The following is a 44,152-nucleotide window of genomic DNA, read 5'->3' on the forward strand; positions in this document are numbered from 1 at the left end:
CCGCCCGAGATCGAAGACCGCCAGTTCCCGGGGCACTGGGAGGGTGACCTGATCAAGGGTGAAGGCAATGCCAGTGCAGTGGGAACCTTGGTGGAACGCACCAGCCGACTGGTCATGCTGGTCAAACTTCCTGAGTTCAAGCCAGCCAGTGCCGCCAATGTCTTGCAGGGCTTCACGGACAACCAGCCACTGTCGTTTGGAATCGCCACTCCATGCATGGACGCCTTTGGCGGGCTGGACTACGGACGATGCTTGGAGAAAGCGGTCCACACAGCGAGCTGGGCGTCTTGGCCAGGTGTCTTGCCGACGAGGTCGCCCACCGCGCTGAAGGTTCTGGGCTTGCGGTAGAGGGTAGACGCCACCAACGAAGCCGCACCAGCGTCACCGGTTGTGAAAAGCCGATGGTAGCGGTCGGCTCTACTGCGGCGCGCCGTCGAGAAGCGGGCAAACCCATCGAACTCACGCAGCATCAGGGTCGGCTGGGAGACCACTAGGCAGCCTGGCGGCAGGCGCTCGACGAACAAGCGCTCGACCCAAACATAGTGGGTGCACGCAAGCAGCACGACGTCAGGTGCTCTGCCGCGCAGCTGGCGCTCCATCGCGGCAATGTACCCATCGACCTCCCGCCGGAGCTGCGCGCAGGCGGCTCCAGACTCGATGAGCGAGGCCAACCGCGTACACGGCACTTCCGCAACCAAGCAGCCGCCTGCAAGCGCATTCAACTTGGTGCTGAAGTACCCGCTTTGGACGGTGAACTGCGTGGCGAATACGGCCACCACGCGCTGCTTGTCTGCGTCTCCTTGCAGCCTTCTAACGTAGTCCACCGTGGGTTGAGCCACCCCAATCAGAGTGCGGCCCGGCCAAGCGGTGCTCAGCCATTCCCTGCGCAACACCTCTAATGCCCCCACGCTGACGGTGTTGCAGGCAAGAATGACGAGGTCACAGCCCTTGCGAAAGAGGAGATCCACGTTCTGCCGGGTCAGCTCATAGAGCTCCGGGTCGCTCTTGAGCCCATACGGGCCGCTCGCGTGGTCGGCCAGATAGACGAAATCGAGGTCTGGGTAGCACTGGCGAAGACGCTCGTAGACCGTCAGCCCGCCAACTCCTGAGTCGAATATTCCGATCATGGTCGACTCCTCAGCGCACCCTCGAACCCGAGACCTCAGCGCCTGCGCCCTGAGGCAGATGCAGCGCGATCGCAGAGGACACCACTGCAGCAGCTGCTATGAAGCAGAGGGCAAGCCGGAATGCTTCGAGCGGATAGGTCGCTGCCGGCTGCAGGAGGTGCGCCGCCACGTTCAGCGCCATCGCGCCCAGGGCAATGCCGATACCAGTGTTAAGGTGCTGCATGACGCCAGAGACACTGGCGGCATCGTTCGTCTGCGAGGCGGGGAGATCGCACATCGCCAAGGTGTTCAGTGCCATGAACTGAAGCGCTCGCGAGGCTCCGGATATGACCAGGAGGGCTACGAGTATCCAGACACTTGCATGCTGTGGGAAGAACGCAAGGGCGACCACCTGCGCGCAGGTGAAGGCCCCGTTCCACGCGATCACCGAGCGGAACCCGAATCGGCTGATGATCCGGGTGATGAACGGCTGCACCGCAAGGTTGCCCAGAAAGAACGTCAGGATCAGGTACCCACTCTGGAGTGGAGTCATACCCAGCCCGAGCTGGAACATCAGGGGTAGCAAGACCGTCAACCCGCCGATAGTGATGCGGTAGCAGAGGCCGCTGAGGGCAGCCACCGCGAACGTGTTGATGCGGAAGGCCGCAAGCGACAGAAGCGGCGCCTTTGCTTTACGCAGGTGCCAGACGGTGAGACCGCCAGTGAGCAGGCCGGCGGCGCCCCAGTAGGCCAAGGCAGGTCCTCCCGCCGATTGGTGCCCGGCGAGCTCGAACGTCGTCAACGCGAGCGTCAGCGTGGAGCCGGCCAGGACAAACCCAAGCGCGTCGAAGCGGCGCGCCTGGCCAGGGCCGTGCTCCGGCAGACGGGTCCAGCCCACCCACGCTGCAGCGGCGGCGAGCGGCAGGTTGAGATAGAAAATCCAGCTCCAGCCGAAGTAGGTCGCGATGAACCCGCCCAACGGTGGGCCGATGACTGGTGCGACAAAGGCCGGCCAGGTGATCAGGGCCACCATGCGAAGCAGCCGGTTCTTTGACGTGTTGTGGAACAGGATGAAGCGGCTGACAGAGACCATCATGGCCCCTCCCAGGCCTTGCAGCAGTCTCGCCCCAATGAACATCTCCAGGGAGGTGCTCAGGCCGCACCACAGCGAGCTGGCAGCAAATACCAGAACGCCACCGACGAATAGGCGGCGAGTGCCGAAGCGATTCACCATCCAGACACTTGCCGCCAACCCCAGCGCGACGGCCAGCATGTAGGCGCTCATGCCGATCGCCACCTGTGTTGACGCCACCCCGAAGGAGCTGGCGATCACAGGCAGCGCAACGGCGATGACGGTAGCGTCTAGGTTCTCCAGGAAGAAGGCGCTTGCGATCAACCCGGTGACGATGGGGGGCAGTTGCCGATCGTCCACACGCTCCCGGGTGCAGTTCTGCTCGCAAGGTTGCGTGTGGGTCAGAACCGGCTCCGATTGTCCTTGCCGGAGTCACGCTTCCAGAATGCTGTCTGCACCAGTTGTGTCAGCTGCTCCACACGGGAGACTCCGCTGAGCTCGAAAACCTTGGGGAAATTGCTGGCCGGGTTATGACCGGGCACGCAATTGATCTCCCCCACGAGGAGAGCCCCTTCATTGTGGAAAAGGTCGATCCGCACCCCGCTGGAGACGCCAAGCTTTGTGCAGATCATCTGGGCAACCTGCACGCACCTGCTGGCCAGCGCACTGTCGCGCAAAACCTCAACACTCATGGTGGACGTTTGCTTTGCGGCGGAGCTGTGCCAGTCCGCCCCTTCTGGTATGGACACCAGGCCGGGTTCACTGAACACCGATTTCTCCCCACAGATCGCTGCGATCTCAATCTCCACAGTGCCGGCGAACCCCTCTATCAAGACCTCCGTATCATGACCGCGCGCCAGCGAGATCGCCGCATCGAGATCGGCGGGCCGCTCGACCTTGGAAATGCCATTGGAGCCGCCCAGGCGCGCCGGCTTGACGAACACAGGATAGCGGACGTCCTGCAGCGACCGAAGGTCGAGTGTCTGCCGTTCGTGCAAACGCACATAGGGGACCTTGCCCAGACCCCAAGACCTCACCAAATCGTTGAACAGCCCCTTGTTCGCAGCGATGCCCGCGGCCGTCGGGTCGGAGCCGATGTAGGGAATGTCCATCGCCGTCAGGAATCCCTCGACTCCCGAAATCAGCGGGAGCACCACATCGCCTTCCCTGTACTTCGAGACGAGCTCGGTGAGCGTCGCCTGGCGCTGGTGGCCCACAGGGACGATCACAGGGGAGTACCCGATCTCGGCGGCCGTCTTGCTGACCCGGTCGGCTGACATCCGGATGGTGGTCTGCTCCTGTGTCAGGCCGCCGCTGAGGATATACATCTTCATCGCAAATTCTCCAAAATTGGTAGCGAGAGCGCCCGACCCGCAAAGAAGCGCTCAAAGGTCGTGCGGGGAAGAACAACGTTCTCTTGATTGTGTCGAAACCCGGAAGGGTTGTGGAATCGGATCGTGTCGGCACCGCAGCCGTGCACCAGGACGAGATGCCCTCCCCGGCGGACATTCGATTCGTCCGGGCGGCGGATCTCCGGGCTCACTGAGCACATCACAAGCGAGCCGCCGTCTAGTTCTTGGGCCACTGCGTCGAGCGTGCAGTGCTCCAGCACCCGACCGCTGAGCCCGAAGGCACTCTTCACCCAAGTGAGGAACGGTCGATAAATCAGTCCCTGCACCGCACCCCCCTGGTCGAGTCGATAGGCGCCATGAGCCATGGACTGCTTCAAGAGTTCTGCGCGCGATGGCCTCGCGATTCCTAGGGCATCGAGGACAGACTCCAAACAGGCCAGGCCACACGTCCTGCGAGCCCAGAACTCGTATTCGTCGGGACCTCCGAAGCAGAACGTGCCTTGCTTGGCATCTGCCCGGGCATCCACTCGCCCGGAGACTATGCCGTCCACAAGATCGCGGTCTGCCCATTGGCAGTGATAGGGAACTGGGCGAAAGACGTGCATCTGATCCTCTTGGCGTCGTAGCCCTATTGGCGGTAACCCTTGGGCTCCTTGCGGCGGGCAGACTTGATCGTATTTGCGATCAGGTCCTCGTAGGTAATGCCATGAGCCTTGGCCATCGTGGCCAGGTTCCCTTCCCGAGACAGACCTGGAATCGTGTTGACCTCCAGGAACCAGGCCTGCCCTTCTTCGTCGACGAGAAAGTCAGCGCGGAACGGAGCCTCTGCCTTGAGTGCACTGAACAGCCGCGCTGCGCCGGAACGCAGTGCCGCAGTTGCTGGCGTGCCGATCTCGGCCGGACACACATGCTTGCGCTTGGTCGCGTCATGCTTCGTATCGAAGTCGTAGAACGAGGAGGCGTACTCCGTCGAAAGGGGGGGCAGCACCGTTGTTCCAGAGGGCCCATCCACGATGCCGATCGTGACGTCCAGCCCCTTCACGTAGCGCTGGGCCATGAACTGGAGTTCGTTCTGGTCCATCGTCTTGAGCCACCGGATGATCTCGCCGACACCATCCAAGATGATGGTGTCGATACTTCCGCCACCTGAGACCGGCTTGGCGATCACCTTGTGGCCGACGACCTCAACGATCCGCCGCGCCTCGACCAGCGGCGTTTGGCTGAAATCGATATTCGTCCAGAGCGGTACTTTCAGGCCGAGGGACTGGGCGAGCTGGTTGCAAAGCGGCTTGTACATGCCCACAGCGCTGGCCAAGACGCCGGAACCGGTGTAGGCTAGGCCTTGGTGCTCCAGGAAGCCCTGCAGCTTTCCATCCTCCCCGAACCATCCGTGGGTGGTGAGAAAGGCGAACTCGTACCGCTTTGGATCGAAGCCGGCAAGGTCCGAGATGTCATAGACGTCATGCGGGACGCCCAGGGAGGTCAGGGCTTTGATGACACTCTCGCCGGAGCGTAGAGAGCCAAATCGCTCCGGCCCATTGCCGCCCGTCATCAGTGCGATGGGAGTTGTTTGAGATTTGAGCATTTTCATTCTTCCTTTCTGTCGGTGATGGTGTTCGGGTCGGTTTGGTAGTAGCTACATCTGGTCGTATGTTCCGGTGTAGAGCGCCACGTGCTGCTTGAGCGCTTCAGCAGGCGTGGGGCCGAAGGCGGAGATCGCGCGATGAACCGCAGGAACTCCGGTGGCCACGTGGCCGGTCGGCACTGACCGCAAGACCACAGCCCCTGCGCCTATGTGGCATGAATCGCCAACCTTGATGTTCCCCAGGACCATGGCATTGGCCCCGAGGAGCACCTCGGAGCCAATCTTCGGATGGCGGTCCCCGCGCTCCTTGCCGCTGCCCCCCAGAGTGACGCCGTGGAGAATCGTGCAGCCGGTTCCTACCGTGGCTGTCTCGCCGATCACCACGCCATCGCCGTGATCGATGAAGATCCCGCGGGCCAGCCGGGCGGCCGGGTGGATGTCTACGCTCATCCGTGAAGCGCACAGGTTCGCCCAGAGCATGGCCTCGACCTTTTGGCCGTTGGTCCACAGGCCGTGCGCCAGGCGGTGCACTTGGAGTGCGTGAAACCCTTTACTGAACAGGTAAGGAATGAATTGCGCCACCACCGCGGGATCACGGGCAGCGGTGATAGCCAGGTCGGCTGCAGCTGCGTTGAGCAGATCCTGATTGTTGGCGTACTCATGGCGCATGCAGCGCGCGAGGCTGTCTGCGTCGTGGACCCCGCTGGCCAGCTTGTCGCTGAGCAGCAGGCTGAGCGAATCTCCGAGCGTCATCCCAGGCTCGAAGTACCGCCCCACCGCCGCTGCCGTGAGGAGTCCGGAGCTCGATCCGGCAGCTTCCCGGCACAGATCCCGCATTAGCAAGCGGCCGCAGCCCTCCTCGGTATAGGCTCCGGCATGGCGGGTGACTTGGTCAACCACAAGCTCCTGACGGGGATCAAGAACTGCGAAAGTGCTTCTCATGGATTCTCCTGCAGCGTGTGCGATGGGCGAATTGAATGGCAGCGCGCGCGTCTGCGTAACTACGGAAATTGGGAGTTCAAGCCGACGGCTAGTTGGAATAGGTGGCGCGCGCGTTCGGCTGTTTACAACGAGCCGCGCCGATCGTGGAAAAGCATGTTCGAGCTGCAGAGAACCCCGTTGCTGAATTCAATGGCTTCGGCGGAATAGTGATCCAAGAGGCGACGAGCCACTCCGAGTTGATGCGCACTGGGGTAGCCACGCGAGTGACCCTGTAGCCGTACCGCTTCAGCAGTCGCTCGACGCTCAAAGTAGTGACCGTGAGCAGCGTCTCCGCGTCCTCGTTCCTAGCAAGCTTGAATGCGCCGTCCAGCACCGCGCGGACCAGGTCAGATGTGGGTTGCCCGCAGCGTTGGTCCGACAGATCGGTGGCAGAGAAGCGCGACAACTCCCAGACCGTGTGATCCTTCGGGATCTCTGTGGCTCCCATCAGCTGCGGGAAAACCGCCTCCAGGAGGTAGGGCTTCATAGTCTGGAGAAGGCGCGCGCATCCGATGACTTGGCCATCCACACCGCGAGCTACCACGTACAGGGTATCTGCTCGATCGAACTGGTCGACCTCCCAGCCCCTCACGCATGCAAGGTCCCAGCCCAGGCGCTCGACGAACACTCGGTATCGATAGCGGGCTAGATCGGCCATCACATGCGGACCGAGACCGTCAAAGTTTCCAGTGAAAAGTTCCATCTTCCATCCCCCGGCAGTTAAAGTCCGGCGGATTCTCGGACGAGGTTGCGCTCGGCGTAACTACCGTTTTTTTGGGGGGGTGCAACACACTAGACTTTTCTGATCGTTTCGGCGAAAAGGAGCGCTGGCGCGCAGGTTACCCAAGGGATCACCTACCTGTATTGGGAGGCAAAGAATGATTGGATGGCAAGAGGATATGCTTGGCTTGCTCAATAACGAGTCATTGAGCAAAGAGGAAGTCTTTACTGCGATTCAGCAAGCTGGGAAGCAGCTCGGCTTCCAGTTCGTGTCCTATGGCATCCGAGTTCCGCTTCCTGCGGGGCGCCCCCAAGTGCTGATCCTCGAGAACTATCCCAAGGCGTGGATGGACCGGTACGTTAGCCGCAAGTATGTGGAAATCGACCCATCTGTCATTCACGGGTCACGCAGCCAGGCTCCCGTGCTGTGGAAGCAGACGTGGGAACAAGCACCTGAATTTTGGGAGGACGCGGCCGGCCACGACCTCAAGCATGGGTGGGCGCAGTCCACGCTTGACGGCACTGGTGCCGCAGGGTTGCTGACTTTGGCCCGCGGCGGCGCTCAGGAAATCACCCGCAAGGAGCTTGAACAAAACTTGGTGCGGATGCGTTGGCTGGGCTGCTTGGCTCACTTGGCATTACAAAAACGGCTGCGCAGCGCGCTGCCAAAAGCACATGGGATCAACCTGACCGCAAGAGAGGTGGAGATCTTGAAATGGTCAGCCGCAGGTAAGACCTACGACGTGACCGCGTCCATCCTGAATATCACCAGCGAAACGGTAAGATTTCATCTTCGAAACTCTTGTCGGAAGCTCAAGTGCTTCAACAAGACCCAAGCGGTGGCCCATGCGTCGATGCTTGGGCTGCTCTCCTAGCGGTCGGCCAGCTCTGGTATGGCTGCCTCGCACCGACATCGTGCCAGCGGAGATCCGGGCATACCGAGGCTCGACGAACAAGCCCACTTCTGTAAGCACGGCCTCAATACCTTCTTGGCGGCGACAGCCGTGGACGATCTGGGGCATCGGGCGCGGGCGGCGTGTTGACGGCGCTTGACTTGGCGCGGCTTGGTCCAGTGACGGCACGGCGGCGCTGGTCAGTTATGGTAGAGCGGACGAGCCTGGAATTGAACTGTGCGCCGTGGGGCCGGGGAAGGGATCTTTGGTGGATTGTGGAGCTGGGCTGCTGGCGTAGCCTTCAACGGGCAGGCCAGCGGCACGGGTGCGCGCAACAGCTTGGGCTACGCCCTTTCGAGCGTCGTCCACAAGTCCAGAGCCATAAAAATAGCTGTCGAACTGTGTTGTCGTTGCCATGGCGCGACCCCTTTCCAAGCCTTGATTTTACGCCTTGTTGGCGATTGCGAAGGGTTCGCGGTCTTTGCCTGCAATCCACGCTGGAGGCTTGCCGCGCCCGGACCAGGTGGTGCCGGTTGCGGGATCGCGATACTTCGGCTCGACCTTCGCTCGCTCGCGGCGCACGGCCCCCCGCGCTCCTGTTGGCAGGATTTCTTGAGTGGTTATGCCGTACTGATCCATGAGATCGCGGATCTGCTTTAGAGCCGCATCCAGTTCTTGCATGCGCGCTTCCTCGATCTTCTGTTCCAGTTCGCTGCGCTGCTTCAACAGTTGGCTATAAGTCGAAAATTGATGATTTGCATCACGGCACCGATTCAAGCATCAGGCAAGGGGGCGCCACCCTCCACGCCGGTGGAACGCGCGCTCGGCCAGACGGGGGTACCGGAGGGCAACACGCCTATTGGCGATGCAAGCTGGCCCGGGATTTGTCCCCACGAGCGCATTGCGCTACCATGCGCCACCTTTTTTACCCCCCATGGTGTGCTGGATGACGGCTGGCATCAGAATCCATCTGCCCGACCAGGCAGCAACCACGGCGCGACGCGTTCTCGACCAACTGCACGGCTGGCTCAACAGCCTGGGGTTGAGCGAATGGGTCACGTGCTCCATCGGTTTCGGCCTGGGCTGGGTACTGCTCAACCTGGCAGGCGAGCTGCAGGCCGCGCCCTGGGCCTTGTCCTGCGATACCTTGGGCCTGTGCACCGCCTTTGGAGACGGCAGCGGCAACGGGCTTGATCTGGCGCAGGAAACCGTGCTGGCCATGCTGTTTGCGCCCCTGCCTCTGACGTTTCCCAACCTTGCCGAGCTCCAGTCCCATGTGCGGATTCGGGTCAACATTGCCGACGCTGCCCGCAAGGCCGAACTCAGATTTGATACCGACGCCGTGGATCGGCCTGATGGTTACTGGCACTACGACGAAGACCACGGCTTCCTTCTGAAAGAGGGACAACCGCTTGTGGAAGCCTTGACGTCGGCGCTCATTCCCGACGCATCGGGGCGCACGTATTCGTTCTCGTGCTACCGGGCCTCCGAATACGTGGTGTTGCTGGGAATCGCGCGCGAGCTGGAAGCCACGCATCCGGCTCTGCTGGAGGCCCTGGAGGCGCGTTGGCGAACGCGCCCCATTGCCTCGCGGCGCTTTCACGATGCCTTCGTGCATGAGGTCGGCTCGGCGCAGGCACCGGTGCCCATGCACTACTACATTCCCGGCGACAGGGTATGGTTTCGCAACCCAGACGAAGCATCCTCGGACGTTTCAGGCTACGAGGGCTCGTGGGTGATCTACCTGGGCGGTGGAAAATTCGCAAACTTCTGGCAGCGCGGCGCACCCTTTGATCTGCGCGGCAAATGTCTGGAGGTCTACTTCTGGCGCGATGCCCTGCGGGTGGATGCCCAAGGCAATCAGTTCATCGATGAAGCCCGGGTCACCCAGCTGCGTGCCCAGGTGGCCGAGGGCAGCGCCTTGGAGGCGAGCATCCTGCAGCGCATGCGGCGCTACCGGGATGCTTCGGGGACCTACCGCGATGGCGGCTGCATTGACAGCACCCGGGAGTTCGTCAATTTCATTCACAGCGGGGCGCCGAGGATTCAATTCGACGCCTGAGATGAGGACGGGCCTTTGACGCGCGTACATCAGCTCTGGATCTGCGCCCAGAGCTTGTCCAGCCTTTTCACACTCACCGGCTGCGGCGTGCGCAGCTCCTGCGCAAAAAAGCTCACGCGCAGTTCTTCCAATAGCCAGCGCAGCTCCTGCATGCGGGCATCCACCGCGCCCTTGCGTTCGGCCACCAGGCGCCAGTAGCGCTGCTCCTGCGGGCGCAGCTCGGCCAGCTTGGCGGCGTCGCGCGCCGGGTCGGCGCGCAGTTTGTCCAGGCGCGCGGTGATCGCCTTGAGGTAGCGAGCAAAGTGCGCCAGTTGCGGCCAGGGCGCAGCGGTGAGGAAGTTTTTTGGCACCAGGCGCTGGAGTTGCTGGAGCGCGTCCTGCGTGGCTTCGGGGGCGTTTTTGGTGTCCTTGATCTTGCGCGTGGCTACCGAATATTCGGCCAGGATGGTGGCGGCCAGGCGCGCCACCTCGTTGGCGATCAAGGTCAGGCGCCCTCGCCCCTCCTGCACGCGGCGCTCGAACTCCTGCGCGTTGGTCGGCAGAGGCTCCAGCAGAAACGCGCGGTCCATCGCCACGTCGAGGATCTGGCTGCGCAGCTCTTCCTGCGTGCCGAGCGGCATGTAGGCGACGGCCATCTTTTGCAACTCGGGCAAGTTCTTTTCCAGATATTTGAGCGCGTCCTTGATTTGCAGCGCAAACAAGCGCCGCAGGCCCGCACGGTGCTTGGCAGCGGCCACGTCGGGCTCGTCGAAGACTTCGATGGTGACGGCGTCGCCCGCGTCGATGAGCGCGGGAAAACCAATGAGCTGCTGGCCACCCCGGCCGATTTCCATCAGCTCGGGCAACTCGCCAAAGGTCCAGGTGGTGTAGCGCGCCTCGGCGTGGGCCGTGGACACTGCAGGTTTTGCTTTTGTTTTAGTAGCTACTCGCGCTTGCTCAGTAAGCGCTAGAGGCATATTTGGCTCTGATTTTTGCGCCGCCTGGGCATTGCTGCTCAGCTTGAGCCCGGCCAGCGCCTGAAAGGCCCCGCGGGCCTTGGCGCCCCACTCGGCCTTGAGCGCGCCCAAGTTGCGGCCCTGGCCGAGCTGGCGGCCATGCTCGTCCACTACCGACAAGTTCATGAACAGGTGCGGGCTCAACATGTCGAGCTTGAAGTCGGCGCGTTTCACGTCGAGCGAGGTCTCGTCGCGCACTTGTTTGAGCAGCGCATCCACCAGCCCCAGGCGCCCGATGCGGTCGGGCGTGCCCAGCAGTTCGGCCAGGCGCGCGGCCGATTCGGGCAGCGGCACAAAGCGGCTGCGCGGGCGCTGCGGCAGGCTTTTGAGCAGCGCCTGGATCTTGTCTTTGAGCATGCCCGGCACCAGCCATTCGCAGCGTTCTTCACTCACCTGGTTGAGCACGAACAGCGGCACGGCCACGGTGACGCCGTCGCGCGCGTCGCCCGGCTCGTGCAAATAGCTCGCCTGGCAGTCCACGCCGCCCAGGCGAATTACGCGCGGAAAGGCTGCCGTGGTGATGCCCGCCGCCTCATGGCGCATCAGCTCGTCGCGTGTCAGGCGCAGCAGCTCGGGGCGCTTGACCGTCTCTTGCCGGTACCAGTGCTCGAAACTGCGGCCGCTGGTGATGTCTTGCGGCAGTTGCTGGTCGTAGAAGGCGTAAATCAGTTCTTCGTCCACCAGCACGTCCTGGCGGCGGGACTTGTGCTCCAGCTCTTCCACCTTGGCGATGAGCTTTTCGTTGGCCGCCAGGAACGGCAGGCGCTTGTGCCATTCGGGCAGCACATCGGCCGCCACCAGCGCCTGGCGAATGAACATCTCGCGCGCGGCCTGCGGGTCTACCTTGTCGAAGGGTTTTCGCCGCCCGCTGTAGACCACCAGGCCGTAAAGGGTGGCGCGCTCGAAGGCCACGACCTCGGCGGCCTTTTTCTCCCAGTGCGGGTCGAGCAGTTGCTTCTTGAGCAAATGGCCGCCGACTTCTTCCAGCCAGGTCGGATCGATGTTGGCGATGCCGCGGCCGAACAAGCGCGTGGTTTCCACCAGTTCAGCGCAAACGATCCAGCGGCCGGGCTTCTTGCGCAGGTGCGCACCGGGGTGGCGGTGAAACTTGATGCCGCGCGCGCCCAGGTAGATGTCTTCATCCTCGGGCTTGAAGCCGATGTTGCCCAGCAAGCCGGCCAGCATGGATTTGTGCAGTTCCTCATAGCTCGCCGGCTTTGGGTTCAGCTCCCACTTGTGCTCGGCCACCACCGTGAGGAGCTGGCTGTGCACGTCGCGCCACTCGCGCACGCGGCGCACGTTGATGAAATTTTGCCGCAGCAATTGTTCGTACTGGCGGTTGCTGAGCTTGTGCGCCGGGGCCATGCTGGCGAGCGGAGGGGCGGCGGGCGCTGCAGGCTGCGGCGCACTCAGCCGCTGCGCCACCGGCAAGAACGCCTGGTTGGACGCCTTCTTGCGAGTCTGGTCCTTTTGCACACGCGCCGAGGCCAACGTGGGCATGCTGCCGCCACGCGCCTGCTGCAGCCAGTTCCACAGCGTGAGATAACCGCTGAACTCGCTTTTTTCGTCGTCGAACTTGGCGTGCTGCTGGTCCGCCTGCTGCTGCGCTTCCATCGGGCGGTCGCGCACGTCCTGCAGGCTGAGTGCGCTGGCAATCACCAGCACCTCGGCCAGGGCGCCGCGCGCTCGCGCCTCCAAAATCATGCGACCGACGCGCGGGTCCACCGGCAGGCGCGCCAGTTCACGGCCCATGGCAGTGAGTTCGTTGTACTCATCCACGGCGCCCAGCTCGTGCAACAACTGGTAGCCGTCGGCAATCGCGCGGCCGGACGGCGCGTCGATGAACGGAAACTGCGCCACGTCGCCCAGGTGCAGCGACTTCATGCGCAGAATGACGCCAGCCAGCGATGAACGCAAAATTTCCGGGTCGGTAAAGCGCGCTCGCCCGGCAAAGTCTTTCTCGTCGTACAGGCGAATGCAGATGCCACTGGCCACGCGCCCGCAGCGCCCAGCGCGCTGGTTGGCCGCCGCCTGGCTGATGGGCTCGACCAGCAACTGCTCCACCTTGCTGCGCAGGCTGTAGCGCTTGACACGCGCCGTGCCCGAGTCGATCACGTAGCGGATGCCCGGCACGGTGAGCGAAGTCTCGGCGACATTGGTCGCCAGGATGATGCGCCGGCCTGTGTGCCCGTCAAAAATGCGGTCCTGTTCGGCCTGCGACAGGCGCGCGAACAGCGGCAGCACCTCGGCATTGCGCGTCACCACGTTGTGCGCCAGGTGCTTGCGCAAATGGTCGGCAGCCTCGCGGATTTCGCGCTCGCCGGGCAGGAACACCAGAATATCGCCGCCCGCGTTGCCTTGCCACAGCTCGTCCACGCCATCGGCAATGGCTTCGTTCAGGCCGTAGTCGCGCGACTCCTCGAACGGGCGCCAGCGCTGCTCCACCGGGAACATGCGACCCGAAACCATCAGCACCGGGGCCGGGCCGTTCTTGCTTTCGAAATGCTTGGCGAACCGATCGGCATCGATGGTGGCCGACGTCACGACCACCTTCAGGTCGGGCCGCCTGGGCAGGATCTCGCGGATATAGCCCAGCAGAAAATCGATGTTCAGACTGCGCTCGTGCGCCTCGTCGATGATGAGGGTGTCGTAGGCCTTGAGGAGCGGGTCGGTCTGCGTCTCGGCCAGCAAAATGCCGTCCGTCATCAGCTTGACCGAGGCACCCTGGCTCAGGCGGTCCTGAAAGCGCACCTTGTAGCCCACCACCTCGCCCAGCGGCGTCTTCAATTCTTCGGCGATGCGCTTGGCCACGCTGCTCGCCGCAATGCGGCGCGGCTGGGTGTGGCCGATGAGCTGGCCGCGCGTGCCGGGGCGGGCATTCAACCGCCCACGCCCCATGGCCAGCGCAATTTTGGGCAACTGCGTGGTCTTGCCCGAGCCGGTTTCTCCGCACACGATGACGACCTGGTGCTGGGCCAGGGCGGCTTCGATTTCGCTGCGCCGGCCAGAGACCGGGAGCGATTCGGGAAAGGTAATAGGCAGGGCGCGGACGGCGGCAGGGTCTGACAAGGGGAAGCAACTTCGTAGAGAATCGCGGATTATCTACGGCCCACGCCCCTTGCTGCCTCGCCAGACTCTGCCCTCCCCTGCATGTCCACTGTCTTCAACTTCACCTTCGTCCCCTGGTTCCGGTCGGTGGCGCCGTACATCCACAAGTTCCGGCACCAGACCTTCGTGATCGGGCTCACCGGCGAGGCCATTGCCGCCGGCAAGCTACAGAGCATTGCGCAAGACTTGGCCATGATCCAGGCCATGGGTGTGAAGATCGTGCTGGTGCACGGCTTTCGCCCACAGGTCAACGAGCAGTTGGCGGCGAAGGGCCACGAGGGGCGCTATTCGCACGGCATCCGCATCACGGATTCGATTGCACTTGACTGCGCACAAGAGGCCGCTGGCCAGCTGCGCTACGAGATTGAGGCCGCATTCAGCCAGGGCCTTCCCAACACGCCGATGGCGGGCTCCACCGTGCGGGTGATTTCGGGCAACTTCATCACGGCGCGGCCAGTGGGCATCGTCGATGGCGTGGATTTCCAGCACTCAGGCCTGGTGCGCAAGGTCGATGTGGCAGGCATCCAGCGCTCGCTTGACATGGACGCACTGGTGCTCATCTCGCCTTTTGGCTTCTCGCCCACGGGCGAGGCCTTCAACCTGAACATGGAAGAAGTCGCGACCTCGGTCGCCATCGCTCTCAAGGCAGACAAGCTGGTGTTCGTGACCGAAGTGCCAGGCATATTGCAGAACCCCGACGAGCCGGCCAGTGAGGACAACCCCATCGACACCGAACTGCCACTCGCCCAGGCGCGCCAGTTGCTTGCGCACGTGCCGCCGAGCCAGCAGCCCACCGATACCGCGTTCTACCTGCAGCACTGCGTGAAAGCCTGCCAGGGCGGCGTCGAGCGCAGCCACATCATTCCGTTTGCGGTCGATGGCTCGCTGCTGCTGGAGATTTACGTGCACGACGGCATCGGCACCATGATCGTGGACGAAAAGCTCGAAGAAGTGCGCGAAGCCACGGCCGACGACGTCGGCGGCATCCTGCAACTCATCGAGCCCTTCGAAAAAGACGGTACGCTCGTCAAGCGTGACCGCACCGAGATCGAGCGCGACATCTCCAACTACACCATCGTCGAGCACGACGGCGTGATTTTTGGCTGCGCCGCGCTGTACGCCTACCCCGAAGCGCGCACCGCCGAAATGGCCGCGCTCACGGTGTCGCCGCAAAGCCAGGGCACGGGCGACGGCGAAAAGCTGCTGCGCCGCATCGAGCAGCGCGCCCGTCTGCTCGGGCTCGACAGCATTTTTGTGCTCACCACGCGCACCATGCACTGGTTCTTGAAGCGCGGCTTCAAGCCGGTGGACCCCGAGTGGCTCCCCGAGGCGCGCAAACGCAAATACAACTGGGACCGGCGCAGCCAGGTGCTGGTGCGCAAGCTGTAGCAACCCGCCGCATGGGCTCCAAGCGGTTGGAGCGTCGGCCCCGACCGAGGCGGCGCTGCGCAAAGCATTTCCCTTACATTTTTTGAAAATTCCTGGATGGACAAACAGAAAGCAGACTCTCACACGCACGCGGCCCTGCCGATATCGCCGAACCTCGATTCGGCCCTGCTGGACGCGAACATGGCCCGCAGCGCACAGTTGCTGGACCAGCGGATGGTCTGGTTGAGTGGCCTGGCCATGGGACTGGGCGTGCTGGCGGCCTTTGTCGCTTATGTGCTGACGCACTTGATCGGGTTTGTCACCAACATCGCCTTCTATGGGCGCTTGAGCACCGAATTCACCAGCCCCGCCCACAACCAGCTCGGCGCGTGGGTGATTGTGGTGCCTGCCATCGGGGGCCTGATCGTGGGCTTCATGGCGAAATGGGGGTCCAAGGCGATCCGTGGGCACGGCATTCCCGAAGCGATGGAGCAGATTCTTCGCAATGAGAGCCGGATTCCAGCCCGCATCACCTGGCTCAAACCGGTGTCGTCTGCGGTGGTGATCGGAACCGGCGGCCCATTCGGGGCCGAGGGCCCCATCATTGCCACCGGCGGCGCACTGGGTTCGCTGCTGGGGCAGCTTATTCACGTCACCGCTGACGAGCGAAAAATTCTGCTTGCCGCCGGTGCTGCGGCCGGCATGGCGGCTATTTTCTCAGCGCCCGTGTCGGCAGTGCTACTGGCCGTCGAGCTGCTTCTCTTCGAGCGCCGCGCACGCTCGTTGATCCCGGTGGCCCTGGCCGCTGCCGCCGCCACCGCCATCCACTACCGGCTGGAAGGCACCGAGGCCGTGTTTGCCATGGCGGCCGTGGCGACACCGGGCACAGCCGCACTGGTGCTGTACACCTTGTTGGGCGCGTTGCTGGGCGCTATCGGCGTAGGCATTACCAAGCTGACCTACGGCATCGAAGATGCTTTCGAAAAACTCCCCGTGCACTGGGTCTATTGGCCCGCGCTCGGTGGCCTGGTGGTTGGCGCCATCGGCTACATCGACCCCCAAACCTTGGGTGTCGGCTACGACAACATCGCCGCCATCCTGAACGGGCATCTGGCCGTTGGCGCGCGGTGCTGAAATTCGTTTCCTGGTCGATCGCACTGGGCAGCGGCACGTCCGGCGGGACGCTGGCACCACTTTTCACCGTCGGCGGCGCTCTGGGAGGCATCCTCGGCGCCCTGCTGGCCACCTGGCTCCCGGCACTGGGCATGGACCCCCGCATTGCTGCGCTGGTGGGCATGGCGGCCATCTTCGCCGGCGCATCGCGTGCGTTTCTGGCCTCGGTGGTGTTCGCGTTTGAAACCACCCAACAGCCTCACGGGCTGCTTCCTCTGCTCTCAGGATGCGCTGCGGCCTACCTTGTGTCTGGTCTGTTGATGCGCCACACCATCATGACCGAGAAGATCACGCGCCGCGGCGTTCGGGTGCCGTCAGACTACAGCGCCGACTACCTTGACCAGGTCACGGTAGGCGACATCTGCAGCCGCGACGTCGCCTGGCTCGAGAGCACGCAGCGCATCGGCGAAGTCAGGAAATGGATCGACGAAGGCCATACGCGCGCGCAGCACCAGGGGTTCCCCGTTTTCAAATCAGGCACGCTGATCGGCGTGGTCACGCGCAAGGATTTGCTTAAACCCTCTATCCCGGGCGATGCCTGCGTCGAGCAATTGGTTCACCGCCCGGCGCTGGTCGTCCAGGAAAGTCACTCTGCGCGCGAAGCGGCCGACCACATGGTGGAAGCCCATGTCGGGCGCCTGGTGGTGTTGGCCGACGGCAGCCGCACGGACATGGTGGGTATCGTCACCCGTGGCGACCTGCTGGCTGCGCACAGCCAGCGCATCAAGGAAGCCCGCCAGACGCACCGGCACCTGACGACGCCATTTCACCCGAAGAACTAGCTGGTAAAAGTAGTGGCGGTATCGATCTGCTCAGGGTCGAGAAAGCGCTCGGCATAGCGCTGGTAGACACGCTCGCGCACAAACACCTCAAACAGATCAGGGTCGATGTGCCCGCCATGCTTCATGCGCTCCATGATGGCCAGCGCCTGCGAGAGCTTCATGCCGCTCTTGTACGGCCGGTCGGCGGCTGTCAGGGCCTCGAAGATGTCGGCAATGCCCATCATGCGGGCCTGCACCGGCATCTGCTCGCGCGTAAGCCCACGTGGGTAGCCCTTGCCGTCCATGCGCTCGTGGTGGCCTCCGGCGTATTCGGGCACATTCTTCAGGTGGTGCGGCCAGGGCAAGGCCTCCAGCATCTTGATGGTGGCGACGATGTGGTAGTTGATGGTGTCGCGTTCGGCCTGGGTCAGCGTCCCGGCGCGGATCGTGAGGTTCTCGACCTCTTCAGCGCTCAGGAACGTCGTCTGCACGCCATCGGCATTGCGCCACTGGCGCTGCGTGCCCATGTCGCGCACGCGCTGCTGGTCGGTTGGCTGCATCGCCTCGACGCCCAGGTTGCAGCGGCGCAGAAACGCCCGGTCCTCGTCAATCGCCTTCATTTCGCGCTGCAGGCCGGCGGTGGCCACCGCTTCGGCGCCGGCATCCACCACCGGGCGCAAGGCAAGCTGGGCACGCAGGGCGGCAAGCTCGGCGTCACGCCGCAACACTTCGAAGCGCGTATCGATGAGGCCAATGCGGTCGTACAAGGTTTGCAGTTTGGTGGCCTTGTCCACCACATGCACGGGCGTCGTGATCTTGCCGCAGTCGTGCAGCAGCCCGGCCATCTGCAGCTCGTAGCGGTCGCGCTCGCTCATATGAAAGTCCGCCAGCGGGCCCGTGGTGGTGGCGTCCGCCGCCTCGGCCAGCATCATGGTCAGCTCGGGCACGCGCTCGCAGTGGCCGCCCGTATAAGGCGATTTTTCGTCGATGGCGATGTTGATGAGCTTGACGAAGGATTCAAACAGGCGCTCAAGCTGGGTAATGAGCAAGCGGTTGGACAGGGCAATGGCGGCCTGCGAGGCGAGCGATTCGCTCAGGCTCTGGTCGGCGCTGGAGAACGGCACGACTTGCCCGGTTTCCGGATCCAGGGCGTTGAGGAGCTGCAAGACACCGATCAGATCGCCCTGGTGGTCCGTCATGGGCACGGTGAGGAAGGAGCACGAGCGGTAGCCGGTGCGCTGGTCGAAGGCCCGCGTGCCCGAAAAATCGAAACCTTGTTGCGAATACGCGTCTGCGATATTGACGGCGCGACCATGCAGCGCCGCATGCGCCGCGACCAACGCGTCGTTCGGCGAGCCATCGGGCCGGCGCAGCGGCAAGTCAGGCAAGTCAATCGGCTTGCCCGTGGTGCCGCCAAGCCGTATGTCCAGCGAATCGGTGCGCATGATTTCAAAGTGCAGTGCGCTGCCGTCTTCGGTCACGCTGTAGAGCGTGCCGCCATCGGCGCCCGTGAGGGTCTTGGCCGCTTCCAGGATGTTTTCCAGCAAGCGCGCGATATTGCGTTCGCGCGAAAGCTCTGCGCCGATGCGGTTGAGCTGATCCAACCGGGCGAAAAGGTCCATCGCGGATTGTTTTTCCATCGCCGCTCCCCTTGCGTGCCCGCGGTGCTGGGCTTAACGAATGGTAGCGAATCTCACAGCCCTGCACAGGGCTGTCCCACGATTAAGCAACCGCATAGCGCCGACTGCGCGCCAAAAGAACCAGCAGCACCACCGCAAAGCCCACGAAGCAGACAAAGGACCAGTTGGCAATCGAGCCCCCAAGGAAGGTCCAGTCCACCGCCGCACAGTCGCCCGAGCCACGGAAGATCATGGGAATGGCCCGGCTGAAAGAGTAGTTCTCGATCATCCCGTAGAAATCGCGCCCGCACATGGCGAACTCGGGCGGGTACCACTGAAGCCAGGTCTGGCGCGCGGCGGTGAAGGCACCAAAGCCACTGGACAACAAGGCCAATAGCGACCAAGACACTATCCAGCCTTTTTTGCCGTTAGCGCTTGCCAGACCTGTGAATATAGCTACCAAAACAAGAGCGTAGCGCTGCACGATGCACATCGGACAAGGCTCCAGGCCGACCACGTGCTGCAGGTACAGGCCAAAAGCCAGCAGGCCGATGCAGGCGAGGCACATCAGTGCCAGGATGCGGCGCGGCGCGGTGTGGAACCAGTCGAGAATCATCAAAACCCCAAAATGTCAAATAGGCAGCACTCCGGCAAAGGAGCACCTTAGGGCAATGTTGAACAAGTCCCTCACGCGCCACGCATCCGTACCTCGGGCGGTCTGCGGCGTTGCAAATCCTCGCCATAGCTGCGGCTATGGCGAGGATTTGCGCCTTGCATCCCATCCCGATGCACGGCGCGCGTCATCGCGGTGACTTGTTCAGCATCGCCTTAGATCGTAAACACCTTCCTAAATGCCTGCCGCCTGATCAAGGAAAACCTTGGCGCGGCGCGGCGTGACCAGCAGCGTCTCGCCTTCGCGAAACGCCATGTCCCGAAACTGCTGCGCCGGAATTTGCGCCTCAATCACCATTTCGGGGTTTGCATTGTCGGCTGCTTTGGCGCTCGCCTGCGGGATAAGTTCCAGCCGCGCGATGGGGCCCACGACGATAGCGCGGGTCAGGACGGCCAGCAACGCGTTGGCCGGCACCGGCGCGCCGACGCCAGGCCTCTCCACGTCCAGGTCATGCGGGCGCACATAGGCCAGCACTTTTTCGTTCTGCGCCGCGCCGTGTTCAGGCGCGGGCAATTGCATGCCGCCCACCTGGGCCTGTCCCTCGTGCGCGCGGCCATGAAACAGGTTTACGTCGCCCAGAAAGCCGTACACGAACGGGCTCGCCGGGTGGTCCCACACCTCCTGCGGCGAGCCGCTTTGCTCGATGCGGCCCTTGTTGATGACGACCACGCGGTCGGCCACCTCCAGCGCTTCCTCCTGGTCGTGGGTGACGAAGATGCTGGTCACGTGCAGCTCGTCGTGCAGGCGGCGCAGCCAGCGGCGCAACTCCTTGCGCACCTTGGCGTCGAGCGCGCCAAAGGGTTCATCAAGCAGTAGTACCTTGGGCTCCACCGCGAGCGCGCGCGCCAGGGCAATGCGCTGGCGCTGCCCACCCGAGAGCTGCGAAGGGTGGCGCTCGGCCAGCCAGTCGAGCTGCACCAGCGCCAGCAGGTCCATCACCTTCTTTTTGATCTGCGCTTCGCTAGGGCGCAGTTTGCGCGGCTTCATGCGCAGGCCGAAGGCAACGTTTTCAAACACCGTCATATGGCGAAACAGCGCGTAGTGCTGAAACACAAAACCCACGCCGCGCTCGCGCACGTGCACGTCGGTGGTGTCTTCGCCTGAAAAGTGGATGCTGCCGCTATCCGGCGTTTCCAGTCCGGCGATGATGCGCAGCAGCGTCGTCTTGCCGCAGCCCGACGGCCCGAGCAAGGCGATGAGTTCGCCCGAGGCAATGTCCAGGTTGACGTCGTCCAGCGCGCGGAAGCCGCCGAACTGCTTGCTGATGTTGCGGATTTCGATGCTCATGATGGGGTGCTGTCCTTCAATATTCCGTATCGCTGCGCTTCGGCTATAGGCCACGAAACCGACGCAGCCCAAGTCAGCGGTCGCCGCGCAAGGGCCGCCCCGCCGCTCTGGCGTCGTCCCCCTTCCCGGCAAAGCCGAGAGAAGGGGGAAGCCGCGCAGCGGCTCAGGGGGTTGTCGGTTTCTCCTGCGGGCGCTCTGGCGGGAGATCGGCGGCCAGGCGCAACTGTTGTTCTTGCCGCCACTCGGCTACGCTCTTGATGACCAGCGTGACCAGGGCCAGCAGGGCCAGCAGCGAGGCGACGGCAAAGGCCGCAACCGATTGGTACTCGTTGTACAGAATTTCGACGTGCAGCGGCATGGTGTTGGTCTGGCCGCGGATATGGCCCGAGACCACCGACACCGCGCCAAACTCGCCCATGGCGCGGGCGTTGCACAAAATCACACCATAGACCAGGCCCCACTTGATGTTGGGCAGCGTGACGTGCCAGAAGGTCTGCCAGCCGCTCGCGCCGAGCACGATGGCCGCCTGCTCCTCGTCATTGCCCTGGGCCTGCATCAGCGGAATCAGTTCGCGGGCAATGAAGGGCACGGTGACGAAGACGGTCGCCAGCACGATGCCCGGCACGGCGAAGATGATCTTGATGTCGTGCGCCGCCAGCCACGGCCCCAACCAACCATTGGCACCGAAGATCAGCACGTAGGTCAGGCCCGCCACCACGGGCGAGACGGAAAACGGCAGATCCACCAGCGTCGTCAAAAACGCCTTGCCACGGAATTCGTACTTGGCGATGCACCAGGCGGCGGCGATGCCGAACACCAGGTTCAGCGGCACGGCAATCAATGCCGTCAGCAAGGTCAGGCGAATCGCAGCCCAGGCATCGGGCTCGCGCAGTCCGTCGAGGTAGGCGCCAAAACCCTTGCGCAGCGCCTCGGCGAACACAGCGGCCAGCGGCAACACCAGGAACAGCAGCATGAAGCCAAGCGCCAGCGCAATCAGCAGCAGGCGCACCCAGGGCGCTTCGGTGGTGCCGGCGCGCGCAGCGCCTACGGTACGGGGATTCATATCAGCTTTCCCATGCCCGATGCGCTCGAAGCCGGCGCGGCCCAGACCAGTGCACCCGTGGAACTGGCTCTGCCAGGCCACCGGGTGCGTCCCCCTCCCGCAGGAGAGGGGGAAGGCGCGAAGCGACTCAGGGGGTGTTTCATGCTTTTCGCCGCTGCCAGGCCTGCAAGGCGTTGATGAGCAGCAACAGCGCGAACGACATCACCAGCATGACCACGGCCACGGCGGTGGCGCCCGCCGTGTCGTACTGCTCCAGCTTGCCGATGATGATGAGCGGCGTGATCTCGGACACCATGGGCACGTTGCCCGCAATGAAGATCACCGAGCCGTATTCGCCCACTGCCCGCGCGAAGGCCATGGCAAAGCCCGTGAGCAGTGCCGGCGCGATGGACGGCAGCAATACCTTGGTGAACACCTGCCAGCGGTTGGCGCCCAGACTGGTGGCGGCCTCTTCCAGCTCGCGCTCGGTGTCTTCCAGCACCGGCTGCACGGTCCGCACCACGAACGGCAGGCTGATGAAAATCAGCGCCACCATGATGCCCGCCGGCTTGAAGGCCAACTGGATACCCAATGGCGCCAGCAGGCTGCCGACCCAGCCGTTGTCCGCCAGCAGCGAGGTCAGCGCAATGCCGGCCACGGCCGTGGGCAGGGCAAAGGGCAGATCGACCAGCGCATCGACGATGCGCTTGCCCGGAAACCGGTAGCGCACCAGCACCCAGGCAATCAAAAGGCCAAATACCAGGTTGACCAGCGCGGCGAGGAGCGAGGCCCCAAAGGTGAGCCGGTACGAAGCCAGCACGCGCGGCGACGCCACGGCGGACCAGAACTGCTCCCAGCTCAAACTGACGCTGGTGAAGACCAGCGCGGAGAGCGGGATCAGCACGATCACGCTCAGATAGAACAGCGTGTAGCCGAGCGTCAGCCCGAACCCGGGCAGCACGTGCCGGCTGGCACGCTTCGCCGGGCGCCCCGCGGGCGCCGGCACGGCAATCGCTGCGGCCATGTTTTATTGGCCGGGCGTGTACAGCTTGTCGAACTGGCCGCCGTCGTTGAAGTGCACCTTTTGCGCCTCAGTCAGGCTGCCAAAGTACTTGGCCACGGTGAACTGCTTGATCGGTTTGAACAGGTCGGCGTGGCGTGCCAGCACTTTTTCCGAGCGTGGGCGCACGGCGTGCCTGGCGGCGATTTCCTGCGCTTCGTCGGAATACAGGTAGTCGAGGTAGGCCTTGGCCAGTTCGGCCGTGCCCTTCTTGGCCACCGTGCGCTCAACCACCGCCACCGGGTTCTCGGCGGTGATGCTGACCGACGGGTACACCGCGTCAATCTTGCCGGCGCCGAATTCGCGCTCGATCGACACCACTTCCGATTCAAAAGTGATCAGCACATCACCGATGCCGCGCTGCACGAAGGTGGCCGTGGCATCGCGCCCGCCCTTGGCGAGGATAGGCACGTTTTTGTAGAGCTTGGCGACGAACTCTGCCGCTTGTGCATCGGTGCCGCCCTTCTCGCGCACCGAGCCCCACGCCGCCAGATAGGCGTAGCGGCCGTTCCCGCCGGTCTTGGGGTTGACCACAATCACCTTCACGCCGGGTTTGATGAGATCGTCCCAATCCTTGATGCCCTTGGGGTTGCCCTTGCGCACCATGAACAGCATGGTCGACGTGGTAGGCGACGCGTCGTAAGGAAACTTCTTTTGCCAGTCTTTGGCCACCACACCGTGGTCAGCGAGAAACTGCACGTCGGTGGTGGTGTTCATGGTGACGACGTCGGCCGCCAGGCCGTCGTTCACGGCGCGCGCCTGGGCGCTGGAGCCGGCGTGCGACTGGTCCACCTTCACATCCTTGCCGGTCGTTTTCTTGTAGTGCGCAATAAAGGCAGGGTTGTATTCCTTGTAGAACTCCCGCGCCACGTCGTAGGAGACATTGAGCAAGGTGGTCTGGGCCGAAGCCAACGAACTGGCGCCAAGGGCCAGGGCGGCGAGCAGGAAGCGAATTTTCATGGAACAAACAGGCGCGAGAAGCCAGGAAATTGCGGGAATGCTTTGATTCTGCGCAGCAGATATTTAAAACTCAAAAGAATATTTATTCTTAAAGTCATATGAAAAAAGAATAAGTCACGCTCTCTCGCGGCCTTCCCGCAGTCCTATCATCCAACGCGTATCCCGGCATTCACCCCTCATCCAATTGGATTCTTGCTGTGACCACTCTGCCCCTTCAGCCCACAGAGCCGGCTTGGCGTGCCGCCCTGGCCGACATGTCGCCGGCCAACTTCGGCATGGTCATGGCCACTGGCATCGTGTCGATGGGCTGCAACATGCTGGGTCTGCATGCGCTGGCGCTGGTGCTGTTTGCGCTCAACCTGCTGCTCTATGCCGTGATGTGGGCGCTCTATCTGGCGCGCCTGATGCTCTTTCGCCGGCGGTTTCTGAACGACCTGCTGGACCACCTGCGCGGGCCGGGATTCTTCACGGCCGTGGCAGCCACCAATGTGGTGGGCAGCCAGTGCCTGCTGCTGGTGCACTGGACCCGCGTCGGGGTCGCGTTCTGGATCATTGGTCTGGCGCTGTGGTTGCTGTTGACCTACACCATCTTCACGGTGCTCACCATCAAGGAAAACAAGCCCACGCTGGACCGCGGCATCAGCGGCGGCTGGCTGCTGGCGGTGGTGGCAACGCAGTCGGTGGCCGTGCTCAGCGCGCTGCTGGCCACGCACATTGACCAACCTTTGCGGCTGGAGCTGAACTTCTTCGCGCTCTCGATGTGGCTGTGGGGCGGCATGCTCTACATCTGGATGATGTCGCTCATCTTCTACCGCTACACCTTCTTTCCGTTCAGCCCGGGCGATCTCTCGCCGCCCTACTGGATCAACATGGGCGCCATGGCGATCTCGACGCTGGCGGGTTCGCTGCTCATCATCAACACGCCAGACGCGCCTTTCATCGCCTCGCTGCTGCCCTTTCTGAAGGGTTTCACGGTGTTTTACTGGGCCACCGGCACCTGGTGGATTCCCATGCTGCTGGTGCTGGCCGTCTGGCGCTACGGCACCAAGCAGTTTGGCCTGCACTACGACCCCTTGTACTGGGGCGCTGTGTTCCCCCTGGGCATGTACGCTGCGTCCACGCAGGAAATGCGCCTGGCGATGGGCTTTGATTTCCTCCGTGTGCTGCCGGAGGTGTTCCTGGGCGTAGCGCTGCTCACCTGGAGCATTGCCGGCACCGGTGCGGCCAAACAGGCATGGCGCATCACGGTGCGCGGGCGCTGAAGATCAGCCGGACAAGCCGCTGTGCCCCGGCACGGTTTCCGCCAGAAAATCAAGGAACTTGCGCACGGCTGGGGCGAGACCGCGGCGCGAGGGAAACACTGCATGGAAAATGCCTTGGGGCTGCGCCCAGTCGGGCAGCACGCGCACCAGGGTTCCCTGGCGGATTTCGTCCTGGCACATGTAGTCAGGGAGCCAGCACAGCCCGGTCCCCGCGACTGCCGCGAACTTAAGCGTGAGCAGGTCGTCGGCCACGTAGCGCGGCTGGTGCTGCACGGTCTCGCGCACGCCGCCAGGGCCAATCAAGCTCCATGACGCCTTGCCGTCCTGGGCCGACATGGCAATGCTGTCGAGTTTGGCCAGATCGGCCAGCGTGCGCGGCGCCCCCTGGCGCTCCAGCAGCCTGGGGCTGGCGACCAACACCTGGCTGGTGCGGTCGAGCCGCTTGACGACCATGCTGGCGCTGCCCTCCACCGATTCGCGCACGCGCAGCCCCACGTCCACGCCTTCTTCCACCAGATTCACCGCACGGTTGCTCACCAGCATCTCTACCCGTACCAGCGGGTAGCGGGCGAGAAACGCCGGCATCAGCTCGCCCAGCACGGAATGGGCAATCGTTACCGGACAGCTCACGCGCAGCGTACCGCGCGGCTCGGTCTGCACTTGGGCCACGGTGTCGGCCGCCGCCTGGGCCGACTCGCGCACCGCCTGGCAGTGGCGCAGGAAGGCCTCGCCCACATCGGTCAGCGAGAGCTTGCGCGTGGTGCGGTGCAGCAGGCGCACGCCGAGCTGGCTCTCCAGCTCCGACACCCGGCGCGAGAGCCGCGACTTCGGAATCCCCAGCACCCGCCCGGCCGCCGCAAAGCCGCCGCGTTCGACCACCTCGGCGAAATACAGCATGTCGTTGAGGTCTTGCATGGTGGATGGTCTCTTGAATAGAACAATGAAACGCGATATTGCCATCTTCTCGTCAATTGCGCTTGCCACGAAACTCTATCCATTCGCTTCACACCGCGTTCAGGAGAACTTCATGCAACTGCTTCACATTGATTCCGCCATCACCGGCGCCCAGTCTGTCTCTCGCCAACTCAGCCGCCAGACGGTCGAGGGCTGGGTCGCTGCGCACCCAGGCACCCAGGTGACGCACCTGGACCTGGTGGCGGATGCCCCCGCCCACCTGAGCCAGGACGCCCTGTCGCTGCGCTTTGGGCAAACCGATGGGCTCACAGAGGCGCAACTGCGCGAGAACGCTGTCACCGAGCGCCTGTTGGCGCAGTTCCTGGCAGCCGACGTGATCGTCATTGGCACACCGTTCTACAACTTCAGCATTCCAACGCAGCTCAAGGCCTGGATCGACCGGCTGGCGCAGCCCGGCCGCACCTTCCGCTACACGGCCAGCGGGCCGCAAGGCCTGGCGGGCGGAAAGACCATCATCGTGGCCAGCAGCCGGGGCGGCGTGTATTCGACCAGCGAAGGCGGCCGTGCCATGGAGCACCAGGAGAGCTACCTGCAAACGGTGTTCGGTTTCCTGGGCGTGACCGACGTGCGCTTCGTGCGCGCCGAGGGTCTGGGCATGGGCCCGGACGCCCGCGAAGCCGCCCTGGCGAGCGCAGCGAACGACATTCATCGCCACACGCAGACGGCGGCCAACGAGGCCCGCGTGGCCCAGGCGGCCTGAACGGCTCAGGCCAGAAATTTTGAATGAAATTGGCCTCTAGCGCTTATCCTACAAGCGCTAGCAGCTATTGATTCAGGAGTATCCGCGGCCCAGGTCATTCGGTTTCTCAATCAATCGAATACGCGAAGGCGAAGCGCCGACAGTACAGGCGTACGACAAGTGAAGCCGACAAAGCAATCGTTTGATTTAGAAATCGAATCAGGCGTGCCGCTTCACCCAGGCGACGTAGGCGTCCATCCAGCCCTGGACGAATGCGCGGCTGGCCTGGCCAATCTGCCCATCCTGGTCGAACAGGCCTTCCTTGGCCTGCAGAAACATCTCGGGCTGGCCCAGCGTGGGCATGTTCAGATAGGCCAGCACATTGCGCAAATGCTGCTGGGCCATGGCCGTGCCAATGGCACCGACCGACACGCCGAGCACCCCGGCGGGTTTGCCAGCCCAGGCATTCTTGCCGTAAGGGCGCGAGGCATGGTCAATCGCATTTTTCAGTACGCCGGGGATTGACCGGTTGTACTCAGGCGTCACGAAAATCACGCCGCTCGCGGCGGAAATCTCCGCTTTCAGACGCTGCACCGGTTCGGACTGCTGGGCATCGTCGTCCTGGTCGTAGAGCGGCAGGTCGTCGATGCGCACCCGCTTGAGCTGCCAGCCCGGCGGCGCCATCTTGGTCAGGGCCTCGGCCAGTTGCCGGTTAAAAGAATTTTTGCGCAAGCTGCCGACCACCACGGCAATGGAAACGTTGCTCATCAAAAATCTCCTTGGGATGCTGTACCGGAGGCCATGATAGGCAGAACGCTCACACAGCGTACACACTGCTGCAACCTTTATTGCTATTTTAACTATAGCTGCTTACGTTTACAGGATAAGCGCTATAGCCAAATTTTCCTCAAAATTTTCAGCCAACGGCTCGCCGGACTCCGCGCGCACACGCGGTGCTGTCCTACGGCTGCGGCGCCAGGTTGTTGCGCGTGTCCAAGCCCTCGTGCCAACCGCCCTGCCAGTCGAATGGCACGGGATGTGCAGTCAACCAATGGCGGCAGGCCTGCGCGCCCGTCTGCGTGCGGCGTGCGGCGTGCGGCGTGCGCCAGGCACGGCAACTTTTCTCCATGGCCTTCGGGTGCACACCAATGCACGCACACCCCAGGCCCGCTACAGTTGCCCGTTCGTGGTGGCGCCCAGGCGCCGCCTTCGCGCCGTACGCTTTTCCTTCGGAGACACGCAATGACCCAATCCTCACTCGCCCTGCACCGCCGCACCTTGGTGCTGGGCGCCTTGACTGGCGCCACACTGCCGTTTTCGCGCCTGGCGCTGGCGCAGCAGAAATTCATCAATGTGCTGACCGGCGGCCAAAGCGGCGTGTATTACCCGATGGGCGTGGCACTTTCGCAGATCTACAGCAAGGCCATGCCCGACGCGAAAGTGACGGTGCAATCCACCAAGGCCTCGGCCGAGAACCTCAACCTGCTGCAGGCCGGCCGTGGCGAGATCGCCTTCACGCTGGCCGATGCGCTCTCAGCTGCCTGGAAGGGCGACAAGGAAGCAGGTTTTGCTGCGCCGCTCAAGAAGCTGCGTGCAGTGGCCGGCATTTACGCCAACTACATCCAGATCGTCGCCAGCGGCGATTCGGGTATCAAGACCATGGCCGACTTGAAGGGCAAGCGCATCTCCGTCGGCGCGCCCAAGTCGGGCACCGAGCTCAACGCCCGCGCCATCCTGAAGGCCGCGGGCCTGACCTACGCCGACTTTGCCAAGGTCGAGTACCTGCCCTTTGGTGAATCGGTCGAACTCATGAAGAACCGCCAGTTGGACGTGACGCTGCAGTCGGCGGGCCTGGGCGTCTCGTCCATCCGCGACCTGGCCACGGCGGTGAAGATTGTGGTGGTGGCGGTACCTGCCGACATCGTCGCCAAGGTGGGCGACGCGGCCTACCAGCCGGCCATCATTCCTGCCAACACCTACGAAGGCCAGAGTGCCGACGTGGCCACGGTGGCGATCCGCAACTTCCTGGTCAGCCACAGCGGTGTTCCCGACGACGAGGTCTACCTGATGACCAAGTCCATGTTCGAGAACCTGCCCAGCCTGGTCGCCGCGCACAACGCCGCCAAGGGCATACAACTGGCATCGGCCATGCAGGGCACCAGCGTCACCTTCCACCCCGGCGCCGAGAAGTACTACCGCGAGGCCGGCGTCCTCAAATGAGCGCAGCCGCTGCTCCGGCCTCAGCCGACGCGCAGTTGCAGACCCCCGATGCAGAACCGCCGGCCTTTGCCGGCGCTCTGTTCTGGGTGGCAGTTGCGTTTTCCGTGTTCCAGATTGTCACCGCAGCCTTCAGCCCGCTCTCAAGCAGCGTGGTGCGCGGCGTGCACGTGGGTTTTCTGCTGCTGGTCACTTTCGTGCTCTACCCACCGGCGCGCCAGCGCTGGCTGGGCTGGTGTGTGGGCGCCATCGCCTTTGGCACCGGCCTCTACCAATGGGTGTTTGAAGCGGACCTGGTGCAGCGCGCGGGCGAACTGACGCGCAGCGACCTCATCGTTGGCATTGCACTCATCGTGCTGGTCTTTGAAGCTGCGCGGCGCATCATGGGGCTGGCGCTGCCACTGGTATGTGCCGTGTTTCTTGCTTATGCGCTGCTGGGACAGTACCTGCCGGGCGTGCTCGCGCACCGGGGCTACGGCCTGGACCAGATCGTCGGGCAACTGGGCTTTGGCACCGAGGGCATTTACGGCACACCGACCTACGTGTCGTCGTCCTACATCTTCCTGTTCATCCTGTTTGGGGCGTTCCTGGAGCGCGCCGGAATGATCCAGCTCTTCACCGATTTTGCGCTGGGCCTGTTTGGCCACACCAAGGGCGGTCCGGCCAAGGTGGCGGTGGTCTCGTCGGGCCTGATGGGCACCATCAACGGTTCGGGCGTGGCCAATGTGGTCACCACCGGGCAGTTCACCATCCCGCTGATGAAGCGCTTTGGTTACGACGCCGCCTTTGCCGGCGGCGTCGAAGCCACGGCCAGCATGGGCGGGCAGATCATGCCGCCGGTGATGGGCGCCGTGGCCTTCATCATGGCCGAGACCATTGATGTGCCCTACCTGGAGATCTGCAAGGCCGCTTCGATCCCGGCGCTGCTGTACTTCTTCACCGCCTTCATCATGGTGCACCTGGAGGCAGGCCGGCGCGGCCTGGTGGGCATGCCCAAGGAGGATTGCCCTGACCCCTGGGCCGCCGTCAAGCTGCGCTGGTACCTGATCCTGCCACTGGCGGTGCTGGTGTGGCTGCTGTTCTCGGGCTACACGCCGCTCTTTTCCGGCATGGTGGGGCTGGCGCTCACGGTGGTGCTGATCTTTGGCGCCGCCATGACAGCGCGTTTCGGCGCACGGCCGCTGCAAATCATTTTCTGGGTACTGATAGGCCTGGCGGCGTCGAGCTTCTTCAAGTACGGCATTGGCGCCATCATTGCCTTGGCAGCCACCATGGCCGTGGTGCTGTGGTTCCTGCGCGGCGGTCGCGACACCCTGCGCATGGCGCTGCACGCCCTGGCCGAGGGGGCACGCCACGCGCTGCCGGTGGGCGTGGCGTGCGCGCTGGTGGGCGTGATCATCGGCGTACTCACCCTCACCGGCGCGGCCACGCTGTTTGCTGGCACCATCATCCAGATGGGCAAAAGCAGCCTGCTCCTCAGCCTGGTGCTGACCATGCTGGTGTGCCTGGTGCTGGGCATGGGCATTCCCACCATCCCCAACTACATCATCACCAGTTCGCTGGCGGCGCCGGCTCTGCTTGAACTCGGCGTGCCGCTGATCGTCTCGCACATGTTTGTCTTCTACTTCGGCATCATGGCCGACCTGACGCCGCCGGTGGCGCTGGCGGCTTTTGCCGCTGCGCCGATTGCGCGCGAGTCCCCCATGAAGATCGGCTTTCAGGCCATGCGCATTGCCGTTGCCGGCTTTGTCATCCCCTACATGGCGGTGTATGCGCCGGCATTGATGCTGCAAGGCAACGCAGGCTGGATCGCCACGCTGTACATCGTGTTCAAGGCCATCGTCGCCATCTTGCTGTGGGGCGGCGCGGCCATTGGCTACTGGATCAGGCCGCTCGCCTGGTGGGAGCGCGTCTGGGCCCTCGCGGCGGCGGGCTTCCTGGTGGCCGCCGTGCCCTTCACCGATGAAGTCGGTCTGGGCATGACGGCGCTCCTGGTGCTCTGGCACGGCATGCGCGTGCGCCAGACCAACCGCAGCCAGGCCCCGGCCTGATGCTCGCAGCCCTGTGCATGGCGGCCGGCGCGCTCACGCTGAGCCTGCCAGTCACCCACTTCACCCTGCGCTGGCAGCATTCCATCGAAAAAATTGCCTGGGAAGAGGACTACACCGTCGCCGGCCCCTGGCTGGCCATCACCGGGGCGCACATTCGCGGCTCCGGCGCTGGCATGGACCCACCAGACAACGCCTGGCTGGACCACGGTGTCTGGCACTACCGCCTGGCCGACCCCTGGCGCAAGGAAATCACCCTGGCACGCTCGCCTTACGTGCGCGATTACGATTTGTGCATGCGCGGAAAATGCACCCCCCTCTACCACTGGATTCCCGTCTCTGCCGGCACGACCACGCTGCGTGCCTGCGCCGCGCAGAATGCCCGCCCCTGAGCTGATGCCCTCATGACCATGCCCACCACCCACACGGTCGAACAAGAACAGGCCTGGAACAGCCGCCAGCTCGAAGCCCCCGTCACCACACCCCGCTTTCACGTCTGGACCTACGCCACGCCCACCATCGTGCTGGGCTGCTCGCAGCGCGCACTGCACGCCGAAGTGGCGGGCCGGCTGCCGCAAGGCTTGGCGCTGGTGCAACGCCCCTCGGGCGGCGGCGCAGTGCTGACAGGGCCCTGGCTGGTAGGCGCATCGGTCGTGCTGCCGATCACGCACCCCTGGGTGAGCGGCGGCCTGGTGGACAGCTACCGCGCACTGGGCCTGCTGCATGCCAGCGTGCTCGAAGGTCTCGGTATCCCCGCCCGTGCGCTGCCAAACACCGAGGTCGCGCAGGCCAACGCCGCCATGGGCGCCACGGTGGGCTGGGCCTGCTACGGCAGCCTCGCGCCCTGGGAGCTGACCGACACGCGCGGCCGCAAGCTCGTCGGCCTGGCACAGCGCCGCCAGCGCAATGGCATCCTGCTGGTGGCGGGGACGCTCAACACCGTGCCCGACTGGCCGCTGCTGTGCCATGCGCTCGGGCACCCGGAGGCTGCGGCGGAAATGCGGCGCCGCACGGTCGCCTGCGAGGAACTGACGGCTTGTCCACCCACAGCCGTGGCGCTCGCCGCCTGCCTGTCCGAGGCTTTGGCCCGCGCCTTGCCCGACGCACGACAGGCCTCCACGCCGGCGGCTCCCTGAGAACGTGTTCACGATCTCGCAGGAGCCGCGTTGGAGCGCAATCGGGATGAGTGGATGCTTCGGATGCGCCGCATGGGCTCATGCCCATGCAAGCAGCCGGGGCGTCCAATCACCCGATTTCGCTCCAACCCTTTGGGCAGTGGTCTTTGCGGGCGGTCTGCGGCGTTGCGGCGCTTGCCAATAGCAGGGCTATTGGCCGCCCACCGCGCCTTGCATTCCATCCCGCAAAGACCGCTGCGCGGCCTCTGGGAGATCGTGAACACGTCCTGAGAACCAGTACTGCGCTGACTCGCCAACCCCATGACGCTCGCCCGCGCATTGCCGTGATGCCGCCTCCCTTACTTCACGTATATCCGGTCGAAGCTCCCACCGTCGGCGAAATGGGCCTGGGAGGCCTTGGTCCAGCCGCCAAAGGCCTCACCAATGGTGAACAGCTTCAGCGCGGGAAACTGCGCCGCGTATTTGGCTTTGGCTGTAGGCGAGATCGGGCGGTAGAAATTTTTCCCGGCGATGTCTTGCCCCACTTCCGAGTACAAGTACTTCAAATAGGCCTCGGCCACGGCGCGCGTGCCTTTTTTGTCGACGACCTTGTCGACCACGGTGACGGCCGGCTCGGCCAGGATGCTGAGCGAGGGCAACACGATCTCCAGCGTCTCTCCGAACTCCTTTTTGAGCAGGTGTGCCTCGTTTTCCCAGGAAATAAATACGTCCCCCTGGGCGCGCTGCGCGAACGTGACCGAAGAGCCTCGCGCCCCGGAATCGAGCACCGGCACATTGGCAAAAAGTCTGCGCACAAATGCCTCCGCCTGGGCATCGCCGCCGTACTTGCGCTTGGCAAACTCCCAAGCCGCCAAATAGTTCCAGCGCGCTCCGCCCGAAGTTTTCGGATTGGGGGTAATCACGCTGACCCCAGGTTTGACCAAATCGTCCCAATCACGGATACCTTTTGGATTGCCCTGGCGCACCACCAGCACGATGGTGGACGTATAAGGCGAGGCATTGTTCGGCAGGCGTTGCTGCCAGTTCTGGGGGATCAGCTTGCCCACGCTGCACAAGGCGTCCGTGTCCCATGCAAGCGCGAGGGTGGCCACATCGGCCTGCAGCCCGTCAATAATGGAGCGCGCCTGCTTGCCCGACCCGCCGTGCGACTGCTGCAGGGTGAGTTCCTGACCGGTCTGCTCTTTCCAGTGCTTGATGAACGCCCGGTTGAACTCGGTGTACAGCTCTCGCGTTGGGTCGTACGACACGTTAAGCAGTGTCAGTCCTTGCGAAAACGCGGATTGCGATGCCGTTGCGAAACTGCCGGCAAGGGCAAGGGTCAGTGGAAACTTGATAAAGTGGCGGCGATTTTGCATGGGTGAGCCCAGAGGATGTGGATGGCGGCGGTCATTCACCGCTCGACGCATTCTGAGAAGTCTTTTTAAAAACTAAAACGATTAAAATTTCAGTTTTTAATACCCAAAATCATATAAACACTTCACAAGGAACACCGCATGGCACGCATGGTTCACTGCATCAAGCTCGGCAAGGACGCCGAAGGACTTGATTTCCCTCCCTACCCCGGCGAACTCGGCAAGCGCCTGTGGGAAAACGTCAGCAAAGAGGCCTGGGCCGCCTGGCTCAAGCACCAGACCATGCTGGTCAACGAGAACCGCCTGAACCTGGCCGACGCCCGCGCCCGCCAGTACCTGGCACGTCAGCTGGAACAGCATTTCTTTGGCGGCGGGGCTGACGCCGTGCAAGGCTACGTGCCGCCCAGCGCCTGAACACGCTTGCCTCTTCGCCACAGGGCGCCCGCTGCGGCGCCTTTTTTGTTGTCTGCCCTCCACCCATGCCCGTCACACCCCGCACCCCAAGGCCCCACGCAAACGACGCATGTCTGCTCGACTGCAGCCTGCCCACCGCCTGGGCCGGCGCTGCACAGTGGCGCATTCTGGACACCCATTTCGCTCTCGGCCACCACTTTCTGGCGACCTGGGCCGCCTGGCGCGCCGATCCGCTCCGACCCACGGTACTGCACTTCATAGCGATTGCGCCGCAGCCCACCAACCTGCCGGAGCTTGTCCGCACGGTGCAGCAAAACCCCGATCTGTTGCCCTTGGCCGAGTCGCTTGCGGCGCAGGCCTGGGGCTTGCTCCCGGGCATCCACCGCCTGGGTTTCGAGGCGGGCCGGGTGCTGCTGACCCTGTGTGTGGGCGACGCGCAACGCCTGCTGCGCGAGGAGCACTGGCGTTTCGATACGGTGCTGGCCTCCGATACCACCCAGCTCCAAAACGCCGATGGCGCCAAGGCCCTGGCACGCCACTGTGAGCGCGGCGCCCACCTTGTAGGCCCCCCTGTGGGGGTAGAGGCGCGCGCCGCGCTGGAGCAAGCCGGCTTTGTCATCGCATCAGCGCCACCCGAACCCGCCGAACCCGCCGAGCCTGGCAAAGCCGCCCTGTTGCGCGCTGTGTTCCAGCCACGTTGGGAGCCACGCGTGCGCACAACGGGCTTCAACCGTGCCGCGCCAATCCGGGTCGCACGCTGCGCGGTCATCGGCTGCGGCATCGCCGGTGCGTCCGTTGCGGCGAGTCTGGCGCGGCGCGGCTGGCAGGTGCATGTGCTGGACGCGGGCAACGGGCCTGCGGCAGGCGCATCGGGGCTGCCGGTCGGGCTTTTTGCACCGCACCTCTCACCCGATGACAACGTGTTTTCCAGGGTCTCGCGTGCCGGCGCCCGCGCCACGCTGGAGCAAGGCGCGCGCGTACTCCAAGCAGGCGCCGACTGGCAGCCCGGCGGCGTGCTGGAGCGCCGCCCTGCTGGCAACCCCGGTCTGCCCGCAGGCTGGGCCGACAGCCTTGGCACCGACTGGAGCACCACCGCCAATGGCGAGCAGTTGCGCGCCGCCGGCCTGCCCGAGAACAGCGATGCGTGCTGGCACCAGCGCGCCGGCTGGGTGCGGCCAGCGCGGCTGGTAGCTCGTTTGCTCGATGCACCCGGCATTCGCCTGCACACGCACAGCCGCGTGTCGCAACTCCATCGAATACAGGCCAACGGTGAGGGCCTGTGGCAATTGCGGGACGCTGGCGGTGCGCTGCTGGCAGAAGCCGAACTCGTGGTGCTGGCCGCCGGGCCGGCCTGCAATGCGCTGGTGCAGTCGCTCGGTTTGGCGCCGCTGCCGCTGGATGCCGTGCGCGGGCAGCTCTCTTGGGGTGTGCAGAAGGGCGGCATGGCCTTGCCCCCCTTCCCGGTCAATGGCAAGGGGGCGCTCGTCGGCCAAGTGCCAGGACCAAACGAACAACTTGCCTGGCATGCAGGCTCTACCTTCGAGCGTGGGCGCACCGAGCTACCGCCCGAGCCGCAGGAGCAGCAGGCGGCCCACCAGGTGAATTTGGCCAATTTGCAACAGCTCTTGCCCGACGCCGCACGGCAGCTGGCCCCTAGCTTTGCCGCCGATGCCCCCGGATTGCAGGCCTGGTCGGGCGTGCGCTGCACCTCACCCGACCGGCTGCCCATCGTCGGCCCCTTGGCGGCGGACCGCCTGCCGGGCCTGTGGGTGAGCACCGCCATGGGCGCCCGCGGCCTGACCCGGGCCATCCTGTGCGGCGAGCTGCTGGCGGCACGCCTGCACGGCGAACCGCTGCCGATGGAGGAGCGCCTGGCACGTGCCATGGGCACCGAGCGCCTGGAGAAATGAAACAACCCTCTGTGGCGCTTCGCGCCTTCCCCCTTCTCTCACCTGGCTGCGTGATGCGGAAAGGGGGATGCCACCAGCGCAGCGGGGCGGCCTTTGCGCGATGGCCGCTGGTAGGCCGCGAGTGACCCACCAAAAGCCCGCAACAAGCATTTTGCATAAGCTTATAGGCATATAAGAAGCACGAAACAGTCGTTTGTTTTTATAAGGACGCCCCCTAGAGTCGCGTCCATGCCTGATGTCGCCCTTGTTGTTGCCGGATTCGCGATTGGCCTCGTCATTGGCCTGACGGGGGTCGGCGGCGGTTCGCTGATGACCCCCGTGCTCATTTTCTTTTTCGGCATCAAAGCGCACTTGGCCGTTGGCACCGATCTGCTGTTTGCAGCGTTCACCAAGCTCAGCGGCACGGTGGGCCTGGCACGCCGGCGCATGGTGCCGTGGAACGTGGTGGCCCTGCTGTGCGCCGGCAGCATCCCTGCGGCCCTGGGCGCGCTCTGGCTGCTGCGCCACCTGGGCCCCACCAGCGAGCGCGTCCAGCACCTCATGACGACCACCCTGGGCGCGGCATTGCTGTTGACCGCGGCCTCCACGCTGTACAAGGCACTGGCCTTCTCGGCCAAGCACCAGGCCGCCGAGCAGGCGCGCCGCAGCGAAAGCGCCGCCACCGCCACGCAACCGCGCCACTGGAGCCTGCCCGTGCTGCTGGGGGCGGTGATCGGCACCCTGGTGACCTTCACCTCGGTGGGGGCAGGCGCCATTGGCGTCACGGTGCTGCTGCTGGTTTTCCCGCACCTGCCGCTGCCGCGCATCATCGCCGCCGATATTGCCTACGCCGTGCCCCTAACCCTCGTTGCCGGCCTGGGCCACGCATCGCTCGGCTCGGTGGACTGGGCCTTGCTGGCGCAGTTGCTGGTCGGCTCGCTGCCGGGCATCTGGCTGGGCTCACGGCTGGTCTCGCGCACACCCGAGCGGCTGGTGCGCTCGGCCCTCTCGCTGTTGCTGGCCTTTGCCGGCGTCAAGCTGGTCCTGATCTGATTTCCGGGTTTTTCTTCCATGTACCAATACACCGACTTCGACAAGCAATTCGTCAAGCTGCGCGCCCAGCAGTTCCGCGACCAACTCGAGCGCTGGGAGCGCGGCGAGTTGACCGACGAGCAGCTCTTGCCCCTGCGCCTGCAAAACGGCTGGTACATCCAGCGCTACGCCCCCATGGCCCGCATTGCCGTGCCCTATGGCGAAATCAGCAGCACGCAGTTGCGCACGCTGGCCCGCATCGCCCGCGAGTTCGACAAGCCCGCACCTGAACTGCTGGCGCATGCCCAGGCCACCCAGGACGCCTTGCAGGACGCGCAGCCCGGCGCGACGCTCCCCGCACCGCCGCTGCGCTATGGCTACGGCCACTTCACCACGCGCACCAACTGCCAGTTCAACTGGATTCCGCTGTCCCGCGCCGCCGATGTGATGGACCTGCTGGCCAGCGTGGGCATGCACGGCATCCAGACCAGCGGCAACGACATTCGCAACATCACCTGCGACGCGCTCGAAGGCATCGCCGCGGACAGTATCGTGGACTGCCGCCCGTTTGCTGAAATCACGCGCCAATGGAGCTCGCTGCACCCTGAATTCAGCTACCTGCCACGCAAGTTCAAGATTGCCTTCAACGGCGCCGAAGAAGACCGCGCCGCGATCGGCTGGTACGACATCGGCCTGCAAGCGCGCCGGGCCGACGACGGCAGCGTGGGCTTCACCATGAAGGTCGGCGGCGGCATGGGCCGCACGCCCATCATCGGCAGCGTGGTGCGCGAGTTTTTGCCCTGGGACCAGTTGCTCAACTACATCGAAGCCGTGGTGCGCACGTACAACAGCTATGGCCGGCGCGACAACAAGTGGAAGGCGCGCATCAAGATTCTGGTCAAGAGCGAAGGCCAGAAATTCATCGACGCGGTGGAGAAGGAATACAAGGCCATCGTCGAGCTCGATGGCGCGCCACACACCATCACGCAAGCGGAACTCGACCGCGTCAGCAGCCATTTCGTACTGCCTGAACTCAAGGCGGCGAACTTGCCTTCCAAGGTCAGCCCGCAAGGCCAGCTCTACCAGCGCTGGTTGCAGCAGAACGTGCGCGGCCACAAGCTGCCTGGCCTCAAGACCGTGACCTTGTCGTTCAAGCGGCCAGGGTTTAACACGGGCGATGCCGACGCCGACACCCTGAACGCTTTGGCGCAACTGGCAGAGCAGTTCAGCGCAGCCGAAGCGCGCCTGACGCACGAGCAAAACCTGATGCTGCCCTGGGTGCACGAGAGCGACCTGCCCGCGCTGTACGAAGCGGCCCGCGCGCTTGGCCTGGCCCAGCCCAACATTGGCCTGCTGACCGACATGATCATCTGCCCCGGCGGTGATTTTTGCTCGCTCGCCAACGCCCGTTCGCTGCACATTGGCGCCGCCATCACCGAGCGCTACCAGGATCTGGACGAGCTGTTCGACCTCGGCCCCATCGACCTGCACATGAGCGGCTGCATCAACTCCTGCGGCCACCACCACAGCGGGCACATCGGCATTCTGGGTGTCGATAAGGACGGCAAGGAGTGGTACCAGATCACGCTCGGCGGGTCGGACGGCACCGATCTGTCTGGCCCCGCGATTGGCGGCAAGGTGGTCGGCCCCTCGTTCACGGCGGCCGAAGTGCCGGACGTGATCGAGGCTTTGCTCGGCACCTTCCGCGAACTGCGCAGGCCCGGCGAGCTCTTTATCGACGCCTTGCGCCGCATCGGCCACGACCCCTTCAAGCAAGCGGCCAACAGCATGCGCCGCCCCAAGGCCGACGAAGCGACCCTGACCGAACACGACTAATCGAGCTTATATTCTATGAAAATAATAGCTTATAGCGCAGTACCAGAAAGCGCTAACGCACCAAAAACCTTGCAAGTTTCCAACGACACGGAACTGGCAACCCTGGTGGCCAGCGGTGCGCTCGAAGGTGTGCAACGCGTGGAGCTGCATTTCCCCAAATTCACCGACGGCCGCGCCTACAGCCAGGCCCTGCTGCTGCGCCGGCGCTACCGCTTTGCAGGCGACATCCGCGCCACGGGCGATGTGCTGATCGACCAATTGGTGCACATGCACCGCAGCGGTTTCACCAGCGCCGTGCTGGCCGAAGGCGTGGACGCCGCCGCCGCCGAACGGCAGTTCGCGCGCTTTGCCGCCTTCTACCAGGGCGACGTGCATGAGCCACGCCCGCTTTTTGCTCGGGAAGCTGCACGTGATGCAGCCCGCGAAGCAGCGCTGGAGGCGGCATGAGCGCTGTGCAGACACCTAAACCCGTGCTTGACATCGCGCACGTCAACGCCACGCTCGGCCGCGACACGCCCGGCCTCGTGGCATGGGCGCTCGGCCTGGGCGAGCGCTCCATCGTCACCACCAACTTCCGCCCCTTCGAGGCGGTGATCCTGCACCTGGTCACGCAGGTGAACCCCGATGTACCGGTCGTCTGGATGGACAACGGCTACAACACCGAAGCCACCTACCGCTTCGCCGACGAGGTGACGAAGCAGCTTGGGCTCAAGCTGCAGATTTACCTGCCGCGCCGCTCGCGCGCGCACCGCGAAGCCGTGGACGGGCCGACACCCGCCCTGGACGACCCTCGCCACGCGGCCTTCACCGAAGAAGTGAAGCTAGAGCCCTTCTCCCGCGCGCTGCGCGAGACGGCGCCCAAGGTGTGGTTCACCGCGCTGCGCGCCACCGACACCGCCGTGCGTGCGCAGATGGACCCGGTCAGCATCAACCCCGACGGCCTGATCAAGGTCGCGCCGCTGCTGCACTGGTCGTCCAAAGACCTGCACGAATACTGCGCCCGCCACGGCCTGCCGAACAACTTCGACTACGTCGACCCCACCAAGGGCGAAGACAACCGCGAATGCGGCCTGCACCTGGCGCATTGAACGCGCCGCTAAACCATTTGAAAACATCAAAAACAATAGCTGCTCGCGCTTTACGTATATACGCTACAGCCCTATTTGATTGGAAACCCGCATGACCGCCCGCGCAGAACCCCAGCTGCTCAGCCAGCTCAGCAACCGCCACCTCGACGCGCTGGAAGAGGAAACCATCTTCATCCTGCGCGAAGTGGCCGCCGCTTTCGAGCGACCCACCCTGCTGTTCTCCGGCGGCAAGGATTCGCTGGTGATGCTCCGGTGTGCCGAAAAAGCCTTTGGCGTCGGCCGCATTCCCTACCCGCTGCTCATGATCGACACCGGCCACAACTTCCCTGAAGTGACGGCGTTTCGCGACCTGCGTGCCAGCGAGCTGGGCGCCAAACTCATCGTGCGCAGCGTCGAAGATTCGATGGCACGCGGCACCGTGCGGCTGGCGCACCCCGGCGAGCCGCGCAACGTGCACCAGTCGGTCACGCTGTTAGAGGCCATTGAAGAATTCCGCTTTGACGCGCTGATCGGCGGCGCGCGCCGCGACGAAGAAAAGGCCCGCGCCAAGGAACGCATCTTTTCGCACCGCGACAGCTTCGGCCAGTGGCAACCCAAGGACCAGCGGCCCGAGCTGTGGACGCTGTTCAACACCCGTCTGGCCGCCGGCGAGCACTTTCGCGTGTTCCCCATCAGCAACTGGACCGAGCTGGATGTGTGGCAGTACATCGAGCGCGAGCAGATCGCCCTGCCCTCGCTCTACTTCTCGCACCGCCGCCAGGTGGTGGACCGGCGCGGCATGCTGGTGCCCGTCACCCCCCTCACGCCGCCGCGCGACGGCGAACAGGTGCAGGAGCGCGAGGTGCGCTTTCGCACCCTGGGCGACGTGACCTGCACCTGCCCGGTGGCCAGCCTGGCCGCCACGGCGACCGACATCGTCATCGAAACCCTGGCCGCCGACATGAGCGAGCGCGGCGCCACCCGCATGGACGACCAGACCAGCGAAGCCTCGATGGAAAAGCGCAAGAAGGACGGGTATTTCTGACCCCTCCCGCCCCCTTCCGGGGGGCGGCCTCAGCGGCCCGGCGAAGCCGGTTCCGCGAGGCCACTGGTAGTCCATGGCTGAGGGTGTGCTTGTTTCAAGTTCCAGAGGTTTTCTATGACCACTATCAATTCAGTAGCTGCAAGCGCTTATGTACCAAGCGCTAGCGGCCTAAAAGACTTCAATATTGTGACGACTTCTTCCCATAACCACGACCACGACGCTGCCCTGCGCTTCATCACCTGCGGCAGCGTGGACGATGGCAAGAGCACGCTGATCGGCCGCCTGCTGGTGGATACCAAAGCGGTGCTGCAAGACCACCTCGCCGGCGTCCAGCGCCAGGGCGAAACCGACCTGGCCCTGCTGACCGATGGCCTGTCCGCCGAGCGCGAGCAAGGCATCACCATCGATGTCGCCTACCGCTACTTCGCCACCGAGGCGCGCAAGTTCATCATTGGCGACGCGCCCGGCCACGAGCAGTACACGCGCAACATGGTCACCGCCGCCAGCAGTGCCGACGCCGCCGTGGTGCTGGTGGACGCCACCAAGCTCGACTGGCAAAACCCCCTCCCCACGCTGCTGCCGCAAACCCGCCGCCACAGCCTGCTGGTGCACCTGCTGCGCGTGCCGTCCCTGGTGTTTGCCGTCAACAAACTCGACGCCGTCGCCGACCCGGCGCTCGCCTTTGCCCACATCAGCGCCGCACTGGCGGCCTTTGCGCAAGAGGCCGGCATCACCGTGCGCGCCACGGTGCCCGTCTCGGCGCTCAAGGGATGGAACGTGGTGGATGGGCGCGCCGGCTGGTGCGACTACATCGGCCCCAGCCTGCTGCACATCCTGGAACAGTTGCCCAACACGGCGCCGGACAGCAACCTGCCGCTGGCCTTCCCCGTGCAGTGGGTCGAAAAACCGGCTGCGCCTTCTGCTGCTCCCTCTTCCGCGCTGCCCGGCGCTCCAGCGGCTCAGCCCCCGTCTGCCTCGGCCGACACGCCCCAGGGCCGCCGCGTGTTCTGGGGCCGCGTCGCGGCAGGCGCTGCGCAGCCGGGTGATGAGGTGCAGGTCTTCCCCAGCGGCCAGCGGGCCCGTGTGGCGCAGGTGCTGGACCGCACCCGCCAGCCAGGCAGCGTGGCCGCCGGCCACAGCGCCGGCATCGTGCTCGACCGCGAGATCGACATTTCGCGCGGCGACTGGCTGCTGGCCACAGCGCCACAGGTGCAAGGCAACGAACAAGGCGACGGCTTCGACGCGCCCGAGCCGGCATCGCCCTGGCCCGCGCAAACGCTGCTCAATTGCACCGTCGCCTGGCTGGACGAGCAGCCACTGGTGGCTGGCCGCGTGTACCAATTGCTGCACGGCCACCGCTGGGTCAAGGCGCGGGTACAGCGCATCGTGCACGGGCTCGACATCCACACGCTGGCCGAGCACCCGGCCAGCGAGCTGGCGCCCAATGCCATTGGCCACGTCGAGCTGCAACTGCAATCGCCCCTGCCCGTAGCACCGTACACGCGCTCACGCCAGCTCGGCGCCATGATTTTGGTGGACACCGCCAGCAACCGCACCGCCGGTGCCGTGCTGCTACGCTGAGGCGCATGGATGATCCAAGCTCCAGACGGCCGCCGGTCTTCAGCATCGGGCACTCGGCGCGCAGCTTCGGCGAATGCATGTGCGCCGAAGCCGTGGTGGCGCTGCCACCGCCGCATCGCCACCGACTACCTGCTGCAGGAAGGCCGCCAGGTGCGCCACATTCTGGGCAAGGCGCCCGCCGAACCCGCCAGCATGACACCCGGCGCACAACCCACCACGCTGTCCGGGCACCCTGGCCGCACCGTGCTGATCTACCCGCTGCTTGACACATAGCAAACGCTGCGCACGCCGATACTGCAAGACCGTCAGGGTCACGCGCAAGCCCCTCAGTGCAAACCCTTAAAATAGCAACCTTCCGTTTCCGAACAACGAGCCAGCCATGACCCACGTCGTCTCCGAGAACTGCATCAAGTGCAAATACACCGATTGCGTGGACGTGTGTCCCGTGGACTGCTTTGTGGAAGGGCCGAACATGCTCGTCATCAACCCTGACGAGTGCATCGACTGCGCGGTCTGCGTACCCGAATGCCCGGCCAACGCCATCTTTGCCGAAGAAGACCTGCCGCCCCCAGAGCTCGCTTTCATCAAGATCAACGCCGAGCTGACCAACGCCCCCGGCTGGAAGCCCATCACCAAGCGCAAAGCAGCCCTGCCGGAAGCCGACGAATGGAACGGCAAGCCCGGCAAGCGCAGCGACATCATCCGCTGAGCGCCCCTGCGGCCCCCACCACCGCAGCGCCCCTGTTTTGACGCCAGCACCCGCGCCCGCACTGCTGCGCACCGACGCGGTGGTCATCGGCGCCGGCCCCGTCGGCCTGTTCCAGGTCTTCCAGCTCGGACTACAGGGCCTGGCCTGCCACGTGATCGACGCCCTGCCGCGCGCCGGCGGCCAGTGCGCCGAGCTGTACGGCGACAAACCCATCTACGACATCCCCGGCATCGCGGTCTGCACCGGCCAGGAGCTGACCGAGCGCCTGCTCGCGCAGATCCGCCCCTTCGCCCCGCACTGGCACCTGGGCCAGCAGGCCACCGCGCTTGAGCCCCAGGCGGGCGGCGGCTTCCTGGTGCACACCAGCCAGGGCACGCGCCTGCACGCCCGGGCCGTGTTCATCGCCGCCGGCGTCGGCGCCTTCCTGCCGCGGGCGCTCAAGCTCGAAGGCCTGGCCGCCTACGCGGGCACGCAACTGCGCTACCAGCTCGACCCGGGCGAGACCCTCGCCGGCCAGCACCTGCTGGTGCACGGCGGCGGCGAGGCCGCCGTGGCCAGCGCCATCGCCTGCGCCACCGCGCCCGAGCCCCTGCGCCCGGCCCGCACCACGCTGCAGCACCGCCGCGACGTGTTCGACGCGCCGCCCGACATGCTGGCGCAGCTGCACGCCCTGCGCGCCGCCGGCCGCATCGAGGTCGCCATCGGCATGGCCGGCGGCATCGTCGAAACACAGGGGCGCCTGGCTGCGCTGGAGCTGACCACGCCCGAGGGCAGCACGCTGCGCCAGCCGCTCGACCTGCTGCTGGTGCGCCTGGGCCTGGTGCCGCGCCTGGGGCCGATTGCCGACTGGGGCCTCGAACTGGAGCGCAAACAGCTCGTGGTGGACACCGCCACCTTCGCCACCAGCGTCCCCGGCATCCACGCCGTGGGCGACGCCATCACCTACCCCGGCAAGCGCAAGCTCATCCTGAGCGGCTTCCACGAAGCCACCCTGGCGGCCTTTGGCGCCGCCGAGTGGCTGGCCGGGCACAAGCTGCCGCTGGAGTACACGACGAGCAGCGAGAGGCTGCAGGGGTTGTTGGGGGTGGGGAAG

Annotated in this window: 41 protein-coding genes and 1 pseudogene; 23 read left to right on the forward strand and 19 right to left on the reverse strand. The window is 64.4% G+C overall.

All coding sequences use genetic code 11. The features are described from left to right. Positions 1-177, forward strand: a pseudogene (locus tag AC07ZH_RS19120) (IS30 family transposase); the annotation flags it as partial. A 62-nt stretch (positions 178-239) separates the two neighbouring features. Here the strand turns inward: AC07ZH_RS19120 and AC07ZH_RS19125 are convergent. The 7 genes from AC07ZH_RS19125 to AC07ZH_RS19155 form a co-directional block, all read right to left on the reverse strand. Continuing rightward, complete coding sequence (locus AC07ZH_RS19125) at positions 240-1,127, reverse strand: glutamate racemase (protein ID WP_495200916.1); 888 nt, start codon at positions 1,125-1,127, stop codon at positions 240-242. A gap of 10 nt (positions 1,128-1,137) precedes the next feature. Beyond that, positions 1,138-2,538, reverse strand: coding sequence for an MFS transporter (locus AC07ZH_RS19130; RefSeq protein ID WP_495200917.1), 1,401 nt, complete (start codon positions 2,536-2,538; stop codon positions 1,138-1,140). A gap of 41 nt (positions 2,539-2,579) precedes the next feature. After that, positions 2,580-3,512 (reverse strand): ATP-grasp domain-containing protein, encoded by a 933-nt coding sequence (locus tag AC07ZH_RS19135; protein WP_495200918.1) that lies wholly within the window; start codon positions 3,510-3,512, stop codon positions 2,580-2,582. Further along, positions 3,509-4,135: a cysteine peptidase family C39 domain-containing protein gene (locus AC07ZH_RS19140; protein WP_495200919.1), complete on the reverse strand. Its 627-nt coding sequence runs from the start codon at positions 4,133-4,135 to the stop codon at positions 3,509-3,511. Before AC07ZH_RS19140 ends, AC07ZH_RS19135 begins: the two co-directional genes overlap by 4 nt. Positions 4,136-4,158: 23 nt before the next feature. Continuing rightward, positions 4,159-5,121 carry a D-alanine--D-alanine ligase family protein gene (locus tag AC07ZH_RS19145; RefSeq protein ID WP_495200920.1) on the reverse strand — a complete coding sequence of 321 codons (963 nt, stop codon included), beginning with the start codon at positions 5,119-5,121 and terminating at the stop codon, positions 4,159-4,161. A 45-nt stretch (positions 5,122-5,166) separates the two neighbouring features. Next, entirely contained in the window at positions 5,167-6,057 is an 891-nt protein-coding gene (gene epsC, locus AC07ZH_RS19150) for a serine O-acetyltransferase EpsC (protein ID WP_495200921.1), read from the reverse strand. A gap of 88 nt (positions 6,058-6,145) precedes the next feature. After that, the gene (locus AC07ZH_RS19155; RefSeq protein WP_495200922.1) at positions 6,146-6,799 is read right to left on the reverse strand and encodes an acyl-homoserine-lactone synthase; all 654 of its coding nucleotides are present in this window, start codon (positions 6,797-6,799) and stop codon (positions 6,146-6,148) included. 175 nt (positions 6,800-6,974) lie between these two features. On the opposite strand from AC07ZH_RS19155, the gene AC07ZH_RS19160 reads away from it, so the two are divergent. Beyond that, a complete protein-coding gene (locus tag AC07ZH_RS19160; protein ID WP_495200923.1) occupies positions 6,975-7,691 on the forward strand; it encodes an autoinducer binding domain-containing protein in 717 nt (238 codons plus the stop codon). 462 nt (positions 7,692-8,153) lie between these two features. On the opposite strand, the gene AC07ZH_RS19165 is transcribed toward AC07ZH_RS19160, so the two are convergent. Continuing rightward, the gene (locus AC07ZH_RS19165; RefSeq protein ID WP_495200924.1) at positions 8,154-8,435 is read right to left on the reverse strand and encodes an H-NS histone family protein; all 282 of its coding nucleotides are present in this window, start codon (positions 8,433-8,435) and stop codon (positions 8,154-8,156) included. Positions 8,436-8,643: 208 nt separating this feature from the next. Here AC07ZH_RS19165 and AC07ZH_RS19170 point away from each other — a divergent pair, with 208 nt between their 5' ends. Next, a complete protein-coding gene (locus AC07ZH_RS19170) occupies positions 8,644-9,771 on the forward strand; it encodes a TGL-type protein-glutamine gamma-glutamyltransferase (protein WP_495200925.1) in 1,128 nt (375 codons plus the stop codon). A 29-nt stretch (positions 9,772-9,800) separates the two neighbouring features. On the opposite strand, the gene hrpA is transcribed toward AC07ZH_RS19170, so the two are convergent. Then, entirely contained in the window at positions 9,801-13,802 is a 4,002-nt protein-coding gene (gene hrpA / locus AC07ZH_RS19175) for an ATP-dependent RNA helicase HrpA (RefSeq protein WP_495200953.1), read from the reverse strand. A 114-nt stretch (positions 13,803-13,916) separates the two neighbouring features. Here hrpA and argA point away from each other — a divergent pair, with 114 nt between their 5' ends. The 3 genes from argA to AC07ZH_RS19190 all read left to right on the forward strand — a co-directional run bounded on the left by argA (position 13,917) and on the right by AC07ZH_RS19190 (position 17,197). Continuing rightward, entirely contained in the window at positions 13,917-15,263 is a 1,347-nt protein-coding gene (argA, locus tag AC07ZH_RS19180) for an amino-acid N-acetyltransferase (RefSeq protein WP_495200926.1), read from the forward strand. Between the two features lie 96 nt (positions 15,264-15,359). Then, the gene (locus tag AC07ZH_RS19185; RefSeq protein ID WP_495200927.1) at positions 15,360-16,376 is read left to right on the forward strand and encodes a chloride channel protein; all 1,017 of its coding nucleotides are present in this window, start codon (positions 15,360-15,362) and stop codon (positions 16,374-16,376) included. Next, positions 16,370-17,197, forward strand: a complete 828-nt coding sequence (locus AC07ZH_RS19190) for a CBS domain-containing protein (protein WP_495200928.1) — start codon at positions 16,370-16,372, stop codon at positions 17,195-17,197. Before AC07ZH_RS19185 ends, AC07ZH_RS19190 begins: the two co-directional genes overlap by 7 nt. Here the strand turns inward: AC07ZH_RS19190 and AC07ZH_RS19195 are convergent. The 6 genes from AC07ZH_RS19195 to AC07ZH_RS19220 all read right to left on the reverse strand — a co-directional run bounded on the left by AC07ZH_RS19195 (position 17,194) and on the right by AC07ZH_RS19220 (position 23,817). Then, positions 17,194-18,816, reverse strand: coding sequence for an HD domain-containing phosphohydrolase (locus AC07ZH_RS19195; protein WP_495200929.1), 1,623 nt, complete (start codon positions 18,814-18,816; stop codon positions 17,194-17,196). The two genes, AC07ZH_RS19190 and AC07ZH_RS19195, sit on opposite strands and share 4 nt — an antisense overlap. A gap of 82 nt (positions 18,817-18,898) precedes the next feature. Next, positions 18,899-19,411 (reverse strand): disulfide bond formation protein B, encoded by a 513-nt coding sequence (locus AC07ZH_RS19200; protein WP_495200930.1) that lies wholly within the window; start codon positions 19,409-19,411, stop codon positions 18,899-18,901. Positions 19,412-19,642: 231 nt separating this feature from the next. Next, entirely contained in the window at positions 19,643-20,755 is a 1,113-nt protein-coding gene (locus AC07ZH_RS19205) for a sulfate/molybdate ABC transporter ATP-binding protein (RefSeq protein ID WP_495200931.1), read from the reverse strand. A 163-nt stretch (positions 20,756-20,918) separates the two neighbouring features. After that, positions 20,919-21,818: a sulfate ABC transporter permease subunit CysW gene (cysW, locus tag AC07ZH_RS19210; protein WP_495200932.1), complete on the reverse strand. Its 900-nt coding sequence runs from the start codon at positions 21,816-21,818 to the stop codon at positions 20,919-20,921. A gap of 139 nt (positions 21,819-21,957) precedes the next feature. Beyond that, positions 21,958-22,821 carry a sulfate ABC transporter permease subunit CysT gene (gene cysT, locus AC07ZH_RS19215; protein WP_495200933.1) on the reverse strand — a complete coding sequence of 288 codons (864 nt, stop codon included), beginning with the start codon at positions 22,819-22,821 and terminating at the stop codon, positions 21,958-21,960. A gap of 3 nt (positions 22,822-22,824) precedes the next feature. After that, a complete protein-coding gene (locus AC07ZH_RS19220) occupies positions 22,825-23,817 on the reverse strand; it encodes a sulfate ABC transporter substrate-binding protein (RefSeq protein WP_495200934.1) in 993 nt (330 codons plus the stop codon). A gap of 254 nt (positions 23,818-24,071) precedes the next feature. Between AC07ZH_RS19220 and AC07ZH_RS19225 the strand changes: the two genes are divergently transcribed. Next, positions 24,072-25,079: a tellurite resistance/C4-dicarboxylate transporter family protein gene (locus AC07ZH_RS19225; RefSeq protein ID WP_495200954.1), complete on the forward strand. Its 1,008-nt coding sequence runs from the start codon at positions 24,072-24,074 to the stop codon at positions 25,077-25,079. A gap of 3 nt (positions 25,080-25,082) precedes the next feature. Here AC07ZH_RS19225 and AC07ZH_RS19230 read toward each other — a convergent pair whose 3' ends face one another. Then, complete coding sequence (locus AC07ZH_RS19230; RefSeq protein WP_495200935.1) at positions 25,083-25,994, reverse strand: LysR family transcriptional regulator; 912 nt, start codon at positions 25,992-25,994, stop codon at positions 25,083-25,085. A gap of 112 nt (positions 25,995-26,106) precedes the next feature. Between AC07ZH_RS19230 and AC07ZH_RS19235 the strand changes: the two genes are divergently transcribed. Next, a complete protein-coding gene (locus AC07ZH_RS19235) occupies positions 26,107-26,754 on the forward strand; it encodes an FMN-dependent NADH-azoreductase (protein ID WP_495200936.1) in 648 nt (215 codons plus the stop codon). Between the two features lie 198 nt (positions 26,755-26,952). Here AC07ZH_RS19235 and AC07ZH_RS19240 read toward each other — a convergent pair whose 3' ends face one another. Both AC07ZH_RS19240 and AC07ZH_RS19245 read right to left on the reverse strand, forming a co-directional pair. Continuing rightward, positions 26,953-27,501, reverse strand: a complete 549-nt coding sequence (locus tag AC07ZH_RS19240; protein ID WP_495200937.1) for an NADPH-dependent FMN reductase — start codon at positions 27,499-27,501, stop codon at positions 26,953-26,955. A gap of 193 nt (positions 27,502-27,694) precedes the next feature. Continuing rightward, a complete protein-coding gene (locus tag AC07ZH_RS19245; RefSeq protein ID WP_495200938.1) occupies positions 27,695-27,862 on the reverse strand; it encodes a hypothetical protein in 168 nt (55 codons plus the stop codon). Positions 27,863-27,975: 113 nt separating this feature from the next. Here AC07ZH_RS19245 and AC07ZH_RS19250 point away from each other — a divergent pair, with 113 nt between their 5' ends. Genes AC07ZH_RS19250 through AC07ZH_RS19265 form a run of 4 tightly spaced genes read left to right on the forward strand, consistent with a single transcriptional unit; the run spans position 27,976 to position 32,134 of the window. After that, positions 27,976-28,953, forward strand: a complete 978-nt coding sequence (locus AC07ZH_RS19250; protein ID WP_119107487.1) for a TAXI family TRAP transporter solute-binding subunit — start codon at positions 27,976-27,978, stop codon at positions 28,951-28,953. Next, positions 28,950-31,001 carry a TRAP transporter permease gene (locus AC07ZH_RS19255; RefSeq protein WP_495200939.1) on the forward strand — a complete coding sequence of 684 codons (2,052 nt, stop codon included), beginning with the start codon at positions 28,950-28,952 and terminating at the stop codon, positions 30,999-31,001. The genes AC07ZH_RS19250 and AC07ZH_RS19255 overlap by 4 nt, the downstream gene beginning before the upstream one ends. Next, positions 31,001-31,390 carry a DUF1850 domain-containing protein gene (locus AC07ZH_RS19260; RefSeq protein ID WP_495200940.1) on the forward strand — a complete coding sequence of 130 codons (390 nt, stop codon included), beginning with the start codon at positions 31,001-31,003 and terminating at the stop codon, positions 31,388-31,390. Before AC07ZH_RS19255 ends, AC07ZH_RS19260 begins: the two co-directional genes overlap by 1 nt. Before the next feature lie 18 nt (positions 31,391-31,408). Next, entirely contained in the window at positions 31,409-32,134 is a 726-nt protein-coding gene (locus AC07ZH_RS19265; protein ID WP_495200941.1) for a lipoate--protein ligase family protein, read from the forward strand. A gap of 338 nt (positions 32,135-32,472) precedes the next feature. Here the strand turns inward: AC07ZH_RS19265 and AC07ZH_RS19270 are convergent, their stop codons facing one another. Then, positions 32,473-33,489, reverse strand: a complete 1,017-nt coding sequence (locus AC07ZH_RS19270) for a sulfate ABC transporter substrate-binding protein (RefSeq protein WP_495200942.1) — start codon at positions 33,487-33,489, stop codon at positions 32,473-32,475. Between the two features lie 138 nt (positions 33,490-33,627). Here AC07ZH_RS19270 and AC07ZH_RS19275 point away from each other — a divergent pair, with 138 nt between their 5' ends. The 11 genes from AC07ZH_RS19275 to AC07ZH_RS19325 all read left to right on the forward strand — a co-directional run. Beyond that, positions 33,628-33,900: an oxidative damage protection protein gene (locus AC07ZH_RS19275; RefSeq protein ID WP_119107483.1), complete on the forward strand. Its 273-nt coding sequence runs from the start codon at positions 33,628-33,630 to the stop codon at positions 33,898-33,900. 65 nt (positions 33,901-33,965) lie between these two features. After that, complete coding sequence (mnmC1, locus tag AC07ZH_RS19280; protein ID WP_495200943.1) at positions 33,966-35,810, forward strand: FAD-dependent 5-carboxymethylaminomethyl-2-thiouridine(34) oxidoreductase MnmC1; 1,845 nt, start codon at positions 33,966-33,968, stop codon at positions 35,808-35,810. A gap of 228 nt (positions 35,811-36,038) precedes the next feature. Continuing rightward, entirely contained in the window at positions 36,039-36,842 is an 804-nt protein-coding gene (locus AC07ZH_RS19285) for a sulfite exporter TauE/SafE family protein (RefSeq protein WP_495200944.1), read from the forward strand. Between the two features lie 18 nt (positions 36,843-36,860). Continuing rightward, a complete protein-coding gene (locus AC07ZH_RS19290; RefSeq protein WP_495200945.1) occupies positions 36,861-38,657 on the forward strand; it encodes a nitrite/sulfite reductase in 1,797 nt (598 codons plus the stop codon). A gap of 15 nt (positions 38,658-38,672) precedes the next feature. After that, the gene (locus AC07ZH_RS19295; RefSeq protein WP_495200946.1) at positions 38,673-39,104 is read left to right on the forward strand and encodes a DUF934 domain-containing protein; all 432 of its coding nucleotides are present in this window, start codon (positions 38,673-38,675) and stop codon (positions 39,102-39,104) included. Continuing rightward, positions 39,101-39,745, forward strand: coding sequence for a phosphoadenosine phosphosulfate reductase domain-containing protein (locus AC07ZH_RS19300; RefSeq protein ID WP_495200947.1), 645 nt, complete (start codon positions 39,101-39,103; stop codon positions 39,743-39,745). Before AC07ZH_RS19295 ends, AC07ZH_RS19300 begins: the two co-directional genes overlap by 4 nt. A 91-nt stretch (positions 39,746-39,836) precedes the next feature. Beyond that, positions 39,837-40,769, forward strand: a complete 933-nt coding sequence (cysD, locus tag AC07ZH_RS19305) for a sulfate adenylyltransferase subunit CysD (protein WP_495200948.1) — start codon at positions 39,837-39,839, stop codon at positions 40,767-40,769. Between the two features lie 114 nt (positions 40,770-40,883). After that, a complete protein-coding gene (locus tag AC07ZH_RS19310; RefSeq protein ID WP_495200949.1) occupies positions 40,884-42,350 on the forward strand; it encodes a sulfate adenylyltransferase subunit 1 in 1,467 nt (488 codons plus the stop codon). A gap of 9 nt (positions 42,351-42,359) precedes the next feature. Beyond that, positions 42,360-42,623 carry a hypothetical protein gene (locus AC07ZH_RS19315; protein ID WP_495200950.1) on the forward strand — a complete coding sequence of 88 codons (264 nt, stop codon included), beginning with the start codon at positions 42,360-42,362 and terminating at the stop codon, positions 42,621-42,623. Between the two features lie 106 nt (positions 42,624-42,729). Continuing rightward, entirely contained in the window at positions 42,730-43,059 is a 330-nt protein-coding gene (gene fdxA, locus AC07ZH_RS19320) for a ferredoxin FdxA (protein WP_495200951.1), read from the forward strand. A 37-nt stretch (positions 43,060-43,096) separates the two neighbouring features. After that, positions 43,097-44,152 (forward strand): NAD(P)/FAD-dependent oxidoreductase (locus AC07ZH_RS19325; RefSeq protein ID WP_495200952.1); only part of this gene is annotated, 1,056 nt, incomplete at its 3' end.

The organism is Simplicispira sp. GW247-4R2A, from assembly GCF_059424465.1.

What these genes read in the sequence shown, in the direction of transcription:
- AC07ZH_RS19125 (WP_495200916.1), bottom strand. Translation starts at nt 1,127, where the DNA reads ATGATCGGAATATTCGACTCAGGAGTTGGCGGGCTGACGGTCTACGAG.
- AC07ZH_RS19135 (WP_495200918.1), bottom strand. Translation starts at nt 3,512, where the DNA reads ATGAAGATGTATATCCTCAGCGGCGGCCTGACACAGGAGCAGACCACC.
- AC07ZH_RS19140 (WP_495200919.1), bottom strand. Translation starts at nt 4,135, where the DNA reads ATGCACGTCTTTCGCCCAGTTCCCTATCACTGCCAATGGGCAGACCGC.
- AC07ZH_RS19145 (WP_495200920.1), bottom strand. Translation starts at nt 5,121, where the DNA reads ATGAAAATGCTCAAATCTCAAACAACTCCCATCGCACTGATGACGGGC.
- epsC (WP_495200921.1), bottom strand. Translation starts at nt 6,057, where the DNA reads ATGAGAAGCACTTTCGCAGTTCTTGATCCCCGTCAGGAGCTTGTGGTT.
- AC07ZH_RS19155 (WP_495200922.1), bottom strand. Translation starts at nt 6,799, where the DNA reads ATGGAACTTTTCACTGGAAACTTTGACGGTCTCGGTCCGCATGTGATG.
- AC07ZH_RS19160 (WP_495200923.1), top strand. Translation starts at nt 6,975, where the DNA reads ATGATTGGATGGCAAGAGGATATGCTTGGCTTGCTCAATAACGAGTCA.
- AC07ZH_RS19170 (WP_495200925.1), top strand. Translation starts at nt 8,644, where the DNA reads ATGGTGTGCTGGATGACGGCTGGCATCAGAATCCATCTGCCCGACCAG.
- argA (WP_495200926.1), top strand. Translation starts at nt 13,917, where the DNA reads ATGTCCACTGTCTTCAACTTCACCTTCGTCCCCTGGTTCCGGTCGGTG.
- AC07ZH_RS19185 (WP_495200927.1), top strand. Translation starts at nt 15,360, where the DNA reads ATGGACAAACAGAAAGCAGACTCTCACACGCACGCGGCCCTGCCGATA.
- AC07ZH_RS19195 (WP_495200929.1), bottom strand. Translation starts at nt 18,816, where the DNA reads ATGGAAAAACAATCCGCGATGGACCTTTTCGCCCGGTTGGATCAGCTC.
- AC07ZH_RS19200 (WP_495200930.1), bottom strand. Translation starts at nt 19,411, where the DNA reads ATGATTCTCGACTGGTTCCACACCGCGCCGCGCCGCATCCTGGCACTG.
- AC07ZH_RS19205 (WP_495200931.1), bottom strand. Translation starts at nt 20,755, where the DNA reads ATGAGCATCGAAATCCGCAACATCAGCAAGCAGTTCGGCGGCTTCCGC.
- cysW (WP_495200932.1), bottom strand. Translation starts at nt 21,818, where the DNA reads ATGAATCCCCGTACCGTAGGCGCTGCGCGCGCCGGCACCACCGAAGCG.
- cysT (WP_495200933.1), bottom strand. Translation starts at nt 22,821, where the DNA reads ATGGCCGCAGCGATTGCCGTGCCGGCGCCCGCGGGGCGCCCGGCGAAG.
- AC07ZH_RS19220 (WP_495200934.1), bottom strand. Translation starts at nt 23,817, where the DNA reads ATGAAAATTCGCTTCCTGCTCGCCGCCCTGGCCCTTGGCGCCAGTTCG.
- AC07ZH_RS19225 (WP_495200954.1), top strand. Translation starts at nt 24,072, where the DNA reads ATGTCGCCGGCCAACTTCGGCATGGTCATGGCCACTGGCATCGTGTCG.
- AC07ZH_RS19230 (WP_495200935.1), bottom strand. Translation starts at nt 25,994, where the DNA reads ATGCAAGACCTCAACGACATGCTGTATTTCGCCGAGGTGGTCGAACGC.
- AC07ZH_RS19235 (WP_495200936.1), top strand. Translation starts at nt 26,107, where the DNA reads ATGCAACTGCTTCACATTGATTCCGCCATCACCGGCGCCCAGTCTGTC.
- AC07ZH_RS19240 (WP_495200937.1), bottom strand. Translation starts at nt 27,501, where the DNA reads ATGAGCAACGTTTCCATTGCCGTGGTGGTCGGCAGCTTGCGCAAAAAT.
- AC07ZH_RS19245 (WP_495200938.1), bottom strand. Translation starts at nt 27,862, where the DNA reads ATGGAGAAAAGTTGCCGTGCCTGGCGCACGCCGCACGCCGCACGCCGC.
- AC07ZH_RS19250 (WP_119107487.1), top strand. Translation starts at nt 27,976, where the DNA reads ATGACCCAATCCTCACTCGCCCTGCACCGCCGCACCTTGGTGCTGGGC.
- AC07ZH_RS19255 (WP_495200939.1), top strand. Translation starts at nt 28,950, where the DNA reads ATGAGCGCAGCCGCTGCTCCGGCCTCAGCCGACGCGCAGTTGCAGACC.
- AC07ZH_RS19260 (WP_495200940.1), top strand. Translation starts at nt 31,001, where the DNA reads ATGCTCGCAGCCCTGTGCATGGCGGCCGGCGCGCTCACGCTGAGCCTG.
- AC07ZH_RS19265 (WP_495200941.1), top strand. Translation starts at nt 31,409, where the DNA reads ATGCCCACCACCCACACGGTCGAACAAGAACAGGCCTGGAACAGCCGC.
- AC07ZH_RS19270 (WP_495200942.1), bottom strand. Translation starts at nt 33,489, where the DNA reads ATGCAAAATCGCCGCCACTTTATCAAGTTTCCACTGACCCTTGCCCTT.
- AC07ZH_RS19275 (WP_119107483.1), top strand. Translation starts at nt 33,628, where the DNA reads ATGGCACGCATGGTTCACTGCATCAAGCTCGGCAAGGACGCCGAAGGA.
- mnmC1 (WP_495200943.1), top strand. Translation starts at nt 33,966, where the DNA reads ATGCCCGTCACACCCCGCACCCCAAGGCCCCACGCAAACGACGCATGT.
- AC07ZH_RS19285 (WP_495200944.1), top strand. Translation starts at nt 36,039, where the DNA reads ATGCCTGATGTCGCCCTTGTTGTTGCCGGATTCGCGATTGGCCTCGTC.
- AC07ZH_RS19290 (WP_495200945.1), top strand. Translation starts at nt 36,861, where the DNA reads ATGTACCAATACACCGACTTCGACAAGCAATTCGTCAAGCTGCGCGCC.
- AC07ZH_RS19295 (WP_495200946.1), top strand. Translation starts at nt 38,673, where the DNA reads ATGAAAATAATAGCTTATAGCGCAGTACCAGAAAGCGCTAACGCACCA.
- AC07ZH_RS19300 (WP_495200947.1), top strand. Translation starts at nt 39,101, where the DNA reads ATGAGCGCTGTGCAGACACCTAAACCCGTGCTTGACATCGCGCACGTC.
- cysD (WP_495200948.1), top strand. Translation starts at nt 39,837, where the DNA reads ATGACCGCCCGCGCAGAACCCCAGCTGCTCAGCCAGCTCAGCAACCGC.
- AC07ZH_RS19310 (WP_495200949.1), top strand. Translation starts at nt 40,884, where the DNA reads ATGACCACTATCAATTCAGTAGCTGCAAGCGCTTATGTACCAAGCGCT.
- AC07ZH_RS19315 (WP_495200950.1), top strand. Translation starts at nt 42,360, where the DNA reads ATGATCCAAGCTCCAGACGGCCGCCGGTCTTCAGCATCGGGCACTCGG.
- fdxA (WP_495200951.1), top strand. Translation starts at nt 42,730, where the DNA reads ATGACCCACGTCGTCTCCGAGAACTGCATCAAGTGCAAATACACCGAT.